This window comes from Microcoleus sp. S1D4, from assembly GCF_036700765.1.
GTDB lineage: Bacteria > Cyanobacteriota > Cyanobacteriia > Cyanobacteriales > Microcoleaceae > Microcoleus.
On the sequence record NZ_JAUBPP010000016.1, the window covers coordinates 115,344 to 155,845 of the forward strand.

39 protein-coding genes and 2 pseudogenes are annotated in these 40,502 nt (G+C 45.9%); 13 read left to right on the forward strand and 28 right to left on the reverse strand.

The features are described 5' to 3' along the window. The first annotated feature begins 445 nt into the window (after positions 1 to 445). Both QT998_RS17890 and QT998_RS17895 read left to right on the forward strand, forming a co-directional pair. Positions 446 to 1,333, forward strand: a complete 888-nt coding sequence (locus QT998_RS17890; protein WP_333093334.1) for a metallophosphoesterase — start codon at positions 446 to 448, stop codon at positions 1,331 to 1,333. 229 nt (positions 1,334 to 1,562) lie between these two features. Next, complete coding sequence (locus QT998_RS17895) at positions 1,563 to 3,023, forward strand: IS200/IS605 family accessory protein TnpB-related protein (RefSeq protein WP_333116578.1); 1,461 nt, start codon at positions 1,563 to 1,565, stop codon at positions 3,021 to 3,023. Positions 3,024 to 3,212: 189 nt separating this feature from the next. Here QT998_RS17895 and rppA read toward each other — a convergent pair whose 3' ends face one another. The 3 genes from rppA to QT998_RS17910 form a co-directional block, all read right to left on the reverse strand. Beyond that, positions 3,213 to 3,899, reverse strand: coding sequence for a two-component system response regulator RppA (gene rppA / locus QT998_RS17900; protein ID WP_333093613.1), 687 nt, complete (start codon positions 3,897 to 3,899; stop codon positions 3,213 to 3,215). A gap of 179 nt (positions 3,900 to 4,078) precedes the next feature. Next, the gene (locus tag QT998_RS17905) at positions 4,079 to 4,729 is read right to left on the reverse strand and encodes a glutathione S-transferase family protein (protein WP_333093612.1); all 651 of its coding nucleotides are present in this window, start codon (positions 4,727 to 4,729) and stop codon (positions 4,079 to 4,081) included. Between the two features lie 107 nt (positions 4,730 to 4,836). Continuing rightward, positions 4,837 to 5,106, reverse strand: coding sequence for a hypothetical protein (locus QT998_RS17910; protein WP_333093611.1), 270 nt, complete (start codon positions 5,104 to 5,106; stop codon positions 4,837 to 4,839). Between the two features lie 197 nt (positions 5,107 to 5,303). On the opposite strand from QT998_RS17910, the gene hisG reads away from it, so the two are divergent. Then, positions 5,304 to 5,948, forward strand: a complete 645-nt coding sequence (gene hisG, locus QT998_RS17915) for an ATP phosphoribosyltransferase (protein WP_333116575.1) — start codon at positions 5,304 to 5,306, stop codon at positions 5,946 to 5,948. Between the two features lie 99 nt (positions 5,949 to 6,047). On the opposite strand, the gene QT998_RS17920 is transcribed toward hisG, so the two are convergent. The 3 genes from QT998_RS17920 to QT998_RS17930 all read right to left on the reverse strand — a co-directional run bounded on the left by QT998_RS17920 (position 6,048) and on the right by QT998_RS17930 (position 10,727). Continuing rightward, the gene (locus tag QT998_RS17920) at positions 6,048 to 7,514 is read right to left on the reverse strand and encodes a response regulator (RefSeq protein WP_333093609.1); all 1,467 of its coding nucleotides are present in this window, start codon (positions 7,512 to 7,514) and stop codon (positions 6,048 to 6,050) included. A gap of 539 nt (positions 7,515 to 8,053) precedes the next feature. Further along, entirely contained in the window at positions 8,054 to 10,231 is a 2,178-nt protein-coding gene (locus QT998_RS17925; RefSeq protein ID WP_333093545.1) for an ATP-binding protein, read from the reverse strand. A gap of 310 nt (positions 10,232 to 10,541) precedes the next feature. Next, on the reverse strand, positions 10,542 to 10,727 hold the full coding sequence (locus QT998_RS17930; protein ID WP_333093544.1) for a transposase: 186 nt from the start codon (positions 10,725 to 10,727) through the stop codon (positions 10,542 to 10,544). A gap of 63 nt (positions 10,728 to 10,790) precedes the next feature. Between QT998_RS17930 and QT998_RS17935 the strand changes: the two are divergent. After that, positions 10,791 to 11,218: pseudogene (locus QT998_RS17935) on the forward strand (transposase); the annotation flags it as partial. Positions 11,219 to 11,326: 108 nt separating this feature from the next. Here the strand turns inward: QT998_RS17935 and QT998_RS17940 are convergent. The 9 genes from QT998_RS17940 to psbN form a co-directional block, all read right to left on the reverse strand. Further along, a complete protein-coding gene (locus tag QT998_RS17940) occupies positions 11,327 to 11,971 on the reverse strand; it encodes a hypothetical protein (RefSeq protein WP_333093543.1) in 645 nt (214 codons plus the stop codon). After that, positions 11,964 to 12,518 (reverse strand): Npun_F5560 family protein, encoded by a 555-nt coding sequence (locus QT998_RS17945; protein ID WP_194010078.1) that lies wholly within the window; start codon positions 12,516 to 12,518, stop codon positions 11,964 to 11,966. The genes QT998_RS17940 and QT998_RS17945 overlap by 8 nt, the downstream gene beginning before the upstream one ends. A 164-nt stretch (positions 12,519 to 12,682) precedes the next feature. Beyond that, positions 12,683 to 13,276: a class II aldolase/adducin family protein gene (locus tag QT998_RS17950; protein WP_194010077.1), complete on the reverse strand. Its 594-nt coding sequence runs from the start codon at positions 13,274 to 13,276 to the stop codon at positions 12,683 to 12,685. A 570-nt stretch (positions 13,277 to 13,846) separates the two neighbouring features. Further along, positions 13,847 to 14,842, reverse strand: coding sequence for a hypothetical protein (locus QT998_RS17955; protein WP_194010076.1), 996 nt, complete (start codon positions 14,840 to 14,842; stop codon positions 13,847 to 13,849). Positions 14,843 to 15,210: 368 nt separating this feature from the next. Continuing rightward, the gene (locus tag QT998_RS17960; RefSeq protein WP_333093541.1) at positions 15,211 to 15,444 is read right to left on the reverse strand and encodes a hypothetical protein; all 234 of its coding nucleotides are present in this window, start codon (positions 15,442 to 15,444) and stop codon (positions 15,211 to 15,213) included. A gap of 170 nt (positions 15,445 to 15,614) precedes the next feature. Next, positions 15,615 to 16,526, reverse strand: a complete 912-nt coding sequence (locus QT998_RS17965; protein ID WP_333093540.1) for an MBL fold metallo-hydrolase — start codon at positions 16,524 to 16,526, stop codon at positions 15,615 to 15,617. Position 16,527: 1 nt separating this feature from the next. Further along, positions 16,528 to 17,628: a chorismate synthase gene (gene aroC / locus QT998_RS17970; RefSeq protein ID WP_333093539.1), complete on the reverse strand. Its 1,101-nt coding sequence runs from the start codon at positions 17,626 to 17,628 to the stop codon at positions 16,528 to 16,530. Between the two features lie 33 nt (positions 17,629 to 17,661). After that, positions 17,662 to 17,943 carry a hypothetical protein gene (locus QT998_RS17975; protein ID WP_333218104.1) on the reverse strand — a complete coding sequence of 94 codons (282 nt, stop codon included), beginning with the start codon at positions 17,941 to 17,943 and terminating at the stop codon, positions 17,662 to 17,664. A 2-nt stretch (positions 17,944 to 17,945) separates the two neighbouring features. Next, positions 17,946 to 18,077 (reverse strand): photosystem II reaction center protein PsbN, encoded by a 132-nt coding sequence (gene psbN, locus QT998_RS17980; RefSeq protein ID WP_333093537.1) that lies wholly within the window; start codon positions 18,075 to 18,077, stop codon positions 17,946 to 17,948. A gap of 234 nt (positions 18,078 to 18,311) precedes the next feature. On the opposite strand from psbN, the gene psbH reads away from it, so the two are divergent. The 4 genes from psbH (at position 18,312) to QT998_RS18000 (ending at position 19,846) form a co-directional block, all read left to right on the forward strand. Then, positions 18,312 to 18,515, forward strand: coding sequence for a photosystem II reaction center phosphoprotein PsbH (gene psbH, locus QT998_RS17985; protein ID WP_006633692.1), 204 nt, complete (start codon positions 18,312 to 18,314; stop codon positions 18,513 to 18,515). Between the two features lie 150 nt (positions 18,516 to 18,665). Next, positions 18,666 to 18,920, forward strand: coding sequence for a TatA/E family twin arginine-targeting protein translocase (locus QT998_RS17990; RefSeq protein ID WP_333118783.1), 255 nt, complete (start codon positions 18,666 to 18,668; stop codon positions 18,918 to 18,920). After that, complete coding sequence (gene pth, locus QT998_RS17995) at positions 18,921 to 19,583, forward strand: aminoacyl-tRNA hydrolase (RefSeq protein WP_333118784.1); 663 nt, start codon at positions 18,921 to 18,923, stop codon at positions 19,581 to 19,583. Next, positions 19,580 to 19,846 carry a DUF3146 family protein gene (locus tag QT998_RS18000; RefSeq protein ID WP_194010069.1) on the forward strand — a complete coding sequence of 89 codons (267 nt, stop codon included), beginning with the start codon at positions 19,580 to 19,582 and terminating at the stop codon, positions 19,844 to 19,846. The genes pth and QT998_RS18000 overlap by 4 nt, the downstream gene beginning before the upstream one ends. A gap of 267 nt (positions 19,847 to 20,113) precedes the next feature. Here QT998_RS18000 and QT998_RS18005 read toward each other — a convergent pair whose 3' ends face one another. The 5 genes from QT998_RS18005 to QT998_RS18025 form a co-directional block, all read right to left on the reverse strand. After that, positions 20,114 to 20,422, reverse strand: a complete 309-nt coding sequence (locus QT998_RS18005; RefSeq protein WP_333118787.1) for an S-layer protein — start codon at positions 20,420 to 20,422, stop codon at positions 20,114 to 20,116. A gap of 88 nt (positions 20,423 to 20,510) precedes the next feature. Then, entirely contained in the window at positions 20,511 to 20,741 is a 231-nt protein-coding gene (locus QT998_RS18010; RefSeq protein ID WP_333118790.1) for a hypothetical protein, read from the reverse strand. Beyond that, the gene (locus tag QT998_RS18015; RefSeq protein WP_333118791.1) at positions 20,704 to 21,135 is read right to left on the reverse strand and encodes a hypothetical protein; all 432 of its coding nucleotides are present in this window, start codon (positions 21,133 to 21,135) and stop codon (positions 20,704 to 20,706) included. The genes QT998_RS18010 and QT998_RS18015 overlap by 38 nt, the downstream gene beginning before the upstream one ends. Next, positions 21,128 to 21,346, reverse strand: coding sequence for a hypothetical protein (locus tag QT998_RS18020; RefSeq protein WP_333093419.1), 219 nt, complete (start codon positions 21,344 to 21,346; stop codon positions 21,128 to 21,130). The genes QT998_RS18015 and QT998_RS18020 overlap by 8 nt, the downstream gene beginning before the upstream one ends. A 63-nt stretch (positions 21,347 to 21,409) precedes the next feature. Continuing rightward, positions 21,410 to 22,243 (reverse strand): CPBP family intramembrane glutamic endopeptidase, encoded by an 834-nt coding sequence (locus QT998_RS18025; RefSeq protein ID WP_333118793.1) that lies wholly within the window; start codon positions 22,241 to 22,243, stop codon positions 21,410 to 21,412. 433 nt (positions 22,244 to 22,676) lie between these two features. Between QT998_RS18025 and QT998_RS18030 the strand changes: the two genes are divergently transcribed. The 3 genes from QT998_RS18030 to QT998_RS18040 all read left to right on the forward strand — a co-directional run bounded on the left by QT998_RS18030 (position 22,677) and on the right by QT998_RS18040 (position 28,526). Continuing rightward, positions 22,677 to 24,125, forward strand: coding sequence for a GTP-binding protein (locus QT998_RS18030; RefSeq protein ID WP_333118795.1), 1,449 nt, complete (start codon positions 22,677 to 22,679; stop codon positions 24,123 to 24,125). Between the two features lie 129 nt (positions 24,126 to 24,254). Next, entirely contained in the window at positions 24,255 to 25,661 is a 1,407-nt protein-coding gene (locus QT998_RS18035; protein WP_333118798.1) for a 3' terminal RNA ribose 2'-O-methyltransferase Hen1, read from the forward strand. A 279-nt stretch (positions 25,662 to 25,940) separates the two neighbouring features. Next, positions 25,941 to 28,526: a polynucleotide kinase-phosphatase gene (locus QT998_RS18040; protein ID WP_333118800.1), complete on the forward strand. Its 2,586-nt coding sequence runs from the start codon at positions 25,941 to 25,943 to the stop codon at positions 28,524 to 28,526. 397 nt (positions 28,527 to 28,923) lie between these two features. Here QT998_RS18040 and QT998_RS18045 read toward each other — a convergent pair whose 3' ends face one another. Beyond that, positions 28,924 to 30,621: a mechanosensitive ion channel gene (locus tag QT998_RS18045; protein ID WP_333093414.1), complete on the reverse strand. Its 1,698-nt coding sequence runs from the start codon at positions 30,619 to 30,621 to the stop codon at positions 28,924 to 28,926. A 77-nt stretch (positions 30,622 to 30,698) separates the two neighbouring features. Between QT998_RS18045 and QT998_RS18050 the strand changes: the two genes are divergently transcribed. Next, on the forward strand, positions 30,699 to 31,163 hold the full coding sequence (locus QT998_RS18050) for an SRPBCC family protein (RefSeq protein ID WP_194010060.1): 465 nt from the start codon (positions 30,699 to 30,701) through the stop codon (positions 31,161 to 31,163). A 91-nt stretch (positions 31,164 to 31,254) separates the two neighbouring features. Here the strand turns inward: QT998_RS18050 and QT998_RS18055 are convergent, their stop codons facing one another. The 7 genes from QT998_RS18055 to QT998_RS18085 form a co-directional block, all read right to left on the reverse strand. Next, positions 31,255 to 32,052 carry an alpha/beta hydrolase gene (locus QT998_RS18055; protein ID WP_333218106.1) on the reverse strand — a complete coding sequence of 266 codons (798 nt, stop codon included), beginning with the start codon at positions 32,050 to 32,052 and terminating at the stop codon, positions 31,255 to 31,257. A gap of 133 nt (positions 32,053 to 32,185) precedes the next feature. Then, complete coding sequence (locus QT998_RS18060) at positions 32,186 to 33,007, reverse strand: SirB1 family protein (RefSeq protein WP_333093412.1); 822 nt, start codon at positions 33,005 to 33,007, stop codon at positions 32,186 to 32,188. Positions 33,008 to 33,239: 232 nt separating this feature from the next. Beyond that, on the reverse strand, positions 33,240 to 35,117 hold the full coding sequence (gene mutL / locus QT998_RS18065; RefSeq protein WP_333118804.1) for a DNA mismatch repair endonuclease MutL: 1,878 nt from the start codon (positions 35,115 to 35,117) through the stop codon (positions 33,240 to 33,242). Between the two features lie 101 nt (positions 35,118 to 35,218). Next, positions 35,219 to 36,328, reverse strand: a complete 1,110-nt coding sequence (locus QT998_RS18070) for an ATP-binding protein (protein ID WP_333118806.1) — start codon at positions 36,326 to 36,328, stop codon at positions 35,219 to 35,221. A gap of 333 nt (positions 36,329 to 36,661) precedes the next feature. Further along, entirely contained in the window at positions 36,662 to 37,876 is a 1,215-nt protein-coding gene (locus QT998_RS18075; protein ID WP_333093408.1) for a beta-ketoacyl-ACP synthase, read from the reverse strand. A gap of 377 nt (positions 37,877 to 38,253) precedes the next feature. Beyond that, on the reverse strand, positions 38,254 to 39,042 hold the full coding sequence (locus tag QT998_RS18080) for a peptidylprolyl isomerase (RefSeq protein ID WP_442921983.1): 789 nt from the start codon (positions 39,040 to 39,042) through the stop codon (positions 38,254 to 38,256). Between the two features lie 327 nt (positions 39,043 to 39,369). Then, entirely contained in the window at positions 39,370 to 39,936 is a 567-nt protein-coding gene (locus tag QT998_RS18085; RefSeq protein WP_194012996.1) for a photosystem I assembly protein Ycf4, read from the reverse strand. A 291-nt stretch (positions 39,937 to 40,227) separates the two neighbouring features. Here QT998_RS18085 and QT998_RS18090 point away from each other — a divergent pair. After that, positions 40,228 to 40,502, forward strand: a pseudogene (locus QT998_RS18090) (photosystem II D2 protein (photosystem q(a) protein)); the annotation flags it as partial.

Sequence of the window (40,502 nt, forward strand, 5' to 3'; positions counted from 1 at the left end):
ATATAAATGCCGCAACAGCTTAACCGCCATTATATAGTTTTTTTTCTCCCGCGTAGCCGATCGCCTAAAATGATGTCCGGTCAATTAATCGCAATAAAAAATGTTGGTAGTGAGGACTTTAGTTATTAATATCGTGCTTAGGTTGCACCTTGCCGCTCAGTCATATCGTTTCCGGTGGCATTGGAATAATGAAATTGAGTCAACAGTTAATACTCAACCATTCAGTTTTTAGACCCCGAATCAACAGTCAACAGTCAACAGTCAACAGTCAACAGTCAACAATTCCGGTATGAGGGCAACTTAAATTGATATCATTAGCTAGTATTCAGCACTTAGTAGTTATTAGTCAGATGGCAAAAGAAAGAAGGAATAATATCTACTTTTGCAGTCTTGCCTGTTTATTTGCTAAACTAGAGGTTGCGCTCTGTCAATAAACGTTAGATTTATGCACAGGTTATTCACTGGGAAACTGCAGGTAGACTGTTTAACAATACCGATCGCAAATTTTCCAGCAAATCTATCGGGTACTAAAATTGTACAGCTTACTGACTTTCACTACGACGGGGTGCGGCTGTCGGAATGGTTGCTAGAAGAGGCGATTGCGGCGGCTAATGAAGCCGAACCAGATTTGATTTTTTTAACGGGGGATTTTATTACCTTCGATCCGGCACCTATTCACGACTTAGTGCAGCGATTGAAAAAGTTGCAAAGTCGGATGGGAATTTACGCGGTTTTGGGGAATCACGACCACTATTGGCCGGGGGCAAAAATTGAGGTTGCTAATGCTTTGAATAACGCAGGTATTCGGGTGTTATACAACGAAGCCATTTATCCTTTGGGGGCTGAGTTGGCTTTAGTTGGGTTGGCAGATTTTTGGTCTGGCGATTTTAAGCCTGAATCTGTAATGACATCAATAAATCCGGGGATTTCTCGGATTGTATTGTCTCACAATCCTGATACTGCTGAAAAGCTCCAAAAGTGGCGGATTGATTTGCAGTTTTCCGGGCACACTCACGGCGGTCAAATTGTGATTCCCGGTATCGGGCCTTTGTATGCTTGGGTGAGAAAAATTGGCTATTTGATTCCTGAACCAATCCGAAAGTGGATTCCTCTTCTGTCGGCTTGCGATAGAGTAGTTAGTCACTGGGAATGGGCTAGCGGTTTGCATCGGGTTGGGAGTAATTTGCTGTACGTGAATCGCGGTTTGGGAACTTATGCGCCAGGGAGGCTATTTTGTCGGCCGGAGGTGTCAGTAATTACTTTGGTTTGTCAAGAACAGGGGGCGGTTGAAACGGCTTCTACGCGAGACTTGCACTCGACAGGAAGGGGTTAACGGCAGTTGACAATTTACCTAGATTTACCTAGATTTTAGTTGCTAAATTCTCAGCAAGTTGACTACCCAAGTTAATTGGCGTTGGTGATTTCGATCGAAAAATCGCAACATGATGGAGAAGACTCCGCCAGCGACGTTCCAAAAGTAAAAGAAACTCTTTAAAAAGCTTGCAAATCCTGCGCGAAGCTATTAATATACTAAGATACAACCACATTGAGAGGTCGAATCAATGGCTACCATAACGTACTGCAAAGGCCTGCCCACGCCAGCAGATGAACTCAACGAACTAGGATTTACAGATTTCGAGATGTTTCTAGAAGCTTACTCCCCAATTTTTAGGGCTGCAAGCATTGAAACAGTCAACCACTTACTATTGAATACAGACTTTAAGAAATCTGACTGGAACACGCACCTACAGCAAACCTACGGCATCAATAAGCGCCACGCAAATGGCGTAATCAGCGCTGCCAAAGGTCGTGTAGACGGTGCTAAAGAGCATAGAATTTTACACGTAAAAACTCTTGAAGGAAAGATTAGGTCTATTGGTGCGTGGATTAAAAAGGCTGAGCGTAAACTGTTATTAGCTCGTAAGTTTTATGCTAAGAAAAAATGGCAGAGTTCAAAGACGGGATGCAATTTTCCTATAGCTTGTTCGCTCCAACACAAATCTACTAATTGGCAGAACTTACGCCTTCAAATACACAATAAAAAGCGTAGACTGATTTTGTTGACCAACAGACTCGAACACTTAAGACTTAAGCCAATCAAAGTCTTCGTCCCTCACAGCGATATCTTCGTTGTCGGCTCTAAGGACGAATCTTTGGGAAATCAAGTCTCTCAGTGGAATAGAAACAAAATAACGTTTAGAGTTCCCAAATGTTTAGAGTCACGATTCGGAAAGACTGTATCTTCCGAGGTTGGTGATTTCAATCGCAACATAAATAGATTGCCAGAATGCGGGGCTAAAACTTGGCACTTCTACCGCAAGAATGGGAAGTGGGTTATTGCCGTGCAGTTTACCCCAGCTCCCGTGAATCAAGTTTCTAGAAATAGGATGTACGGTTGTATTGGTATCGATATGAATCCTGGCTCTATTGGGTGGGTTTATGTTGATCCTGAAGGGAATCTCAAAGCCAAAGGACAGATTCCATTGCAAATGGGTTTGTCGAATGGCAAGCAGCAGGCTCAGCTCGTTAATGCTTGCCTGCAACTAGCAGCAAAGGCTGCGGAATTTGAATGTCCCGTAGTTTGTGAAGAACTTGATTTCTCCGTAAAAAAGGAATCTTTAGGAGAGAAAGGCAGAAAATATGCTCGGATGTTGTCGGGTTGGGCATACAGCGAGTTCTACAAGCAACTCAATTCTATTCTGTCGAATCGCGGAATTGAGTTGATTACAGTCAATCCGGCATATTCAAGTATTATCGGCTTGGTGAAATATTTAAGAATGTATGGCTTAGCTAGTGACGAATCGGCTGCACTGGTAATTGCTCGCAGGGCTATGAAATTAAGTGAAAAAATACCTCGCTCCTTAACCGCCTATTCTGAAGTGAATTCAGAAAAGCACGTTTGGAGCGAGTGGAACCAACTAAATAAAAATATCAAACGTTCCGCTACAATATCACGTCGTTGTGATTATTATAGCGTTTCTAACTGGAGTTTCTTGGTCAACCTCGACATCGGGGAAGCATAAGCGCTAAGAAAGAATGTTTAAAGCTTATACCGCAGAGCTTACCCAGGTTTACCTAGGTTTTTATTAGCGGTTGAAGACTGACGGTTAAATTTAGGTTGTTTTCTTGTGTCTGCGGAGGCTGAGGATAGTTGGATTCTTGCGGAGTTTCAACCGCCGCTTGCATCTACGAGATTTTTTGGGCAATTATTATTAACTGCCTTCTCCAAAGCGATAGCCTCTACCGTAGACTGTGTTAATTAGGGTGGATTCGCCTGGGGCTTCTATTTTACGTCGCAGCAGGCGAATTTGAGCGGCTAATACGTTGCTGCTGGGTTTTTCTGTTTCACTCCACAAGTATTGGTGGATTTGTTCGTGTGTTAGCAATTGACCGGGATGGCGCATTAAGTATTCTAATAACTGACATTCTTTTTCTGATAGGTCAATTGTCCGATCGCCCCGATAAGCAATTTGATTGTCGTAGTCTAGCTGTAAGTCTGCAACTTGCAGCCGCCCGACAGCCACCTCGGCATCAAAAGTAGGGGGGCGTCGCAGCAAGGCGCGGACTCTGGCTAGCAGTTCTCGCAGTTCAAAGGGTTTAACTATATAGTCGTCTGCGCCGGCATCGAGTCCTTTGACGCGATCGTCTAGGGTATCTTTGGCGGTGAGAAATAGCACTGGTGTATTCCGTCCTTGCGATCGCAATTGCTGACAAATTGCCAGTCCGGTTTGTCGGGGCAGCATCCAATCTAAGATTAGCAAATCGTAAGATTTCTGCATTGCTAAATTGCTGCCTGTCGCGCCGTCAATTGCCACATCAACTGTATAACCTTCGCGGCTTAAAACTCGACTCAAAGGGTCAGTCAACTCAACTTCATCATCAACTAAAAGAATCCGCATCTTGATTTTACATTTTAGTTTTTTCGACTTAGCTCAAAACAAGTTTTAGATGTTAGATTTAAGCATGAATTACAGGAAGCTTGCAGATAAGTAGGTTTTGTAGGGATTTCCCCCCTGCGGTTGCTTTGTCTGCCGTGAGGTTAAGTTTAGGAATGCTTAGGTTAAGCAAACTGATTTTGCTATATTTTAAAATGTGGAATATTTTCTGATTCGCTGTAAGCTGCTGCTAGCCATTCCTGGATTGCAGGAATTGCTAAAATCGCATCAGCATAAGCTTTTCCCTCTGCATTGAATTTGACTCCGTAGGTGACAAAACGCAGGACGATGGGAGCAAACATAGCGTCAACAATTGTAAATTTTCCGAACAACATAGGGCCACCTGTTCCGAATTTTTGACGGCATTCGTGCCACATGGTAAAGATGCGGTAGATCTCTGCTTCAACACTGGGAGTCATTCCTTCTCCGGGATAGCGGTTGCGACAGTCCATCGGCATATTTTGGCGCAGATTTTGGAACCCCGCGTGCATTTCGGCGCAGATGGAACGGGCGATCGCCCTTTGGGCGATATCTGCAGGCCACAAATGATGCGCGTAGCGATCGGCAACATACTCGCAAATTGCTAAAGATTCCCACACTTTCAAGTCGCCGTCGATTAAAACAGGCACTTTTCCCGAGGGAGAATAGCGCCGAATTTCCGCGTGGCTTGTCGGCCCGTCTAGGGGGATTCTCACTTCCGTAAATTCCAGTCCAGCTTGTTTCATCACCAGCCAAGCACGCAGCGACCAAGAGGAATAATTTTTGTTGCCAATAACAAGAGTCAATTCGGTCATAGTTTAGCTGTGAGTTATTTGCGATCGCCCGTTCAATTTCCAGTTTTAGAGTTGAATACACAAAGGATAGTCCAGTTCTGTGCAACAGCCTCTGCAAGCATCTTACATTAACAACCTCCCAGCGTTCCGCGTTTTTCGGCAAACTTCGATCGGGTGGTGTCATCGAACACGCTTAATTTCAACTGAGATGAGAAACCTCTGAGCCTGGGGATTCTGGGGTGGTTAGCGGTAGGTACGGCTACTGTATAATCCATTTCCTCTGCCTCTAGACCCCCGCCTGAGAGAATTTCATCTACTGTAACTTTCAGGGAATCCGGGTCTACACTGTGAAATTCTTCGTCAAATTCTTGACTGTCAAACTCTTGATTATTTTCCATACTGACCGCCCTTTAAAAAAGTGAGTCTATAAAAACTTACTAAATATAATATATACCAAAACAAAGGATCGAGCAATAGCGTAAATTTATTGTTAACTGTGAACTATATGTGTTATTCTGAGTTTGGCAAAAGCTGTTTCTGCTTGTGCCGCGATCGCCCCTTCCCAAATTGAGCAATTTACACTTTAAAAATTGACATGATTACTGTTGCACTTCCCAAAGGCGGATTGTTAGGAGATAGTATTCGGCTGTTTAAATCGGTTGGATTAGACTTCAGCGCTTTTCTAGATTCCTCTAACCGACAACTTCAAATTTATGACCCCACCGGAACAGCAAAAGCTTTGCTAGTCAGGACGCACGACGTGCCTGTTTATGTGGAATACGGTCAAGCTGATTTGGGGATTGCCGGTTATGATGTTTTGCGGGAAAAAAAACCCAAAGTTGCTAATTTAATTGATTTACAATTTGGCAAGTGCCGGCTGTCGGTGGCGGTGAAGGAATCTAGTTCCTATCGGCGAAGTGTGGATTTGCCACCTCACGGTAGAGTTGCTTCTAAGTTCGTCAACTGTGCGAGGGAATATTTTCACAATTTGAATTTGCCGATGGAAATTGTGCCGCTTTACGGTTCTGTGGAGTTGGGGCCGATTACGGGTATGTCGGAGGCTATTGTGGATTTGGTTTCGACTGGGAAAACTTTGCGGGAAAATGGTTTGGTGGAGATTGATGTTTTGTTTGAAAGTTCGGCTTATTTGATCGGTCATCCTTTGAGTTACCGTTTGAATTCTGGGGGAGTTAATGAGTTGATTGGGAAGTTGAGGGAGCAAGTTTTGACAGCGGTTTGATGTGGGTTTAAGTTAGAAAATCTTTATCGGCTCGCAGTAAGGAACTTAGTCATTATTGTTAAATATGAGGACTGAAGTCCTTACTAGGAACGGTTTTATTTAGTTCATTTCTGAGCTGCTATTGGCAGGTATAAGACCTAGTTTTTCCCGGCATTTATCTATATAAAAACTGACGACTGTATCTGCAGGGTTTTGTTCGATTAGTTGCTGAAAATATCCTAGGGCGGCGACAAATTTTTTGGCTTGCCATCCTTGAATTCCTTTGTCAAATAAAGCCTGGGTAAGCTGCTTGGCCTGGGAGTCTGGACTGGATGCGGGCCAGATTTCGTAGATTTCAATAGCTTGCTGCTTGCCACGTGGGGTTACTCTATCGATCCACCGATAGTAATAATTGTTGCTGGCTGAATGGCTGTCGGCTGCTGTCGCGTGAGAATTTGAAATCATACTCTCCCCTATTTTTGCTTCCAAGTCACACTTTAATAATAGACTTTCTTTTGAGTTTGAATTCGGACTTATGTTATTTAGAAATTCTCTGGCATGAACGATCGCATTTTCGCTAACAATAATTTGGCAGCCATATATTTTAGTTAAATTTTCTAAGCGAGAAGCTGTATTTACTACATCGCCGATGACTGTAGAGTCCATCCGGCGATCGGAACCCAAGGTGCCGATCATGCCGATCCCGGTGTTAATTCCTGTACCGATGTTGACGGGATATTCTAAATTGTATTTATGGCGATCGGCATTAAATTCCTGCAAACTTTCTTGCATGGCTACTGCGGCTTCGATCGCATTTATAGCGTGAGAAGTCGGCAGATCGAATACTGCCATGATGGCATCGCCTAGGTATTTGTCAATAAACCCGCCGTGGGACGTGATGCAATCGTTCATTTTAGTAAAAAAAGCGTTCAACCATTCAAAGGTTTCGTGTGCTGGTTGAGATTCTGCGATCGTCGTAAACCCGCGAATGTCGCAAAATAGAATAGTCAGCTCTTCTTCTGTGACATTTCCCAATTGAATCGATTCTATGCCTTTTGGGGCAATTCGTGTGAGAATCTGCTCCGGTACAAATAGCTGAAATTTTTCAGCAATATATTCGCTGGCCTCCCAAGCTGCGGCGATTTGGCGCTGGCTTTTTTCTGTGACTTGCTGGTTGAATTGGGAAGTTACAACTTGCGATCGCATTTGGCTCAACTGCAAAATATTTTTAATTTTTGCCAGCAGCAAGCAACTGTTAAAAGGCTTTGTTAAATAATCATCTGCCATCCTTTCTAACCCTTTGAGGCGAGAGGTGTCGTCACTGAGGGCAGTCAAAAAAATCACCGGTACAGTTTGTAAAGCCGTATCCTTACGCAGGATGTCGCAGACATCAAAACCGTCCATATCCGGCATCATAATATCAAGTAAAATTAAATCTGGTCGAAATGTGCGGGCGAGGGAGAGCGCTTCATCGCCAGATAGCGCTGATACTGTGGTGTATCCTTCGACTTGCAATAACTCTTGGAGTAAAGTCAGATTATCTGGCTCGTCATCAACCAACATGATGCAGGGCGACTTGTTTGACATGGAATCTGATAGGTAAAGTTTGTCACCGACCGGCAAGGACGAAAAATTGAGGTATTTAGCAAGGATTGACGGACGATCGCCTAGAAATCGGATTTTTTTCGATAATACTGCATCCAGATTTTTAATCGGGTAAAAAACCCAATTTTTTTAGTTTAATAGCGTCCAGAACAGATTGTGTTGTATTCTTGACCTTTTCCTCTGGTTCCTGAAAAAAGATGCCCCCGCTCGATCGCCGAAATAGTTGAGTTCGGTTCAGATAAATTGATTTTACATTCAATTTAAAATTTCTCTACTATTGAGTTTAGCCTTTCGCACGATCAAATGTAATAAATTACACCTTGGTGGCAGTGAATCCAAGGCAAAACACTGTGAAAAACAGATATTTCGATTGCGTTGCTGCGCTCAAAATGACAAAAAAACGCCGAACTTGGTATTATGCACTCTGCCAAAGAAACCGGGTTTTTTACCCGATTTGTGCGCTACAACGCGCGTATTTTCGCAAAAAACCCGGTTTCTGACCACCGGTGCGTAAATGCTTTTTAAGAGAGAAAAGAACGGATAGTCGCGATCGCCAAATTAAGATCCAGCGGCTTGCTCAAATAACCAGAAGCGCCAGCTTCAAAACATCGATCGCGATCGCCAGCCATCGCCATCGCCGTCACCGCAATCATCGGTACCGAGTCCCATACAGGATCTGCCTTAACTCGCCGCATCAACTCAAAGCCGTCAACATCCGGCAATTGAATGTCCATCAAAATCAAATCCGGCAGTAACTCCGGCGCAGTAGAAGCGGCCAAAATTCGATCGACCATCGCCTTCCCATCCGCGATAATCTCTACCCCGTAGCCCTCCAATTCCATCACCTCCGAAATTAACATTTGGTTAAAAGGCTGGTCTTCCACAACCAAAATCCGCTTGCTACCAATTGGCAAAGCGATCGTAGAAGCAGGGATTAACTTAGAATCCAAAGCACAAGCAGCAAAGCTTCCCGACTCTTGACGCATCTCCGTCAAAGGCAGCCAAACGCGGAACACACTGCCGACATCGCAAACAGATTGAAAAGAAACAGTCCCTCCGTGCAGTTCCGCCAAACGCTTAGTCAAAGCCAAACCCAAACCGGTGCCTTCGTGCCGCCTAGTCAGGGAAGAATCTACCTGTTGAAAAGGGCGAAATAGCAAGTTCCAACGGTCTTGAGGAATGCCAATGCCGGAGTCTTTCACTTCCAAACAAAAATAAGGAGTGCTGTCATTTACAGGAGAACAATCCGGTCGATAATCGCCTTTGATTTCGCTGCCGTAGGCCAAACGCCCGCTGAGTTTAACTTGTCCTTGTTCCGGTGTAAATTTGATGGCATTGGAAAGTAAATTAATCACAATTTGTCGCACTCGTCGTTCGTCTATCAAAACTTTATTAATGCGGTAATCTAGTTCTGAAGACAAAGCAATCCGCTTTTTGTCTGCCCTCGGCTGAATCATTTTTAGACAATCTGTAGCGAGTTCGTGAACGCGCACTGGCAGCAAATTTAGTTCTACTTTCCCCGCTTCAATTTTAGAAAGATCCAGAATATCGTTGATTAGTTGCAACAAGTGCTGGCCGCTTTTTTCGATCAGTTCTACATAGTTGATTTGTCGAGTGCTCAACTGTCCGGCTGTTTGGCGCAGCAGCAAGTCAGAAAATCCGAGAATGCTGTTGAGAGGCGTCCGCAATTCGTGGGACATCGAAGCTAAAAACTCAGATTTCAATTGAGAAGAATACTCTAATTGTTCGTTAACTTGGCGGAGGTTTTCTTGTGTCTGAGCCCGCTCGATAGCCGTACCCAGCGTCCGACAAGCCGCTGTGAGCACTTCTTGGTGGAGGGAGGCTTGCAATTTTTTGACGTTGCGGGACTCCAGCGTCAACACTCCGATGATGGTGCCGTCGGTAGAGGCGATCGGAAAAATCCCCAATTGTCCGATTCCCGGATGTCGAAATTGTGGCACAGCATTGGGATGTTGGGCATAGTCATCGATCAACAAAGGTTGACCGGTTTCCACCACTTTCCACAGCAAACCGATGCCGTAGGGAATGCCTTTGTCGAGCAATTCTTGCATTCCGGCGGCGACTGGTTCCCCGTAACTAGCCAAAAATTGACCAGAAACTTGGTTGGAAATTGCCGCCGCTTGTCTGTCATTTCCCGAACCGCTAATTACTTTGACATCTCCGAAAGCAGCATTCGTCGCCTCTACCAAATAGCTAAGGGCAAACCTACCTATTTCTTGCAAACTGTGAGAGTTTTGCAGGCGTTCGGTTAAACCTAAAAGAAATGTCAGCCGCCTGACTTCTGCGTTCAAGCTAGCTTGGGATGTTCGGTATACCGTAACGTCTCGAAAGGTAAACAGTCTCCCGCCGCTGTTGGTAATTGTGGCGAAGACTTCCAAACAAATGCCGTTGGATTGCTCGAAATAAAATGATAAATTTTGATCCTGAGATGTTTTCAGTGCTTCCTGAAACTGTTCCCACTGCTGAAGCGACAAGTAACCGCGATCGACAATTTCGGCAAATAGCAACTCGCACTTGGGCTTTGTGGCCAGCCATTCTGGGGACAGTTCCCAAGTGTCTGCCAATTTTTTGTTAAACAAAACTAAGCACTCAGACGAGTCGAACAGAGCGATGGCATTGTCTACTTGGTTGAGAATCAGTTCTTGGTCTGCGCTCAACTGCTGCAAGTCTGTGTCCATTTTTTTTTGTCTGTAGCTCTTAGTTTTGCGGTCATAACTGTCTGCAGGTCTGCCAATAGTTATTTTATAACTCTTTACTTAATTTGACATAATTTTACGTTTGTTGGGGGTGAGGGCGATCTGCGGGCTTTGTGATCTGAGGCACTTGCTGGTTGTGGAGGGCGATCGCGCGATCGACTTGAAGTGTCTAAAAGTGCGATCGACCGTACAATTAAATCATTATATTCAGTAAAAATTGCTTTTAAATCCCTGATTATTGTGAATAAAAATTAATTTTTGGGGTCTTCTGGGTTTGCGGCGCTCATAAAAACTAATTAGAAAAGCCAGCTAATAGTCGAACTCGAAAATTGTCAAAATTAACAAATCCATAGGCTTGAAGCTTAATCACTTTGAGACGATTGTTGATTCCTGACCTAAAACCACTCGTTGTTTGGTTCAAAAAATAGTTACAAATTCCCTCGATATGATTGCGAAGAATTGTATATTTTGATGACAATCAAAAATAGTCAAATCCTCTCCCTCTCTCCCCCTCAATCGCTATAGACAATCTATATGAGCAACAGCTTACTATCCCGAATCAATTCATGTATATCGCATATATCGAACGCAGTCAAATCGAGCTTGGTGCAAAGAAATCGGGATTAGGATGAGTGGCGTTCCTCTAGAAATACCCCTAAAAATATCAGCGAGTCAAAGAAGAAGCAAGCTAAGTCTGACGAAAGAATTCGTAACTTGATTGAGGAAAAATTTGGAGCAGGTAAAAGAAGATTTAGCCTTGGTAGAGTCATGGCTAAATTTTCTAATACTTCTGAAACAACCATCGCCATAATTTTTCTGGTGATGAATATTTCCGCCTGGGTACGGCCGGCTTTTTGGCTTTTTTTATGTCTATTTCACAACACAAACCTTTTTTCAGGTTTTGAGTCTCGGATAATTAGCAAAAGTTATATTTTATCAAAAAAAAATGAGCAAAATCTATTGTTTTAAGGCGATCGCAAATTCAATCACCTTTCTAAATGCTGTTTTCTGACTTTTTCAGCAAGCCCTAATTAAGACTTGAGCAGTGCCATTGGACTAAAGTCCTCATTAGGAACATCAAGAAGTAATTTGTATATCATAAATCGGCTGATTTTTCAAGCAATTCCAGTGACAAATAAATAAATCTGGCACTTGAAGGCCGACAGAGGCGATCGCAGGTGCAGCCGGAAAAGGCCAAAGTCGATCAAACAAAATCTTCTCCCCTACAAACCCAAACTGCATCAAATAAGTCGCCGGAGGCGCATTTAAAATATCCACCAACAAACGGTAAGCCAACTGGTACAACTGCTGCCGCCAAACATCCGACAAATGCAGCGGTTGACGGTAACTCAACTCGCCCGACAATTTATCGGATTCTGCGGCGATCGCCTCAGCATAAAGCGGCCCCTTTGCTGTGTGCACCACAGGGAGCCAAAAACTGCCCTCGCCGACGGGAAAAAGCAGTTCCTCAGCCACTCGATCGCGCGCCACCGCAACATTGCGGCAAAATTTAAACACATCTTGACCCGGAAAAACCAGATGGGACGGCACATCCAGCGTCATAGGACAAACGATCGCCCCAGCGGAGGCGATCGCTCCTGAATTGAGTGCAGAAATTCCACAGATATTGACTTCGGTTAAAGGATGAGATCGAGCGATCGCCTCAAGGAGACTTGCTGCTACTTTTTGCCCGTCACCCGTCACAATCAAAACCTCAGACATTGCCAAAGCTCGGCATTTGAATCCCGCGATCGTCATCAGGATCGACACTAGGCAGATCCAAGCCCTTAGCCTTGCGATTGCGAACCGCCAGACGGTAAGTCACGCTTTGCAACTCTGTATGCAATTGGCGGTTTTCCTTTTGCAGTTGATCCAGCTTTTCCTTAATCGGCTCGATCCGTTCGGCAAACTTCTGGCGGTAAACCCCTGGCAATTCCTGAACAACTTGTTCGAGCATCCGAGAGCGATCGGTCAATTCTTGCACTGACTGCCGCAGTTGGTAAACCTCAGCATCCCGATCGGCAATTTGTTCTTGATAAAAACCCACCTGTTCTTCGACAGCTTGCAGTTGTTCGCGCATCGCCTGCATTTGAGCTTGGTGGCGATCGGAAACTTCCGGCGCAGGAACAAAACTCGTATTTCCCTTCACCAGTCTGAAAAGTTCTTGAGACAACTGCTGCACCAATTGGTCGCGCATTTGCAGCTCTTCGGTGAGACGAGATACCTCTGATTGCAGTTCTTTTGAGCTTACAAGTTTAGTTAGATTCACGATGACTCTCAGCTTTTGTTATGAATAGTAGTGTGTTTCTCTTTAAAAATATCTTTCTCTTACCGAAGAGGCAAGAGGCACTGTCAAAGTTTTTAAGCTGTGTCGGCGCGTTGGAGCGATCGAGCATCAGCCAAGGGTAAAGCTTAGTTTAACGCAGATCTGGTCTAACCGATCGCAGTCGAGAGCACTTTCCCAGCTTCGTCCAAAGTGCTTCCAAAACAGATAATTCCGTCCTCGTGACCGGCCATCGCCAGAATTTTGCGATCGGCGAGATTCTCCTCCTCAAAAAGTCTAAACATTTCTAAGGCCATTTGAGGAGTGCCGTAAGGTATTTCTTTTCTAGTAGTAGGAATTTTAAACAGCAGTTGTTGCCAGAGTTGAGGATTGTGGATGTGAATAATCGCCCCCACATCGCCAGCATGAAGGTAAAGTGCTGCGTGAGTCAGGGACTCCGACGAAGCTGGTACCGGGCCCCGGCAGCAGAGGAAATTTTGTTCTAAGTTAAATTCAGTAACAGTACAGTAGGATTCTGGCCCTAGCTGCGGCAAGTGTGCTGTCTGGGTGCCGGAAATCACGAACTGGCAAGAATTGCCAATCCTGACGCTGACGTTCCCAAACCCGATGCCATTTTCGTAGACGGCAATTAGTCCCCAAGAGTGGAGTCGATCGCGCCAGTCCATCAAATCTGCTATGTCCCCGGCAGCTACAGGGTCTGCCTCTTTCCAGTCACAGCGGTACTTAACGACTCCTTCATCCATTCATTTTCCTGCAAATTGCGGACACGACAGACACGGCTGGGTCAAATACTTTACCGAATTTGTCAAACTGCTTGTTTGCCGGCTGGGTCTAGTCTACATTCCAGTGTCGCCGTAATTGGCGATCGACATCAACAAAAAGTAAGCTACGAAAGAAGAGCCAATTATTCCAAATATCATAGGTTTAGCCTCAATTGGTGATTGCAAAAGTTAAATGTAAAAAGTACGATTTCAGGCTGGGAGTTTGATTCCAGGCTCTGGCCCGAGCTAATTTCTTCTGTGAAACTATGTAACACCCCGAACAACTTATAGCTTTAGACTACAGCATTTATACTGAGCTGAGTTACTCCCTAAAAAATATTTAACGAGAAACTATGCATTTATAGGTAACTCAAGTAAAAAGCAACCGTATATTTACGTATTTTTTTCATTATACATACAGGGAAGCAAGCGGAACACCCAAATTACATATCTTAAAGATTTTTTAACTAATTACCCAAAAAGCAAACCGATCGAGCAGTGAATGCCCGATCGGCTCTGGGTTTTCTGTGGAGCGAGCGCGCCTGCCACCTTTTAAATGTGGAAGTGATACAAGATACTGCCGTCGTCTTTAATTTCGCAATTGGCATTAAAGATTTCAGCTTGTTCGTTCAAAAAACGCTGGGCGACATCCGGCGACAGCCGCGTCTCCATCGCAAACCGCACCAAAGTGATTTCGCCGCGGTTTTCTTTGATCAGTCGGTACAAAGCACTTTGGAGCCTTTCGCTCTCTTCTCGCTGAAAAGCTGTTTTGTGCTGCCAATCCGCCACCGAAGGAATCAAACCGCGACTTACCAAAATGGCCAACAGCAGGCCAACTCCCAAAATCAGAGGCACAGTCGGATCGCTCGTGGGTGTGGCCACAATTTGCGGCGCTGTCGCGGCAGCCAAACTGCTCACCATTTCTTTTTCCGACGCTTGCGTATCCGCCATCGCGAGCTGAGTTTTGTTGTAAAAGTCTTGCTGAAGCTTCATTTGCTGCAACAGGCGAGCGCGCTCTCTTTCGTATTGGTCGAGTTGTTGTTGAGCTTGTTTGAGGTCTTGAGTGACTTTTGCCAAGCGTTGGTTGAGCGACTGATTGACTGATTGCCACCGATATCTGTTAATCAGGCGGCTTTTTTCAACCATGCCTTTCATCAACATATCCGCCGTTTGCACTGCTTGATCCCGATCGAGCGAGCGATACCCAACAGCAATCTGTAGAGGTTCTTCCGGCTTAGAAATCTTGACGCTAGCATTTTGTCGAACTTGCTGAGGCGACAGCTTAACTGCATCTGCGACTGCTTTGACAACATTATCTGCCAGCAGAACATCGGGAGTCAGTTGCTCTCCCTGCTTGAGAATTGTCGCGCCCGTGCTCGAAAATTTTACTGGCGGATTATTAGAAGCCAGAGTGCCTTGAGCCAGGAATCCCGGCAGCGGAGCTAGGCGGTAGGCTAATGCCCCTGAAATACCCATAATTACAGCAAAACTGCCTAGGGCAATCCATCTGTACTGATTTGCTGAAGATCTAAAACGTAAATTTCCCATTTTGATAGTCAAGTCATAACATTCACTTTGCTGTTGCAGCTAGTCCCAAACCAAAGAGCGATCGTCTCTTTCTTTTGAATGAAATTGACTGCGGAAAAATCACTCAGATTGTAGCGAAAAGCTCTCATATCGGCTTTTCAGAGTTGCAAATATTCATGTTTCTAAAAAAGCACCGTACCTGTGTTTTTTCCTAACTATAACCTCAGCTTTTTTGTTTGGGAATTACTCAAAAAATTGCAGGTATGACGATGATAAAGTCAAGTTTGTTGCCAATCGGGGAGCCTCGTGCGAGAGTGAAATCTTGCGGAGCCTCGCCGTGTTTGTTGACACTTAAAACTTTCACTTTTTCGCCTGCTGCAATCCTCCAATTATTTTACTTCTTGGTGTGCGTTTTGCGGAAGCGATCGCGCGGGTGGGTTGTTGCTCGATCCTGCGATCGCCCGCAGGTTGTACGGCACTTCGTTCTCATCTGAGATGCCCTCAAACTCGATACTTCTTGTCACGGCACATTCACAGCGATCGCAATTACGATTCACCCGCGCGATCGCGATTAACAAACTGCTAATTTTGCCGAGCTTCTCAAATAAGAGCGAGTAAAACAATCAAAAAAAACTTAAATATTCTTCCTAAAAAGTTACTAGCCCAGAATTATACCACGCACTAACAGTATTTGCTAAAAATAAAAAGTTGTGGAGCGGGCCACAAGACCTGCTCCACATCAAAAAACGATCGTAGGATCAAATTATGAGCGATCGACCGTACCGACGAAAGTTCAGAAGCCGATCGGCAAAATAAGACCCTCGCGGGCCATGACAGCCTTGGGGAAAGCGATTTGCACATCTTCGGCGATGCGATCGAGAAAATCGTCAGTATGAGCCGGATCGTGGTGAAAAATCACCACTCGTTTCACCCTTGCTTCCTTAGCCATTCTCACCGCTTCCTGCCAAGTCGAGTGTCCCCAACCCACCTTCGGAGACTTGGGATTGTGATATTCCTCGTCGGTGTACATCGCATCGTAGATCAGCACGTCAGCGTCGAGGGCCAAATTGTAGACATTCTCATCTAGTCGATCGGGAAAATGCTCCGTATCAGAACAGTAAACCACCGAACGTCCCTGCCAACTCACCCGATATCCCATAGCAGTATTCGGGTGATTCAGAGAACCAGTCCTAATCTCAATATCGTCCAGCATCATCGTCTGGTTGTGATTGAGTTCGTAGAAATTCAAATCTGCAGGCAAACCCATCAGCGGCACCGGCGAATTCGAGTGCAGAATCCGTTCCACAAAATGCCTTTTGAGACAATCGCCATCCGGCGGAATCGCCCCATAAATATCAAACCTATTGCCGCGGATAAAAGCTGGGGCGAACAGCGGGAAACCTTGAATGTGATCCCAGTGATAGTGAGTAAAAAACATATAAGCTTGCACCGGCATTTCTTGCATCAACTGGTCTCCCAGCATCCGCAAGCCTGTTCCGCCGTCAAAAATCAAGCGTTTGCCAGCGACTCGCATTTCCAAACAAGAAGTATTGCCGCCGTAGCGAACAGTTTCCTGTCCGGGTGTCGGAACACTGCCCCGCACGCCCCAGAACTGTACGACAAAATCATCTATACCTTTTATTGATTCGGAGGGTTGAGGGCAATCAACGGGAGTTGCCGCTACAGAGGACAAGCTGATTTCCATTTTAAAATTCAGACTTTAAGGTTCCACATTGTCCGTGATGGCGCAGCAGATGGTCGCACAACACTAAAGCTACCATTGCTTCCACCATTGGCACAGCTCTTGGCAAAACGCAAGGGTCGTGCCGTCCTTTGGCCGCTAGCAGCGTTGCTTCACCCTCTCGGGTAACTGTGCGCTGCTGCTGACGAATTGTCGCAGTTGGTTTGAAGGCCGCCCGCAGAATGATATTTTCACCGTTAGCAATGCCACCCTGAATTCCGCCGGAACGATTCGTCACTGTACGAATTGCCCCTTGTTCATCAGTATAGTATTCATCATTGTGTTCGCTGCCCAAAAGCATAGTCCCGGCAAAGCCAGAACCAATTTCAAAACCTTTGCTGGCGGGTAAGGACATGATAGCTTTTGCCAAGTCGGCTTCGAGTTTGTCGAATACGGGCATTCCCAGACCTTTGGGTACGTTGCGGGCGACGCATTCGACTACACCGCCGATCGAATCTCCGTTGTCGCGAACTTTTTCGATTAGTTCAATCATTCTTTCGGCGCAGTCGGCATCGGGACAGCGGACGATGTTGCTTTCTACTTGTTCTAAGGTAACAGTGTCCGGGTCGGCGACGCATTCTAAGTGTTTGATGCGTTTGACGTAGCCGACGATTTCGACTCCAGCGGATTGAGAGAGAATTTTTTTGGCGATCGCCCCTGCTGCTACTCTACCAATAGTTTCCCTCGCCGAACTTCGACCTCCGCCTTGCCAGTTCCGAATTCCGTACTTAGCATCGTAGGTAGCGTCGGCGTGGGAAGGGCGGTAAGTTGTCGCCATTTCGCCGTAATCTTGAGGGCGAGTGTCTTGATTGCGGACTAAAATTGCGATCGGAGTTCCCAGAGTTTTGCCTTCAAACACCCCCGACAGAATTTCGCAGGTATCTGCTTCTTTGCGGGGCGTCGTAATTTTGCTTTGGCCCGGGCGGCGGCGATCGAGTTCCGCTTGAATGAACGATGCGTCTAGCGACACCAGGGGCGGACAACCGTCTATTACTACTCCCACACCGCCGCCGTGAGATTCCCCAAATGTCGATATCCGAAATAAATGCCCGAAGGTGTTGCCCATAGTGCTTTCGCCTGAAACCTGATAATTTTTACTTTAACTGGAAGATATATTTTTCCAATAGAGATTTACTGTATTTTTGCAGAATATAGCATTGACTGGGGAGGCGAAAGGTCGATCGGGCACTGCAGAAGTTCGATCGCTGCGGAGAAGGGGAGAGAGAGAGGGCGAGAGGGCGAGAGGGCGAAAATTGGGCAAACCTTCCTTCTTCCTTCTTCCTTCTTCCGACGGACTTACATCCGTTACATCCGTTACATCCCGTACATTGCTCGTTGCCGAACTTCCTTCTTCCCTCTTCCTTCTTCCTTCTTCCTTCATCTCTAATCTTCGTGTTCTTCAAAAGGATCTCTCAATTGCTTGGCGGGAGGGCCGAAAGCCGTGTAAATCGTGAAGCCGGTGATTGCCACCAGACACACACCGAGAGAAATACCTAGAAATGCTGCTGGTTCCATATTGGGGAGCAATTATGAGTTATCCACTCTATAATATTACAAAAAATAACAATCCGTCTCAAAGTCTAGTGATTTTAGGCTGGGTAGGGTATGGCAGCATCCGGGGGAGACGGGGAGACGGGGAGAGTCGGAGACTGCGGGAGAGTCGGGGAGTGGGGGGTCTAAAAAATTGCGATCGCAATTAGCGGTGGAAGTATGTCAAACTTTTCTGTAGAGATTCATTGTAGGTGACTTATGGCACAGCGGACTTGGTTAGGAGATATACTCAAACCCCTTAACTCAGAATACGGCAAGGTAGCCCCTGGTTGGGGAACCACCCTGTTGATGAGCGTTTTCATCGGACTGTTTTTCGTGTTCTTGTTGATTATTTTGCAAATCTACAACTCTTCACTGATTCTGGAGAATGTGGATGTCGATTGGTCGAGTCTCGGCCGCTAAAATTTGAGCGCGAAACAGTCAGGCTAACAGTAAAAGCTGAGGGTAGAGGAGAAAGGGTAAAAGCTAAATTTTCCCATTTTTCCTTGCCCTTTCCCGTTAGTGGCTCGTAATTTAATGCTAACTAATTAAACAAAATACCGGAGAAAAAACATGAATATTTTTGGAATTGGCTTGCCGGAAATGGCAGTAATTTTTACCATCGCCCTGTTGGTATTCGGCCCGAAAAAGTTACCGGAAATCGGTCGGAGTTTCGGAAAAGCACTGCGGGGATTTCAAGACGCTTCGCGGGATTTTGAGTCGGAGTTTACGCGGGAAGCCAAGCAGTTAGAAGAAGCAGTCGCAACTACCAAAAAGCCCGAAACCGAAAAAATCGCGGCAGCAAAGGAAGATACCGCCAACAGTTAGATGAATAACACTCAGAAGTCGGAAAAACCAGCGGAGTTAATAATTCCCCAGCTAATAGTGGGCTTGGGAAATCCAGAACCAAAGTACGATCGCACGCGACACAACATCGGCTTTAATGCAGTCGATACCTTGGCTAAATCTTGGCAAATTTCCCTGTCAGAAAACCGCAAATTTCAAGGCATATTTGGCGAGGGAAATCGGCCGCGAGGACAGAAAATCCGCTTGCTGAAACCGTTGACGTACATGAACCTGTCCGGCCAATCGATTCGGGCGGCCACAGATTGGTACAAAATACCTCCAGAGTCCGTATTAGTAGTATATGACGATATGGATTTGCCGATCGGCAAACTCAGAATGCGGCTAGCAGGTTCAGCCGGCGGCCACAACGGCATGAAATCAACAATTTCTCATTTAGGTACAGACAAATTTCCCCGCTTGCGGATTGGCATCGGCAAACCTCAAAACGATCCTGCTAAAAATGACAAAGATACGATTTCGTTCGTATTAGGAAAATTTTCCTCAGAGGAAAGTCAATTAGTAGAGAAAGTGCTTAAATTAGTTGTAGAAGCTGTGGAACTTAGCCTCCATCAGGGAGTAGAAAAAGCCATGAGTCTTTACAACAATCGTACCATTGCAGAAACAAACGCGGAAACAAAAAGGTGAGTTCGAGACGTTTGCCCGAAACAACTGCATATGTCCGAGTGACTGGCCAATCTTGGCTAAAAGGCACCATTGAGGGTGAAGTAAGTGCCGGCAATTTTGAGTGGCAGTTTCAGTGGCGTTTCACGGCAGAAAAAACACTGATACTGGAACCATCTCGGGGTAGGGCATTGATTCAAGAACCGCTGCACCGTTTTCTGGAGAAATGGGATTATCAGCTTGAACCGGGCGGGGATTATTCCTTTACGGTTCGGGCTCAGTTTTAATACTCAGAAACCGGGTTTTTAGGAAATACTTCGTTACCACACCCTAAAACTCTCAAAAACCCGGTTTCTTTGGCCTGGAAACACCTTGAGTGCAGAAACCGGGTTTTTACGACAATACTTCGTTACCACAGGCTAAAGCTCTCAAAAACCCGGTTTCTTTGGCCTTGACGCTACGAACTAAGAAACCGGGTTTTCCGAGATTTATGGTTTTCAACAAGTATTTTCGTAAAAAACCCGGTTTCTGGCCTCTGATGAAATGCGGGATAATCAATTGATTGGTGGTGATTGCAGCAATTCTTGAATTAAAGCAGGCGCAGTTGCTTCTTGGTAAGCGCCGCAATAATACATCGTCAAAACCGCTTTGTAAGCCCAGTGATTGGAAGGTACATCGGTAAAAGGATTTGGCAGAGTTTCAGCCTGATTGAGCACGCAAGCATTGAGGATTTGTTCTCGCGTTGGCTGCACTTGAACTAAAGAATTATTTAACTTGACTTGTGCGGTAGTTTGTGCTTTTACAGGATCATAAAAGTTAGCACTAATTAGCAGTATAGCTACGGCAAAAATCGTGAGTTTCATAGGTAATTGGTCATTGGGAATTGATAAAATGACAACAGTCAACTGACAACCAACAACTGCCAACTAACAACTGCCAACTGACTACTGACTACTGACTAATTTTTCGCATTCCTACAGCCAAGACGCTCAAAAATAATAGCCCCACTGCCCCAGCCAACGGATTGCCGTTAATTCCAGTCACCCAATCGGGAACAGAGCCAGAATATCGGACTAACTCCCCGATGTTAATTATATAGTATCCCCAGACTAAACCTGCATGAAGCCCGATCGACAAATCCAGCCTATCTTTGCTCGCCTCTTCTTTTAGGACTAATTTCAAATAATAATTCAGCCCGGTAGAAGCAGACATCAAACTCCAGAAAGAAATTCATGTGTCCCAGAATTAATGGAGCATTCCTGTCTTTTGTCCAAGCAAAAGCTAAATCCACTGGAGGAAAGCGCTCAATATTCGCCCTCAATACCAATGCCCGCGCCTCAAACCTAGCCAAATTGCCTCCTAATGGAACAGAAAGTGTTTGACTTTCCCAAATTGCTCCTAATCTTAATCCCATTTCGTAGGGCAATACGTTAACACTAGAACCTGTATCTAGCAAGCCTGATGCACTTAAAGAGCAATTGCGATAAGTTAAAGTTAGTGGCAAGTAAGGCAATGTACTTAATGCACCCAGTTGCGGATCGATTTCGGCAAACACAAATCTGACTTTATCAACCATGTTTTACTGTTTTTTCTTCTGATAATGCTTTTGCTAAAACAGCAGCCGCTTCAAAAGAGTTGTAGGAATTAGTGCTAGATGCTTTGCCTTGCTCTTCTAGCGGAACTATACCTGATTCTTGCAGTAATTCGGATACGATAAAATGCAGTAGTAAAAGTTTGTCAGTGTGAGGCAAATCTTTCACGAGTGGTAGAAGTTCAGCAAGCTGCATAAAAATTTCCCAAGGTTGGTTGTAGAGTATGGTCTGATCTATTATGCCATTTTCAAGAATTGATTAATCCGATCGCCCTTTTGAACGTTCTGACATTTGCCGCATTCCTACAGCCAAGACGCTCAAAAACAAAAGCCCCACTGCCCCAGCCAACGGATTGCCGTTAATTCCAGTCACCCAATCGGGAACAGAGCCAGAATATCGTACTAACTCTCCGATGTTAATTATATAGTATCCCCAGACTAAACCTGCATGAAGCCCGATCGACAAACCCAGGCGATTTTGACAGTTGCGCTTTGCCAAAACCAGTATTAAACCCAACAACAACAAGCCCGGAAACTGGGGCCAAGTCCGCAGCATTGCCTCCACAGATTTGATAAAATGAGATAGGGCAAATATCAGGCTATTCGCCCGCACAGAAATTTGATTGTTGTAATCCCGCTGCAATTCGTCCAGCAACCAACCACGGAATACCAACTCCTCCGCAAAACCCACCCCCAGGGCGCTTAATAGCCCTTCTGCAATGATTCGAGGCAAATTATCAGAATTTTGCCATGCGACAAAGCCGAACAGCCCTTGCACCAAAAATAGGGTGAAAGTAATCGAAATGCCGATCGCCAATCCAGTCAAAAGCTCAAAACCGTTTTGTCGCGTATTGACTAAACCGTAACTTTTGAGCAATTGCGTTTGTCCGTAAACCTGTTTTCCCCAGCGCCGCACTAGAAACAGAAACTCGGCAAACAACAATCCCATTGTCAGAATAGTTGCGAGGTTGCTATCTTTAACTAAGAGATAAATTGGTGCGGCGACGGGCAGCCAGATTGCTGCTAAAATTAATAGGAAACTTATTACTCGTAATAAAAATGGATAATTTGCTATTTTGTTGGCGTTAATCATTGGTGGTAAATTAAATAGATTTTACATGATATTTTGAGAGCATAACATTGCTCGCTGGTGTCAAGTTAAGGTCAAATTTATTCATATACTTCTGTTGGCTGCCGAGGCCAGATCCCCCCTAGCCCCCCTTAAAAAGGGGGGGACAAGATTCTGATCAAACTCCCCCTTCTTAAGGGGGATTTAGGGGGAGCTGTCCTCGGCTATTAACGAACTTAAGAAGGGGGGACAAGATTCTGATCAAACTCCCCCTTCTTAAGGGGGATTTAGGGGGATCTGGCCTCGGCTATAAACGAGAGATACAAAGGTGGTCAGGTTTAAGTTGACACTCACGAGCATTACGGAGTCGCTAATGTACAAAGCCCGCAGAAAAAGCTAGAATAGCATCATATCGGTTAAAACTTTAAGTGAAGCAAAGCTATAACATCAGGTAACAATGACTGAAGCCTCGGATTATTCAAATGTCGATCGCGAATTAGACGACACAATATTAAGTTTCGCAGACATTCAAGCAGAACTCAACCTGCGCCGCGCTAAAGATGCTCTGCGAGATATAGTAGAAAATCTCGACTTGACACCACAAGAGCGAACTGGACTGGAGCCGGAAATTGGCGGCTTGGAAACAATGCTGGACAAGCTAGAGCGCGCTTGCGTGCAAATCGCTGTGTTTGGGATGGTGGGAAGGGGAAAATCTTCGGTTTTAAACGCGCTACTCGGTCAAAATGTGTTTGAAACTGGCCCGACTCACGGGGTGACTCGCACCACAACTATTGGCCAGTGGGATGTGGGAGATGGTGTGGATGACGGTTTACCCGATAGACTTTCGCCAGTTATTTACCGTTTATCGCAAGTAGAATTAATCGATACTCCGGGAATAGATGAAGTTGACGGCGAAACTCGCGAACTTTTAGCCCGCCGCGTTGCTAAACAAGCAGATTTGATATTGTTTGTAGTTGCTGGCGACATTACGAAAGTGGAATATCAAGCACTTTCGCAATTGCGGGAAGCCGGAAAACCCATGTTATTAGTGTTTAATAAAATTGACCAGTATCCCGATGCAGATAGGCTGGCAATTTACCACAAAATTCGGGACGATCGCGTGAGAGAATTGTTATCTCCCGATGAAATTGTGATGTCTGCCGCTTCACCTTTGACGGCGCGGGCGGTGCGCCGTCCCGACGGAAGTATGAGCGTGCAAATGACTCGCAGTTTGCCGCAAGTTGAGGATCTAAAACTAAAGATTTTGGAGATTTTAGACCGGGAAGGAAAATCTTTGGTAGCGCTGAATACGATGCTTTGTGCGGGGGATATTAACGAGCAGTTGGTGCAGCGAAAAATGGAGATTCGAGAAGATGCGGCTAACCGGATTATCTGGAATGGGGTAATGACGAAAGCTGTGGCGATCGCCCTAAATCCAGTTACTGTAGTTGATATTCTTAGCGGTGCGGTAATTGATGTGGTAATGATATTAACTTTATCTAAAGTTTACGGCATTGCGATGACAGAAGCAGGGGCGGTGGAATTGCTGCAAAAGATTGCATTGAGTATGGGGGGAATTACTGCGGGGGAATTGTTGGCTAATTTGGGTTTAAGTTCTTTGAAAGGATTGTTGGGTTTGGCGACACCGGCGACGGGAGGTTTGGCCTTGGGGCCTTATCTTTCTGTGGCTGTGACGCAAGCTGCAATTGCTGGGGTTTCTTGCTACGGAATCGGTCAAGTTACTAAGGCTTATTTGGCTAACGGTGCGTCTTGGGGAGATGACGGGCCAAAGGCTGTTGTGAGCAAGATTTTATCTTCTTTGGATGAGGATTCTATTTTAAATCGGATTAAGGATGAGTTGCGGGCTAAGTTGGATTTGGGGAGTGGGGAAAAACAGCAATCTTAATAGTCAGTAGTCAGTAGTCAGTAGTCAGTAGTCAGTAGTCAGAAGAAGCAATTATGCAATAACAAACACCAATTCCCGATGCCCTGTTTGGCCGATGCCCTGTTTGGCCGATGCCCAATTCCCAATATTATGTTATTAACCATCTCCACAACTCGCGTCCCAGCTACAGATTTAGGTTATTTGCTGCACAAACATCCCGATCGCCTTCAATGCTTTCCGATGACTTTCGGACAAGCCAGCGTGTTTTATCCCGAAGCGAATGCAGAAAAATGCACGGCGGCTTTGCTGTTAGATGTCGATCCGGTTGCTTTGGTGCGCGGCAAGTCGAAATCGGGCGATCGCCCTCTCGACCAATACGTGAACGATCGCCCCTACGTTGCCTCTTCGTTTCTGTCTGTCGCCCTTGCCAAAGTCTTTAGTACAGCTCTATCCGGTCGCTGCAAAGACCGCCCAGAACTCGCAGAAAGCCCAATCCCTCTAACAGTTAATCTCTCCGTTTTGCCCTGTCGCGGTGGCCAAAAGTTTCTGCGCGAAATGTTTGAGCCGCTGGGCTATCAAGTCGCAGCAAAACCGCTGATTCTTGACGCGCAATTTCCAGAATGGGGCACGAGTCCTTACTTTTCGGTGGAACTGCAAAATACAATTTGTTTGGCGGATTTGTTGAGCCATCTCTACGTGCTAATTCCGGTGTTGGATGACGACAAACATTACTGGGTTGGCGATGATGAAATCGAGAAGTTATTGCGTCACGGCGAAGGTTGGTTGAACGCGCATCCGGCCCGCGAACAAATTGCCGATCGCTATTTGAAACGCCAGCGCCGCTTGACGCGCCTTGCTGTGGCACAATTAGCAGAAGCCGATAATCTTGACCAGGAGAAACTAGAAATTTCTCACCAGCAAGAAGAGGAAGTTTTAGAACAGCGAATTAGTCTCAACCAACAGCGTTTAGATGCTGTGATGGAGGTTTTAAAAGCCAGCAATGTTAAGCGAGTTGTAGATTTGGGTTGCGGTGAGGGAAAACTGCTGCGATTGCTTTTGAAAGAAAGTGGGATCGAACAAATTACGGGAGTCGATGTTTCCCACCGGGCATTGGAAATTGCCACGGAAAGATTGCAAATAGAATGCTTATCTCCCGCACAACAATCTCGGATTCAACTAATCCAAAGTTCGCTGATTTATCGGGACAGCCGCTTGACAGATTTTGACGCAGCGGCGGTAATTGAAGTGATCGAACATCTCGATTTAGATCGGTTGGCTGCTTTCGAGCGGGTGTTGTTTGAGTTTATTCGGCCCAAAAGTGCGATCGTCACAACTCCAAATATTGAATATAACGTGCGGTTTGAAAACTTGCCTGCAGGGAAATTTCGCCACCGAGATCACCGCTTTGAGTGGACGAGGGCAGAATTTCAAACTTGGGCGAATGGGGTTGCAGAACGGTTTGGGTTTGCAGTAGAGTTTCGTTGTGTGGGAACCGAAGATTTAGAAGTAGGTTCGCCTACGCAAATGGCAATTTTCGCCCAGTGCAAAATCTATTAATAAAAATAACTGGTTCCTAGGCTCTGCCTAGGAACCGATAGCCAGAGGCTCTGCCTCGCGAGGTTCGATGAAAATTCGAGGCAGAGCCTCTGGATCTGCGTTACTAGGCAGAGCCTAGTAACGAGTAAATCACTATTAAACTATAACTGGTTCCTAGGCTCTGCCTGGGAACCGATGGCCAGAGGCTCTGCCTCGCGAGGTTCGATGAAAATTCGAGGCAGAGCCTCTGGATCTGCGTTACCAGGCAGAGCCTAGTAACGAGTAAATCACTATTAAACTATGAAAATTACCCTTCCAGAACTATCTTTAGTCGTTCTCATCGGTGCATCAGGTTCCGGGAAATCTACCTTTGCGCGCCAACATTTCCTGCCGACAGAAATTATTTCATCGGATTACTGTCGCGGCCTGGTTTCCGATGACGAAAACAATCAAGCTGCAACCGCAGATGCTTTTGAATTACTGCACTTTATCGTTGCTAAACGGCTAGCAGCAGGCCGATTAACTGTTATAGACGCGACAAATGTTCAGCCGGAAAGTCGCAAACCTTTGTTAGAATTAGCCCGAAAATATCATTGCATTTCGGCCGCAATTGTGCTAGATTTACCCGAAAAATTGTGTGCCGATCGCAATCAACAACGTCCAAACCGCAACTTTGGCAGTCACGTAGTTCGCCGCCACGTTCAGAATTTAAAGCGATCGCTACGAAACCTCGATCGCGAAGGATTTCGCTACGTTTACATCCTCCGTTCCCCAGAGGAAATCGACGCGGTAGAAGTCGCCAGACAACCGCTGTGGAACAACCGCAAAAGCGAGTCCGGCCCGTTTGACATCATCGGCGATATTCACGGCTGCTGCGGCGAATTAGAGCAATTGCTGCAACAGTTGGGCTATCAAATTGTGGAAAAAACCAGCGAGTCCGGCTTCTGGGATTTTCCCACTTACGCGCACCCAGAAGGGCGTAAAGCCGTGTTTTTGGGCGATTTGGTCGATCGGGGCCCGCGCATTCTCGACACCCTCAAACTCGCGCGCAACATGGTAGCAGCAGAAACAGCATTGTGCCTCCCCGGCAATCACGATATTAAATTGCTAAAAAAACTCAACGGCAAAAATGTCAAAATCAATCACGGACTCGAACAAACCTTAGCAGAAATAGCAGCTTTGCCCGACGAATTTCGCGAATCTGCGGAAACAAAAATCCGCCAATTTCTAGACAGTTTGATCGGGCATTACGTCCTCGACGGCGGCAAATTAGTCGTCGCCCACGCCGGAATGAAAGCAGAATTTCAGGGACGCGCATCCGGGAGAATTCGAGATTTTGCCTTGTACGGAGAAACAACAGGCGAAATCGATGAATTCGGCTTACCAGTCCGCTACAATTGGGCCGCCGAATATCGCGGCACAGCAGCAGTTGTTTACGGACACACGCCAGTCCCGGAAACAGAATGGTTTAACAATACAGTTGATATTGACACGGGCTGCGTTTTCGGAGGCAAACTAACAGCTTTGCGCTATCCTGAAAGAGAATTTGTCAGCGTTGCGGCTGCTAGAGTTTACTGCGAACCTGTCAAGCCGATCGCACTTACTGCTGTTACAACTCCTCTCACCGCCCAACAGCAATCTGACGATATATTAGACATTGCCGACGTATTGGGCAAGCGGATTATTTCCACTCGCCTGCAAAACAACATTACGATTAAAGCAGAAAATGCGATCGCCGCCCTGGAAGTAATGAGCAGATTTGCCGCTAATCCCAAGTGGCTGATTTATTTGCCTCCCACAATGTCTCCCGTCGCTACTTCCAAAGAACCGGGACTTTTAGAACATCCAGCCGAAGCATTTAGCTACTACCAACACCAGGGCGTATCGACAGTTGTCTGCGAAGAAAAACACATGGGTTCCCGTGCAGTGGTGATTGTTTGCCGAGATGAATCGGCGGCTAAACGGCGCTTTGGGATTCTTAACAACAGCATCGGTATTTGTTACACCCGCACCGGACGGCATTTCTTCAATGATTCTAGTAGAGAAACCGAATTTTTAGCTAGAATCAATGTTGCTTTAACTGCTAGCAATTTTTGGGATAAATTTCAAACCGACTGGGTTTGTTTGGACTGCGAATTGATGCCTTGGTCTGCCAAAGCTCAAGAATTATTGCAGCAACAGTACGCCACAGTGGGAACAGCTTCTAATACTGCGTTTGCGGATGCGATTAAAAACTTAGAACAGGCAAACCAGCGGGGAGTTGAAGTTAGCAATTTACTGAGTCGCCACCAAGAGCGATCGCAACTAGCGCATCAATACGTTAAAGCCTACCAGCGTTACTGCTGGCCTGTCAAATCCATCTCCGACCTCAAATTAGCGCCTTTCCACATCTTGGCAACCGAGGGAAAAGTTCATACTGACAAAAATCACTGCTGGCACATGGAACAGATTGCAGAAATTTGTCAAGCTGACTCGGAATTGCTGTTAGCTACTGAATACAAAGTAGTGGAAATTGCAGATTCTGACAGCCAATCTGCCGGGATAAAATGGTGGGAAAAACTGACTGATGGGGGAGGCGAAGGCATGGTTGTTAAACCAATCGATTTTATTATGAAAAATAGCAAAGGACTGGTGCAGCCTGCGGTAAAATGTCGCGCTAAAGAGTATTTGCGGATTATTTACGGTTTGGAATATTCATTGCCGGAACATTTGGAAAAATTGCGATCGCGCGGACTTTCAGGAAAGCGTTCTTTGGCGTTGCGAGAGTTTGCTCTCGGTATAGAAGCGTTGGAGAGATTTGTGGCGGGCGCTCCTTTGAGGCAAGTTCACGAGTGCGTTTTCGGAGTTTTAGCGATGGAGAGCGAACCTGTCGATCCGAGGCTGTAATCTGAAGGTATAAAGCAGGCCGCTGCTGGGATATTCTATTTCTGATTGTTCGATAGAAGTGAAAACTGTCACAGTTTAAGCCTCCTCAGTTCTCGCTAATTTTATTTTAGCACTATAGCATTTCTCAGAAAGATGAGGTGCCGCTGGGCATAGGGCATAGGGCATATTTCACAATGCTTGAAAACCGCTATAGCTCTAAAAAACGATGACTGAGATCATCCTGACCGTCTTGAATGACAACTAACAACTAACAACTAACAACTAAGAGGGCGGGCCCGCACCATCCACCGCCCCTACCAACTAACAAATAACAAATAACAAATAACAAATAAGAAATAACAACTAACAAATAACAAATAAAATGGCGTTTGTCAAGTACAAACGCCATTTTATAGAGTTACAAACGCGGCGTTTTATCTTGTTTAAACGACGCTAACCATTGGCGAAGTTCGTTGGCCGCAATCTCGCGGCCACCCAAACCAAAGGCTAGAGCAATTCCAACTGCGATCGCCCCTAGCAGCAGCCCGAAAGCTAAATTCACAATATCGCTGCCAATGCCCATTTGTTGCAGCGCTAATGCTGCCACAAAAGCAATAATCGCGATGCGAGCCGTTTGGCCCAACAACCGCGCTTGGCGAGTTCCAGAACTAGCAATCAAACTAAAGGCCAGGTTCGCCAAATACAAGCCGATCGCAAATACGACCAAACCGGCCAGCACTCTACCTGCAACCAGCACAATACCGCTGACAATCGCCGTCAGCGCCGGAATCCCCAGCACGTCGGTAGCAGCAACCACAGCAAACAGCATGATGCCTACCTGCACCACAATGCCGACAAATTGCGAAGGCGTGCGGGCCGGCAGATCCGGTTCTTGCAGAATCGTTGCTTCAGGATCGATCGAACTCGGCGGTAGTCGTAGCGGCTGTTTCGGCTGCACTCCCAACCAAGAAAAGATATTGTTAAACCCAATTCCGGTGAAGATATTAGTCACCAAATCGCCGATCCAGCGCCCCAAAATGTAAGCAACTGCCAGAATTATGGCTGCTGTGAAAATGTTGGGAAGCGCGCCCAGAATCGTGTTGAGCATCGCGATGGCCGGCAGCGAAATCGCTTGGATGTCCAAAGCGTTCAAAGCTGCGATCGCCGTGGGAATCAAAATCAACACGTAGACGATCGTACCGATAATCCACGACAGCGATTGTCCGCCCGAACTCCGGGAAATACCAAACCGAGCGCCCAAACTGTCCGCCCCAGCAGCAGCCAGCAGGTTCGTAACAATCCGCTGCACCACTTGAGCCAGCAGCCAGCCGATAAACCCAATCACCAAAGCTTCCAGGATTTTCGGAATTGCCGCCAAAATTTGGTTTAGCAAATTATTAACTGGTAGCAAAGCCTGCTGCAATTCCAGCGATTCGAGAACCGACGGCAAAAACAGCAGAAAAATGAACCAGTACAGCGCATTCGCCAGAGTCTCGCTCAGCAGCAAAGGATTCTCGTTTGGTGCATTCCCCACCTGCTGATTCAAGCGCTCGTCTACGCCAAAAGTCCGCATCGCCCGCGATAGAGCCAATTTGGCAATTGTCGCCAACACCCAAGCAATCCCCAGAAAAATTAGGGCTTTGGCTAACTTCGGCAAAGCACCAGCAATTTGATTGAGAAAAGTATTGAGGGGTTGCGAGACAGCCGTTAAATTCAGCCGGTTGAAAAAGGCAACTAGGAAAAAGATAAAAATGATCCAGAATACCGCAGCGGAAATCCATTTTTCCACTTGCGGGGATCCTTGTCCTTCCGGGCGGCCAGTAATCCAACCAGCCAGTCGGTTGTCTATCGTAGTCTTTTTGAGCAATCCCCCGACTAAAGATGAGACCAGGGCTGATACGATCAAGCCAATTAGCAGGATACCGATCGCCCAGAGGAGATTTTCCAGGTTTGAACCCACCACAAAATCGTTAATTCCGCGTTCGGCATCAGCCAGGGGATTCGCGGCGGGTTGGACTTGTGCCAAAATGCGTAGCGTAGCGGGGCGTAAGCCATCGGACATAACGGCTATTGGGTTCGATATCTGTTGAGTTATTTCTTGCCAAGTTTGATTCATTTTTTTCTCAGGTTGACGTCACATTTGACAAGGCAGATCAAAAACTGTCAGAATACGCTTCTAGCTTGCAGGTTTTCATGTCAATTCGTCAAGTTTTCGAGCAATCAATTGAAATTGGCGCTGCAGCCACCTTGGTGGAGCGCTGTATAGTCGATCGCACTTTGATGCACAAGTGGCTCAATCCCATGCTGCGCTGCGAACCAGAGGGCGAGTGGGATACTGCTGTGGGAAGCCGCAGCTTGTTCATCATAAAAATTCCGGTTTTGCAACCCACTTTAAACAGCGTGGTGTTAGAGCGACAACCCGGTTTAATTGTTTGGGGGTTTGACGGATTTTTCCAAGGGTGCGATCGTTGGGAATGCCAGCCCCACATCCAAGGAACTCTTTTGATTAACCGCTTTGAATTCCAAATCCCCAATCCTTTAATTAGATTTGGTTTCAATAGCTTTGCAGCTTCTTTGACAAAAAAAGACATGAAAGACCAACTCCGCCGACTCAAACGAGTAGCGGAGCAATTATCTCAAGAAATTAGTAATAGCTAATAGGTAATACCAATTCCGGTTGCAACCATACATGATTGTTAACTGTTGACAGTCAACAATTATGTATGAGTGCAACCGTAATTGATATTATTTACTTCCCAGCCCCCGGTGATGAATTTGGCTGACAAATCATTTGTCTTGCTTGACCAGCAGTATTTTGCAAAGCTGGGGAATTCTTATAGATATCCTGCATATCTTGCAAATCTTTGATGACTCGCTGATAGATTACCATCGCTTGATTTCCATTCACTTCTAAAGCGGCAGGCCCGTAATTTTGAATCACTTCGATCAGCGATATTTTGCCATCTTTAGAAGCTGCGACTAAAGCATCGCGCAGTGCCGGCGCGCTTTGCAGCCGAGTTGTCGGCGTATAAGCAACCTCGCCCAATTCTTTGAAAACAATTTCCCCAAAATAAGTATTTGCCAGCCGCATTACTAATTGGGAATCTAAAGCCACTTCTCGCGTTAATATTTCGCGCACCGCTTCGGGTTTTTGTTTCGCCAGATTCAGAACGCTTTGCAATTGAGGTGATGCTTGGCCGGTTTGTGCAAAGCTTTGCAAGTCGCTCATCGGTAAAGTTACGTCAACTGCCCCGTATTTTACTGTAACATTGTCTAGTGCAAAGGCTTTGCTGCTGTTCAGAAATACTGCACTTGTCGAGATTAAAAGTGCCAAACCTAATGATAAAGATTTTGACATTTTTTTGGTAAAATGGGCTGACTGTGGTTGCATTCCGTTGAGATAATTTTGTTGAAACTTAAAGTTCATGGGTTTGTGCCTCTTTACGTCAAAATACAGTTTCGATCGATCGCCTGTGCGGGTATCTGTCGAGAAAGTGGAGTCAGGAGTTCCGTAAATGACATAATATTGTACAGTCAGGTCGAGCAAATGTAACCTATCTTTTGATAGGTGTTAATTGCTCGGTTATATGTTGTGTCCAGATTTGCAAAAATTCGATCGAACTTTGTAAAACTTATCGAGTGTAGCTTGGGGTGCGATGTTGTGCGATCGCCCATTTAACTTAGTTCTGATCGAGCCTTGCGAGCAATTGGCGAATTGCAGCAGCATCCTCAGCATTCGGAGCATTTGTCAGGTATAGTTCCAAGTCGTGCCGCGCCTCGGCAAAACGCCCAATTTGATAGAAAAGAATTCCGCGCTCGCGCCTTTCCAACAGCGCATCGGGAAACAACAGCAAAATCCGTTCGATCGCCCCCAACACCCTCAACGCATCGCGCTGCTGCAAATAAATCGCCTTCAAATTTCCCAGCATTCGCCCCAACAACTGCCGCGTACTTACCGGGGCGAGAAAAGCCGGTTGTAACTCCATTGGTTGACCGTAAATTTGAGAAAGTCTCCCTTGACAATCTTCAGGAAATAGTATCTCGCCACCATTAAACGCATCCACAAAAATCCCAGCACCTTCAAAATCCGGCTTAATTAAAAAATGTCCCGGCATCCCAATCCCCACCATCGGAAAATCAATGCGCTTAGCAACCTCCAAATAAACCAGAGATAAAGAAATCGGAATCCCAGTACGGCGATCGAGCACTTGATTCAAAAAACTATTGCGGGGGTCATAATAATCAGCATCATTGCCCGAAAATTCCAAATCCTCATACAAATAGCCGTTAATAGTTTGAATGATCCGCAGCGGATAATTCTGTGGCGGGAGGCGCAAACGCACTCGATCGGCGATCGAATCGAGAACATTTAAATACGCTTGAAGCTCTAAATTCGGGTATTCCTCCAAAGCCACATACAAAGCAGCTTTCGCCAGGTCGATCGAGTTGTCTGGCTGACTAATTTCTTGGTAAAAAAGTTGTCGGGCGATCGTCAAATCCATAATAATAATTTACTCAACATTAATTAACATTTTATCCGCATATCCTGTCACCCAAAAAAAACTCAACAAAACCTCTCTTTTCCTCCTCTCTGCGTTCTCTGCGCCCTCTGCGGTAAAAAAAAAGCATATCCAGTTGCCCAAAAAACCCTCAACAAAACCTCTATTTTCCTCTTCTCTGCGTTCTCTGCGCCCTCTGCGGTAAAAAAAACAGTTTAGTATGTAACGCACACCTTCAAATACCGTGACTTTTACCAATCACCCAACTGCGACGAAAAATCCTAGCCAGAGTCGATTCTTCCAAAGCAAAATAGATAGGTCTGCCGTGAGGACAAGTACGCGGATTGCGAGTTTGTTGCCATTCATTCAACAAATTTTGCATTTGCAAAAGACTCAAAGGAGTGCCGTTACGCATAGCGCTGCGACAAGCAGTAGCAACTTGAGCAGCTTGCAAATCTGCGACTTTACTGAGTTCAAAAAGCGCCGCCGCACAGTCATCTCGATCGGCTAACAATTCAGGCACTTCTCGCGCCGCCCATAGCTGTTCGCCAAATATTTCTACTTCCAAACCCAAGCGGGATAAATTCTCAATTTGCAGGGCAGATAATTGACTGAGAATTACTGGTTTTTCGAGATTTTTTAGCTGCCAAGCCGCACACAATTTTTCGTACAAAACGCGCTCGTGAGCGATGTGTTGTTCTATCAACCACATTCCGCTGGAATGTTCCGCCACAATGTAAGTATTGTGAACTTGTGCGATCGCCCTCAGTTCCATCAATCCTATTTGATGATTTTTTGCCTCTTCGCCGCCTTCATCGTTTGGCCGATCGCCAATTCCTACACTATAAGCACTTTTTTGTTCCGACGCCTTCAGCAATTGTCCCACGCGATCGGGAATATGTGGCGCTGGCAAAACTTCATCATTCAAGTGCAAAGCCCGATCGATTGCCGCGCTAACTTGTGCTTGCCAAAAACTCGGATCGTGCAGATAAATTTCCGCTTTAGCCGGGTGGCGGTTCCAGTCGATTTCTGATGGGGAGATTTGCAGGTGAACAAAACACACGGGATAGCGATCGCGCGGACAAGTACGGGCGAAGGCGCTGAGAATAGTTTGCTCTAATTCGGGCGATCGCACAACCCGCCGGTTCACCGCCACCTTCACCCAATCTGGCCGCCTGCGGTGACAGCGATCGGGCAAACCAATTACTAACTCCAGAGACTGGGAATTAGGAATTGGGAATTGGGCATCGGGAATTGGGAATTGGTAACTCGCCCCTGTTTTTGACAAAAATAATTGCGCCTGTGCGAAACTATCTGGCAATTTATTCTTTTCAGAAACTGAAGGCAAATCTAACTTTAAATATTGCAAATCGCTTGCTCGCACGCCGCGCACAAACTGAGGTAAAATTTGTTCCGCTGTACTGCTAGGAGTGACGTAGAAACAAGCAGTATTTCCTTGACGCAACTGCCAATTAACGTGCGGGTGACAAATAGCAATTTGCTGAATGATTGATTGGATCGATCGCATTTGCTGTGCCGGAGTCAAAAACGTGCGGCGTACAGGCCAATTGCCAAACAAATCAGACACAGTGACTACCGTACCAGGCGCGATCGCCACTGTTTCCACCTCTACAGCAACGCCCGTCCTGCTGTAAACCACCCGCCAGCCCGATCGAGCATTTTTAACTGCTTCCTTCTTAAACGATGAATTGGCCGGGTTTGGTGCAGACTCTCGATTTTTCCAAAAATCGCCCAATCCCAAATCGTTCGATCGGCTCAAAACCTCCAAACAGCCCAACTGAGCCAAACTGTGCAAAGCTTCCCCGCGAAATCCCAAAGTAGTAATTTTGTAAAGGTCTGCTTCCGTGGTAATTTTGCTCGTACTGTGAGGCGAAGCCGCCTGCTGCAAATTTTCCAGATCCATCCCCGTACCGTTATCTGCAACTTGCACCCGCCACTGTTCGGGCCAGACAGACACAACGATGCGAGTTGCACCAGCATCCAGAGAATTTTCAACTAATTCTCGTACCGCAGCGGCGATCGAGTCAATCACTTCGCCGGCGGCAATTAAATTGATAACTTCTGCGGGTAAGGTTTGAATAGTAACTGGCATCAGATTTTTAGCATTTCATTAATTAAATTCTACTTGATTTTGCCACTGGCTACACATTATATTTCACGAAAATTGAGAAAATCTAGATATCTGTATGCTACTTAAATTTGCTCCGATTCTACAATATTGATTGGCAATCGGATGTAAAAAGTTGTCCCTTTTTCATTGTCCGATTCATAGGTTATTTTTCCTTTGTGAGCATCAACAATCGACTTAGCAATCGCCGTTCCCAAACCAGTACCAGTCCGCTTCCCGTAGGTCACAAACGGTTCAAATAACTTGTCTTTAATTGATGAGGGAATGCCGGGGCCGTTATCGTAAATGCTAATTTCTGCCCACTCCTCGCTTTGTGTCACAATAATCTCAACTCGCCCGCCGCGCCCGCCAAAAGCTTCAACAGCATTCCCAACTAAATTTTGCAAAACGCGCAAAATCTTATTATCGTCGGCTTCCACTATTACTTCTGTTACCCGCAGCACTAAATTTACTTTTGCCGCATCAAAATAAACTCTGTTCAATTTTTCAAACTGCTGCAACGTCTGGATTAAATTGATTGGTTTTTTACTTAATGTAGAGTTACCGCGCGAAAATTCTAATACTTCTTCAGCCATCCCCAACATTCGCTGAACTTGTAATTGAATAAGTTCGCACCACTCCTGAGTTTCCTCATCGGGGTGCATTTCTTTGAGCATTTCGCTGGAGAGTTTAATTCCCGTAAAAGGACTTTTGAAATCGTGAATAATTGTACTCACCATTTCTCCGACTAATACCATTTTTTGTTTGTGTACGAACTGGCTAACATATTGATCTGTAGTATCGCGCAAGTTTTTAATAATGAAATTAAACATTTGCAGTACGGAACTGCCTTGAGCCAACTCTAGAGTTGTTATTAGTTCTTGGCGACCTATTTTTGCCAAAGTCGAGCCGCCAAATGCCACAGCTCTAGCACTGCGAGGCTCTCCGTCTAAAACTCCGAGTTCGCCAAAAAAATCGTCTGGCTTAGCGATAGCAATAGCTTGATATTTATTATTTTCAATCCGCTTGCTAAACTCGACTGCACCTGCTAAAACTAGATAGAAAAAATCGGCCGCTTCTCCTTCGTCAAAAACTAGCGTTTCCTCAGCAAAACTCTCCAATACAGCTATTTGACACAGGTGAGCAGCTTGCAGAGGTTCAAAATAAGAGATAAATCGATGAGATGCCAGATCCATGAGATAGTACCTAATGCTTAATTTAAACAGTTTATTTTTTCTATTTTCGCCGATCGGCATCGATGCGTTGATAAAAGACAATACTGCTTGAATCTGGCTCTATATTCTGGCATCCCAGGCCGGGAAAGGGTGATCGCCGGAATGCAGAGCCCGACTCAGACAGCAGCAGCAATCTCGCGCAAATTCTTAGCTAATTGACTAAAATCCATAAATATGGTAATATTTTTGAGATTTTTATTAGATGTGCGATCGAGTTCTGCAGCAGCCATTACAAGATTTTAACTTTAGAGAGAGCGCACAATTTAAATGTCGATCGACTGGCATTGCCAAAAATTAACGATCGCCAGATAAGACGATCGCAGCATTCTGCCCGCCAAAGCCAAAACTCAAACAAATCGCATTTCTCACCAGAGTCGATCGCCTGCAGCGAACAAAATCTAATTCAAACCCCGGTTTTTTCAGGCCGGTGCAAGGCGGCAACATCCCATCTCGAATACTCATCAAACAAAAAGCCGCGCCCAAGGCTCCCGAAGCTCCCAAAGTATGAGCAGTAGCCCCCTTAGTCGAACTAACAGCAACTCCAGGGCGAAACAATTTTTCAATTAACAGCGCTTCCTGTCGATCGTTTAAATCAGTTGCAGTACCGTGAGCGTGAACAAAATCAATATCAACGGCTGCTAAATTGCTGCGTTTCAAACATTGATTTACCGCCGCGATCGCACTTTCCCCCCCGATATCGGGTGCGTTAGCATAACAAGCATCATTTGTCAAGCCAAAACCCGAAACTCGCCCGTAAATTTTAGCACCGCGACGGCTTGCCAACTCGGCGGATTCTAATACAAATAAAGCCCCGCCTTCACCGAGCACCAAACCTTCGCGATGTTCGTCAAACGGATAGCAGCCAGTGTCGGCCAAAGCACCCATCCGGTTAAATCCAGCCACAGTCAGTGGTGTAATCGGCGCTTCCACAGCACCTGCGATCGCCCGCTGACACTCACCAGTGCGGATCAAATCAACAGCGCGGGCGATCGACTGCAGGCCCGTCGCACAAGCAGCCATCGGCGCGAGCACGGGCCCCGTCGAGCCAATTGCTCTCGCCGCCGCGATCGCCCCCATATGAGGCAAAAAATCCACGAATCGATAATCGGTAATCGGGAATGGGCGATCGAAAATTGAGCATTCCCTTCCCTCTTCCCTCTTCCCCCTTCCTTCTTCCCTCTTCCTTCTTCCTTCTTCCCTCTTCCCTCTTCCTTCACTTCCCAACTGTTCCAAATTTCCCTGAAATCCTCGACTAGAACCGATCGCAATTCCGCAATCGCGCAAAGGCAAAGTCAAATTAGCATCTTGCAAAGCCTCTGCTAAAACAGGCAGAATTAAACTTATTAAATCAGCAGGTTTTGTACCAACCAAAGCCAAAACTCGCGGTTCAAGTTCTAAAAAAGGTTTATGTATCTCAATTCCAGACTCACCCGCCAACAGTCTTTTCCAGCTATTTGGCAGATTACCCAAAGCTGAAACAAGACCAATTCCAGTAACAACAACATCCATTTTTGTACTTAGCCGTAATGGAGCATCTCAGTTTTGTTTATGTAGTGTCCTCCGAAGTTCGCTTCCTTCTATAGCTCGCTTTTCAAGGACAGTAATACAACAAAAAATGCTTTATGTAAAAATGAAATGCTCCCACCTTAAATCATCAGTCACCAGTTTGTCAGTCAATCCTTCATCCTTAATGACTCATGACCAATGACCGATGACTAATGACTAATGACTAATGAATAATCATATCGTTTCCGGTTGCATCGGAATAATAAAATACAGTCAACAGTCAACAGTCAATAGTTAACAGTCAACAGTCATGTATGAGTGCAACCGGAATTGATATGACCAATGACCAATGACCAATGACTAATGACTAATGACTACCTTCAGCTACCAGGTTTAAAATTTTCCAAACCCTGAGTAACAGTAGCCTTCTCAATCCGATCGCCCGCTTCAATCTTATCAACCACATCCATCCCTTCCTTCACGTACCCAAAAACCGCATAGCTACCGTCCAAAAACGGTACATCGGTCAAAGTAAAGTAAAACTGAGAAGAAGCCGAATCAGGACTCTGCGATCGAGCCATCGCCACAGCCCCGCGAGTGTGCATCAACACAGGTTTTTGATCGATTCCAGCTTGTTCTAGCGTTTTGCTGTAAGTCGGACTCGGAGCACCTTTAGCTTTAATTTCCAGAGGAATCCTGCGTTCTGCAGATGTTTTCGGGTCAATAAAACCCCCAGTTCCCAGCCGCGCCGTAGGGAATTTAGGGTCTTTACTCTGCGGGTCGCCGCCCTGAACTACAAAAGGCTGAGGTTCCCGCACTACTCGGTGAAATACCAGCCCGTCGTAGACACCTTTCTGAACCAAATCGACAAAATTGCCCGCAGTAATCGGTGCATTTGTGCCGTCAACTTCGATCGTAATTGGAGCACCTTTGACGATCATCACCACCGTTGCTTTTCCTTCCAAACGCGGCAAATTGCTAAATTGCGAACTCACCGCCACAGCATTAGAAGGAGACGGAGGTGGAGTCAAAGAAATGCTTTCACCAGACACCGGATTCGGTGTCGGAGTTGAGTTAGCCTGCGGAGAACTACCGCATCCCCCGACAAACAGCGCACCAATTATTAAAAGTGAGAACAACCACCGCTGAATTTTGATTTGCATTTGCATTTGCATTTGTATTTTCACTTTCATTTTCCTTCAACCGGGTAAGGTTTACGGCGAGGCGCACCCTAGATTTATCGATTTGGTGCGTCGCCGTTCAACTTACTAAACATTACCAATTCTGCGATCGAAAATCCCCAATTCCCAATCTCTCAATTCCGAGATTTCTCGATTTGGTGCGCCGAAGCGCACCCTACAAGACATTACCAATTCTGCCATCGAAAATCCCCAATTCCCAATCTCTCAATTCCGAGATTTCTCGATTTGATGCGCCGAAGCGCACCCTACAAGACGACAAGACATTAACAATCGAAAATCGAAAATCGAAAATATCTACAGTCCTTCTAGGGGAACTTGCAAAAATCGAGCTAATTCCGCAGCTTGATTTTCCACATCAGACAAAGCAATCGGCTGTCCGACTCTAGTTAGGGGAAACTGACGGCGGTCTTTCAGCTTGAGATAAATGCTGCGGCGGGGACTGAGACCTTCTTTAATGTCCACCCGCACAGATTGCACGTCGGATGTTTTGCAAGTAAAATCAAGTTTGCGGTTTTTGCCGGGAAATCCCCAGCGAAAGATCCGAATGTTACCAGTTTTGCGATCGAACTCATTGTATCCGCCGCCGACATCCCACAGAACAGTCAGCCACAGGTAAAGTGCCAACAGCACGCCGCAGACACCGTAGAAACCCATCGCAATGCCTTGGGGGATAAAAATGAGCTCAGTCGGGTCAGCAAAAGGCAGCAGGTTGACGTGCAAGTAGCTCGAAAGGCCCGAAAGCAGGAAACCAGTCCCTCCAATGGTGACAATCGTCGCCCACCAGTAATTGCTGAAGCGGCGGGAACCCAAAACCTCGTAGCGGAGGATAGAATCGATCGAGGTCGTTGCTTTTGCAGTCATAAGATTAAACAGCCTTAAAGCCAAATTTTAATTCAACTAGCCTACCTCACTCGCACTTCCTTGGCGCGACTGGCTCCTCAACCACCCTTAACTGCGCCGGCGAAAAGCGAGTCAGTTGGCTTGGAAGTACCTCGAATTTCTCGCTTGTGGAACCGATCGCGACTGGGGGAGTACGCATCTAGTGGGGAAATTCTGGTGTTTGAGTTGAAATTTTATCAACTTATAATATATAGTTATGTTAACTTTAATTAGAAACCTTGGTCTTTTAACAAGCAAGAGGATTTTATAACTATGACAATCGCAGTCGGACGCGCCCAGACCGAAAGAGGCATCTTTGATGTACTCGACGACTGGCTCAAGCGCGATCGCTTCGTCTTCGTAGGCTGGTCTGGGATTCTGCTATTTCCCTGCGCCTACCTATCCATCGGTGGCTGGCTAACCGGCACCACCTTCGTCACATCCTGGTACACCCACGGTTTGGCAAGCTCGTACCTCGAAGGAGCCAACTTCATCACCGTCGCAGTATCCACCCCAGCCAACAGCCTCGGACACTCCCTGCTGTTCTT

Bases quoted from the DNA above. Each gene is read 5' to 3' on its own strand.
- QT998_RS17890 (WP_333093334.1), top strand. From the start codon at position 446: ATGCACAGGTTATTCACTGGGAAACTGCAGGTAGACTGTTTAACAATA.
- QT998_RS17895 (WP_333116578.1), top strand. From the start codon at position 1,563: ATGGCTACCATAACGTACTGCAAAGGCCTGCCCACGCCAGCAGATGAA.
- rppA (WP_333093613.1), bottom strand. From the start codon at position 3,899: ATGCGGATTCTTTTAGTTGATGATGAAGTTGAGTTGACTGACCCTTTG.
- QT998_RS17905 (WP_333093612.1), bottom strand. From the start codon at position 4,729: ATGACCGAATTGACTCTTGTTATTGGCAACAAAAATTATTCCTCTTGG.
- QT998_RS17910 (WP_333093611.1), bottom strand. From the start codon at position 5,106: ATGGAAAATAATCAAGAGTTTGACAGTCAAGAATTTGACGAAGAATTT.
- hisG (WP_333116575.1), top strand. From the start codon at position 5,304: ATGATTACTGTTGCACTTCCCAAAGGCGGATTGTTAGGAGATAGTATT.
- QT998_RS17920 (WP_333093609.1), bottom strand. From the start codon at position 7,514: ATGTCAAACAAGTCGCCCTGCATCATGTTGGTTGATGACGAGCCAGAT.
- QT998_RS17925 (WP_333093545.1), bottom strand. From the start codon at position 10,231: ATGGACACAGACTTGCAGCAGTTGAGCGCAGACCAAGAACTGATTCTC.
- QT998_RS17940 (WP_333093543.1), bottom strand. From the start codon at position 11,971: ATGTCTGAGGTTTTGATTGTGACGGGTGACGGGCAAAAAGTAGCAGCA.
- QT998_RS17950 (WP_194010077.1), bottom strand. From the start codon at position 13,276: ATGGATGAAGGAGTCGTTAAGTACCGCTGTGACTGGAAAGAGGCAGAC.
- QT998_RS17955 (WP_194010076.1), bottom strand. From the start codon at position 14,842: ATGGGAAATTTACGTTTTAGATCTTCAGCAAATCAGTACAGATGGATT.
- QT998_RS17965 (WP_333093540.1), bottom strand. From the start codon at position 16,526: ATGGAAATCAGCTTGTCCTCTGTAGCGGCAACTCCCGTTGATTGCCCT.
- aroC (WP_333093539.1), bottom strand. From the start codon at position 17,628: ATGGGCAACACCTTCGGGCATTTATTTCGGATATCGACATTTGGGGAA.
- QT998_RS17975 (WP_333218104.1), bottom strand. From the start codon at position 17,943: ATGAAGGAAGAAGGAAGAAGGAAGAGGGAAGAAGGAAGTTCGGCAACG.
- psbN (WP_333093537.1), bottom strand. From the start codon at position 18,077: ATGGAACCAGCAGCATTTCTAGGTATTTCTCTCGGTGTGTGTCTGGTG.
- psbH (WP_006633692.1), top strand. From the start codon at position 18,312: ATGGCACAGCGGACTTGGTTAGGAGATATACTCAAACCCCTTAACTCA.
- QT998_RS17990 (WP_333118783.1), top strand. From the start codon at position 18,666: ATGAATATTTTTGGAATTGGCTTGCCGGAAATGGCAGTAATTTTTACC.
- pth (WP_333118784.1), top strand. From the start codon at position 18,921: ATGAATAACACTCAGAAGTCGGAAAAACCAGCGGAGTTAATAATTCCC.
- QT998_RS18005 (WP_333118787.1), bottom strand. From the start codon at position 20,422: ATGAAACTCACGATTTTTGCCGTAGCTATACTGCTAATTAGTGCTAAC.
- QT998_RS18015 (WP_333118791.1), bottom strand. From the start codon at position 21,135: ATGGTTGATAAAGTCAGATTTGTGTTTGCCGAAATCGATCCGCAACTG.
- QT998_RS18020 (WP_333093419.1), bottom strand. From the start codon at position 21,346: ATGCAGCTTGCTGAACTTCTACCACTCGTGAAAGATTTGCCTCACACT.
- QT998_RS18025 (WP_333118793.1), bottom strand. From the start codon at position 22,243: ATGATTAACGCCAACAAAATAGCAAATTATCCATTTTTATTACGAGTA.
- QT998_RS18030 (WP_333118795.1), top strand. From the start codon at position 22,677: ATGACTGAAGCCTCGGATTATTCAAATGTCGATCGCGAATTAGACGAC.
- QT998_RS18035 (WP_333118798.1), top strand. From the start codon at position 24,255: ATGTTATTAACCATCTCCACAACTCGCGTCCCAGCTACAGATTTAGGT.
- QT998_RS18040 (WP_333118800.1), top strand. From the start codon at position 25,941: ATGAAAATTACCCTTCCAGAACTATCTTTAGTCGTTCTCATCGGTGCA.
- QT998_RS18045 (WP_333093414.1), bottom strand. From the start codon at position 30,621: ATGAATCAAACTTGGCAAGAAATAACTCAACAGATATCGAACCCAATA.
- QT998_RS18050 (WP_194010060.1), top strand. From the start codon at position 30,699: ATGTCAATTCGTCAAGTTTTCGAGCAATCAATTGAAATTGGCGCTGCA.
- QT998_RS18060 (WP_333093412.1), bottom strand. From the start codon at position 33,007: ATGGATTTGACGATCGCCCGACAACTTTTTTACCAAGAAATTAGTCAG.
- mutL (WP_333118804.1), bottom strand. From the start codon at position 35,117: ATGCCAGTTACTATTCAAACCTTACCCGCAGAAGTTATCAATTTAATT.
- QT998_RS18070 (WP_333118806.1), bottom strand. From the start codon at position 36,328: ATGGATCTGGCATCTCATCGATTTATCTCTTATTTTGAACCTCTGCAA.
- QT998_RS18075 (WP_333093408.1), bottom strand. From the start codon at position 37,876: ATGGATGTTGTTGTTACTGGAATTGGTCTTGTTTCAGCTTTGGGTAAT.
- QT998_RS18080 (WP_442921983.1), bottom strand. From the start codon at position 39,042: ATGCAAATGCAAATCAAAATTCAGCGGTGGTTGTTCTCACTTTTAATA.
- QT998_RS18085 (WP_194012996.1), bottom strand. From the start codon at position 39,936: ATGACTGCAAAAGCAACGACCTCGATCGATTCTATCCTCCGCTACGAG.